The 57,671-nt window shown below is 42.8% G+C and carries 49 protein-coding genes, 1 rRNA gene and 1 pseudogene (1 of these 51 running past the window's edge); 22 read left to right on the plus strand and 29 right to left on the minus strand.

All coding sequences use genetic code 11. The features are described 5' to 3' along the window. Positions 1-1,259 (minus strand): 16S ribosomal RNA (locus tag P150_RS0100005); the annotation flags it as partial. 594 nt (positions 1,260-1,853) lie between these two features. Beyond that, positions 1,854-2,300: a hypothetical protein gene (locus P150_RS0100010; protein WP_155952879.1), complete on the minus strand. Its 447-nt coding sequence runs from the start codon at positions 2,298-2,300 to the stop codon at positions 1,854-1,856. A gap of 238 nt (positions 2,301-2,538) precedes the next feature. Between P150_RS0100010 and P150_RS0100015 the strand changes: the two genes are divergently transcribed. The 6 genes and pseudogenes from P150_RS0100015 to P150_RS0100040 all read left to right on the plus strand — a co-directional run bounded on the left by P150_RS0100015 (position 2,539) and on the right by P150_RS0100040 (position 7,489). After that, positions 2,539-3,150, plus strand: coding sequence for a master DNA invertase Mpi family serine-type recombinase (locus P150_RS0100015; protein WP_028895928.1), 612 nt, complete (start codon positions 2,539-2,541; stop codon positions 3,148-3,150). 1 nt (position 3,151) lies between these two features. Continuing rightward, positions 3,152-3,382 (plus strand): annotated as a pseudogene (locus P150_RS15535) (helix-turn-helix domain-containing protein); the annotation flags it as partial. Between the two features lie 41 nt (positions 3,383-3,423). Continuing rightward, on the plus strand, positions 3,424-4,089 hold the full coding sequence (locus P150_RS18165) for a DUF3408 domain-containing protein (RefSeq protein ID WP_369793301.1): 666 nt from the start codon (positions 3,424-3,426) through the stop codon (positions 4,087-4,089). Positions 4,090-4,366: 277 nt separating this feature from the next. Beyond that, positions 4,367-4,564, plus strand: coding sequence for a helix-turn-helix transcriptional regulator (locus tag P150_RS0100030; RefSeq protein WP_028895929.1), 198 nt, complete (start codon positions 4,367-4,369; stop codon positions 4,562-4,564). 6 nt (positions 4,565-4,570) lie between these two features. Further along, positions 4,571-6,484, plus strand: coding sequence for a DEAD/DEAH box helicase family protein (locus P150_RS15545; protein ID WP_231477549.1), 1,914 nt, complete (start codon positions 4,571-4,573; stop codon positions 6,482-6,484). An 84-nt stretch (positions 6,485-6,568) separates the two neighbouring features. Continuing rightward, a complete protein-coding gene (locus P150_RS0100040; RefSeq protein WP_028895930.1) occupies positions 6,569-7,489 on the plus strand; it encodes an IS982 family transposase in 921 nt (306 codons plus the stop codon). A gap of 289 nt (positions 7,490-7,778) precedes the next feature. Here the strand turns inward: P150_RS0100040 and P150_RS0100045 are convergent, their stop codons facing one another. The 18 genes from P150_RS0100045 to P150_RS0100140 all read right to left on the minus strand — a co-directional run bounded on the left by P150_RS0100045 (position 7,779) and on the right by P150_RS0100140 (position 28,840). Continuing rightward, positions 7,779-8,393 (minus strand): cysteine peptidase family C39 domain-containing protein, encoded by a 615-nt coding sequence (locus P150_RS0100045; RefSeq protein WP_028895931.1) that lies wholly within the window; start codon positions 8,391-8,393, stop codon positions 7,779-7,781. Positions 8,394-8,401: 8 nt separating this feature from the next. After that, on the minus strand, positions 8,402-11,014 hold the full coding sequence (locus tag P150_RS0100050) for a carboxypeptidase-like regulatory domain-containing protein (RefSeq protein WP_081819245.1): 2,613 nt from the start codon (positions 11,012-11,014) through the stop codon (positions 8,402-8,404). A gap of 38 nt (positions 11,015-11,052) precedes the next feature. Continuing rightward, on the minus strand, positions 11,053-11,868 hold the full coding sequence (locus P150_RS15550; RefSeq protein WP_081819246.1) for a GLPGLI family protein: 816 nt from the start codon (positions 11,866-11,868) through the stop codon (positions 11,053-11,055). 37 nt (positions 11,869-11,905) lie between these two features. Beyond that, complete coding sequence (locus tag P150_RS0100060) at positions 11,906-12,721, minus strand: GLPGLI family protein (RefSeq protein ID WP_028895933.1); 816 nt, start codon at positions 12,719-12,721, stop codon at positions 11,906-11,908. A 101-nt stretch (positions 12,722-12,822) separates the two neighbouring features. After that, positions 12,823-12,990: a hypothetical protein gene (locus P150_RS17295; protein WP_155952880.1), complete on the minus strand. Its 168-nt coding sequence runs from the start codon at positions 12,988-12,990 to the stop codon at positions 12,823-12,825. A 228-nt stretch (positions 12,991-13,218) separates the two neighbouring features. After that, complete coding sequence (locus P150_RS0100070; RefSeq protein ID WP_081819247.1) at positions 13,219-14,031, minus strand: GLPGLI family protein; 813 nt, start codon at positions 14,029-14,031, stop codon at positions 13,219-13,221. A gap of 41 nt (positions 14,032-14,072) precedes the next feature. Further along, positions 14,073-14,888, minus strand: a complete 816-nt coding sequence (locus tag P150_RS16755) for a GLPGLI family protein (protein WP_051617370.1) — start codon at positions 14,886-14,888, stop codon at positions 14,073-14,075. 101 nt (positions 14,889-14,989) lie between these two features. Further along, complete coding sequence (locus P150_RS17300; RefSeq protein ID WP_155952881.1) at positions 14,990-15,157, minus strand: hypothetical protein; 168 nt, start codon at positions 15,155-15,157, stop codon at positions 14,990-14,992. Positions 15,158-15,386: 229 nt separating this feature from the next. Beyond that, the gene (locus P150_RS16760) at positions 15,387-16,199 is read right to left on the minus strand and encodes a GLPGLI family protein (protein ID WP_051617373.1); all 813 of its coding nucleotides are present in this window, start codon (positions 16,197-16,199) and stop codon (positions 15,387-15,389) included. 101 nt (positions 16,200-16,300) lie between these two features. Further along, positions 16,301-16,462 (minus strand): hypothetical protein, encoded by a 162-nt coding sequence (locus P150_RS17305; RefSeq protein ID WP_155952882.1) that lies wholly within the window; start codon positions 16,460-16,462, stop codon positions 16,301-16,303. A gap of 492 nt (positions 16,463-16,954) precedes the next feature. Continuing rightward, complete coding sequence (locus P150_RS0100100; protein WP_028895935.1) at positions 16,955-17,437, minus strand: hypothetical protein; 483 nt, start codon at positions 17,435-17,437, stop codon at positions 16,955-16,957. Between the two features lie 7 nt (positions 17,438-17,444). Next, on the minus strand, positions 17,445-19,661 hold the full coding sequence (locus P150_RS0100105; protein ID WP_036931938.1) for a peptidase domain-containing ABC transporter: 2,217 nt from the start codon (positions 19,659-19,661) through the stop codon (positions 17,445-17,447). Next, positions 19,658-21,958 carry an outer membrane beta-barrel protein gene (locus P150_RS0100110; RefSeq protein ID WP_028895937.1) on the minus strand — a complete coding sequence of 767 codons (2,301 nt, stop codon included), beginning with the start codon at positions 21,956-21,958 and terminating at the stop codon, positions 19,658-19,660. The genes P150_RS0100105 and P150_RS0100110 overlap by 4 nt, the downstream gene beginning before the upstream one ends. Continuing rightward, positions 21,955-23,229 (minus strand): radical SAM protein, encoded by a 1,275-nt coding sequence (locus tag P150_RS0100115; protein ID WP_028895938.1) that lies wholly within the window; start codon positions 23,227-23,229, stop codon positions 21,955-21,957. The genes P150_RS0100110 and P150_RS0100115 overlap by 4 nt, the downstream gene beginning before the upstream one ends. Positions 23,230-23,312: 83 nt before the next feature. Next, complete coding sequence (locus P150_RS0100120; protein ID WP_028895939.1) at positions 23,313-23,543, minus strand: hypothetical protein; 231 nt, start codon at positions 23,541-23,543, stop codon at positions 23,313-23,315. Between the two features lie 271 nt (positions 23,544-23,814). Then, complete coding sequence (locus tag P150_RS0100125) at positions 23,815-24,183, minus strand: hypothetical protein (RefSeq protein ID WP_028895940.1); 369 nt, start codon at positions 24,181-24,183, stop codon at positions 23,815-23,817. Between the two features lie 153 nt (positions 24,184-24,336). Then, positions 24,337-26,055 carry a lipopolysaccharide assembly protein LapB gene (locus P150_RS0100130; protein WP_028895941.1) on the minus strand — a complete coding sequence of 573 codons (1,719 nt, stop codon included), beginning with the start codon at positions 26,053-26,055 and terminating at the stop codon, positions 24,337-24,339. 433 nt (positions 26,056-26,488) lie between these two features. Beyond that, positions 26,489-28,840, minus strand: coding sequence for an outer membrane beta-barrel family protein (locus P150_RS0100140; RefSeq protein WP_051617375.1), 2,352 nt, complete (start codon positions 28,838-28,840; stop codon positions 26,489-26,491). Between the two features lie 457 nt (positions 28,841-29,297). On the opposite strand from P150_RS0100140, the gene ftsY reads away from it, so the two are divergent. From ftsY to P150_RS0100225, 16 genes are all read left to right on the plus strand, one after another. Further along, the gene (gene ftsY, locus P150_RS0100150) at positions 29,298-30,257 is read left to right on the plus strand and encodes a signal recognition particle-docking protein FtsY (RefSeq protein ID WP_028895945.1); all 960 of its coding nucleotides are present in this window, start codon (positions 29,298-29,300) and stop codon (positions 30,255-30,257) included. Positions 30,258-30,558: 301 nt separating this feature from the next. Continuing rightward, on the plus strand, positions 30,559-31,851 hold the full coding sequence (gene rimO / locus P150_RS0100155) for a 30S ribosomal protein S12 methylthiotransferase RimO (protein WP_028895946.1): 1,293 nt from the start codon (positions 30,559-30,561) through the stop codon (positions 31,849-31,851). Positions 31,852-31,869: 18 nt separating this feature from the next. Next, entirely contained in the window at positions 31,870-32,157 is a 288-nt protein-coding gene (locus P150_RS0100160) for an HU family DNA-binding protein (RefSeq protein ID WP_028895947.1), read from the plus strand. After that, positions 32,157-33,515 carry an HU family DNA-binding protein gene (locus tag P150_RS0100165; protein WP_028895948.1) on the plus strand — a complete coding sequence of 453 codons (1,359 nt, stop codon included), beginning with the start codon at positions 32,157-32,159 and terminating at the stop codon, positions 33,513-33,515. The genes P150_RS0100160 and P150_RS0100165 overlap by 1 nt, the downstream gene beginning before the upstream one ends. A gap of 384 nt (positions 33,516-33,899) precedes the next feature. After that, positions 33,900-34,895, plus strand: coding sequence for a MoxR family ATPase (locus P150_RS0100170; RefSeq protein ID WP_028895949.1), 996 nt, complete (start codon positions 33,900-33,902; stop codon positions 34,893-34,895). A 193-nt stretch (positions 34,896-35,088) separates the two neighbouring features. Continuing rightward, a complete protein-coding gene (locus tag P150_RS0100175; RefSeq protein WP_028895950.1) occupies positions 35,089-35,958 on the plus strand; it encodes a DUF58 domain-containing protein in 870 nt (289 codons plus the stop codon). Further along, positions 35,955-37,022, plus strand: coding sequence for a BatD family protein (locus P150_RS0100180; RefSeq protein ID WP_231477551.1), 1,068 nt, complete (start codon positions 35,955-35,957; stop codon positions 37,020-37,022). Before P150_RS0100175 ends, P150_RS0100180 begins: the two co-directional genes overlap by 4 nt. A 12-nt stretch (positions 37,023-37,034) precedes the next feature. Further along, the gene (locus tag P150_RS0100185; protein ID WP_028895952.1) at positions 37,035-38,006 is read left to right on the plus strand and encodes a VWA domain-containing protein; all 972 of its coding nucleotides are present in this window, start codon (positions 37,035-37,037) and stop codon (positions 38,004-38,006) included. 28 nt (positions 38,007-38,034) lie between these two features. Further along, positions 38,035-39,057 (plus strand): VWA domain-containing protein, encoded by a 1,023-nt coding sequence (locus tag P150_RS0100190; RefSeq protein ID WP_028895953.1) that lies wholly within the window; start codon positions 38,035-38,037, stop codon positions 39,055-39,057. Then, entirely contained in the window at positions 39,057-39,749 is a 693-nt protein-coding gene (locus P150_RS0100195; protein ID WP_028895954.1) for a tetratricopeptide repeat protein, read from the plus strand. The genes P150_RS0100190 and P150_RS0100195 overlap by 1 nt, the downstream gene beginning before the upstream one ends. A gap of 6 nt (positions 39,750-39,755) precedes the next feature. Further along, positions 39,756-42,308, plus strand: a complete 2,553-nt coding sequence (locus P150_RS0100200) for a BatD family protein (RefSeq protein WP_028895955.1) — start codon at positions 39,756-39,758, stop codon at positions 42,306-42,308. Between the two features lie 12 nt (positions 42,309-42,320). Beyond that, positions 42,321-43,028 carry a phosphatase PAP2 family protein gene (locus P150_RS0100205; protein ID WP_028895956.1) on the plus strand — a complete coding sequence of 236 codons (708 nt, stop codon included), beginning with the start codon at positions 42,321-42,323 and terminating at the stop codon, positions 43,026-43,028. Between the two features lie 15 nt (positions 43,029-43,043). Beyond that, entirely contained in the window at positions 43,044-44,315 is a 1,272-nt protein-coding gene (locus tag P150_RS0100210; RefSeq protein ID WP_028895957.1) for an S-adenosylmethionine:tRNA ribosyltransferase-isomerase, read from the plus strand. A gap of 23 nt (positions 44,316-44,338) precedes the next feature. Beyond that, positions 44,339-45,526, plus strand: a complete 1,188-nt coding sequence (locus P150_RS0100215; RefSeq protein WP_028895958.1) for a DUF2027 domain-containing protein — start codon at positions 44,339-44,341, stop codon at positions 45,524-45,526. Positions 45,527-45,539: 13 nt separating this feature from the next. After that, complete coding sequence (locus tag P150_RS0100220; protein WP_028895959.1) at positions 45,540-47,504, plus strand: NAD(+) synthase; 1,965 nt, start codon at positions 45,540-45,542, stop codon at positions 47,502-47,504. 252 nt (positions 47,505-47,756) lie between these two features. Continuing rightward, the gene (locus P150_RS0100225; protein ID WP_028895960.1) at positions 47,757-48,278 is read left to right on the plus strand and encodes a hypothetical protein; all 522 of its coding nucleotides are present in this window, start codon (positions 47,757-47,759) and stop codon (positions 48,276-48,278) included. Positions 48,279-48,651: 373 nt separating this feature from the next. Here the strand turns inward: P150_RS0100225 and P150_RS17310 are convergent, their stop codons facing one another. From P150_RS17310 to P150_RS0100270, 9 genes are all read right to left on the minus strand, one after another. Beyond that, positions 48,652-48,951, minus strand: coding sequence for a hypothetical protein (locus tag P150_RS17310; RefSeq protein WP_155952883.1), 300 nt, complete (start codon positions 48,949-48,951; stop codon positions 48,652-48,654). A 424-nt stretch (positions 48,952-49,375) separates the two neighbouring features. After that, complete coding sequence (locus P150_RS0100230; RefSeq protein ID WP_028895961.1) at positions 49,376-49,891, minus strand: DUF6155 family protein; 516 nt, start codon at positions 49,889-49,891, stop codon at positions 49,376-49,378. Positions 49,892-50,144: 253 nt separating this feature from the next. Then, positions 50,145-50,603, minus strand: coding sequence for a DUF6078 family protein (locus tag P150_RS0100240; protein ID WP_028895962.1), 459 nt, complete (start codon positions 50,601-50,603; stop codon positions 50,145-50,147). Positions 50,604-51,006: 403 nt separating this feature from the next. Next, positions 51,007-51,984, minus strand: a complete 978-nt coding sequence (locus tag P150_RS0100245) for a CBS domain-containing protein (protein ID WP_036931941.1) — start codon at positions 51,982-51,984, stop codon at positions 51,007-51,009. Positions 51,985-52,186: 202 nt separating this feature from the next. Next, the gene (locus tag P150_RS15565; RefSeq protein ID WP_051617383.1) at positions 52,187-53,077 is read right to left on the minus strand and encodes a DUF5677 domain-containing protein; all 891 of its coding nucleotides are present in this window, start codon (positions 53,075-53,077) and stop codon (positions 52,187-52,189) included. 13 nt (positions 53,078-53,090) lie between these two features. Further along, positions 53,091-54,818 carry a hypothetical protein gene (locus P150_RS0100255; RefSeq protein WP_028895964.1) on the minus strand — a complete coding sequence of 576 codons (1,728 nt, stop codon included), beginning with the start codon at positions 54,816-54,818 and terminating at the stop codon, positions 53,091-53,093. Positions 54,819-54,824: 6 nt separating this feature from the next. After that, positions 54,825-56,333, minus strand: coding sequence for a hypothetical protein (locus P150_RS0100260; protein WP_028895965.1), 1,509 nt, complete (start codon positions 56,331-56,333; stop codon positions 54,825-54,827). A gap of 3 nt (positions 56,334-56,336) precedes the next feature. Next, positions 56,337-57,650, minus strand: coding sequence for a class I SAM-dependent DNA methyltransferase (locus P150_RS15570; RefSeq protein WP_197018020.1), 1,314 nt, complete (start codon positions 57,648-57,650; stop codon positions 56,337-56,339). Continuing rightward, on the minus strand, positions 57,626-57,671 hold the 3' portion of the coding sequence (locus P150_RS0100270) for an IS4 family transposase (protein ID WP_028895966.1). Its footprint extends 1,208 nt past the window's final position; only the last 46 of its 1,254 coding nucleotides appear in the window; the start codon falls outside the window, past its right edge — the gene reads right to left on this strand; the stop codon is at positions 57,626-57,628. Before P150_RS0100270 ends, P150_RS15570 begins: the two co-directional genes overlap by 25 nt.

The raw sequence follows: 57,671 nt of genomic DNA on the forward strand, positions 1-57,671 counted from the left end.
CGCGCCACCGACTTTCTGTACCGGCCATTGTAACACGTGTGTAGCCCGGACGTAAGGCCGTGCTGATTTGACGTCATCCCAACCTTCCTCGCACCTTGCGGCGGCATGTCCCCAGAGTGCCCGGCATAACCCGATGGCAACTGGGAGAGGGGTTGCGCTCGTTATGGCACTTAAGCCGACACCTCACGGCACGAGCTGACGACAACCATGCAGCACCTTCACAGATGCCCCGAGGGGCGTCACCATCTCTGGATCCTTCATCTGCAATTCAAGCCCGGGTAAGGTTCCTCGCGTATCATCGAATTAAACCACATGTTCCTCCGCTTGTGCGGGCCCCCGTCAATTCTTTGAGTTTCACCGTTGCCGGCGTACTCCCCAGGTGGGATGCTTAACGCTTTCGCTTGGCCGCCGGAGCAAACACCGACAGCGGGCATCCATCGTTTACCGTGCGGACTACCAGGGTATCTAATCCTGTTCGATACCCGCACCTTCGAGCTTTAGCGTCAGTCGCACTCCCGTAAGCTGCCTTCGCGATCGGAGTTCCTCATGATATCTAAGCATTTCACCGCTACACCATGAATTCCGCCTACGTTGCGTGCACTCAAGCCAGCCAGTTCGCGCTGCAGTGCGGATGTTGAGCATCCGCATTTCACAACACGCTTGACAGGCCGCCTACACTCCCCTTTAAACCCAATAAATCCGGATAACGCCCGGACCTTCCGTATTACCGCGGCTGCTGGCACGGAATTAGCCGGTCTTATTCATGCGGTACCTGCAATAAGCCACGCGTGGCCCACTTTATCCCCGCATAAAAGCAGTTTACAACCCATAGGGCCGTCTTCCTGCACGCTACTTTGGCTGGTTCAGGCTCCCGCCCATTGACCAATATTCCTCACTGCTGCCTCCCGTAGGAGTTAGGACCGTGTCTCAGTTCCTATGTGGGGGACCTTCCTCTCAGAACCCTACTGATCGTTGCCTTGGTGGGCCGTTACCCCGCCAACGAGCTAATCAGACGCATCCCCATCCCGGTCCGATCAATCTTTAGTTCCCGTCAGATGCCCTCAGGGAACCCCATGCGGTATTAGTCCGTCTTTCGACGGGTTATCCCGCAGGCCGGGGCAGGTTGGATACGCGTTACTTCACCCGTGCGCCGGTCGACGTCCGAAGGATGCAAGCACCCAACGCCGTTTCCCCTCGACTTGCATGTGTTAAGCCTGTAGCTAGCGTTCATCCTGAGCCAGGATCAAACTCTCCACTGTAAAAATATGTGTACCGGCGGAATCCTACCGAAGTGAAAACAACGGAAGGATGCGCCGAGCTGTCTCTGTTCCAGAATGCCTATCCTATAATGAAAGTATCAAGTCCAAAAGTACCTGTTCGATATGTTCGGTGTGATGTGTAATGGGAAATGGGAAATGTGTGATGGGAAATATGAAATTTCGCAAGGACACAGAACCACAAGACCACAGGGCACACACACCGGAATTGATAAGGTTCGTTTCTTATACCCGTCCGCTAAAAAAGCGGACGCTTCTTGTACTACTACTCTGTATTATGTAAATCTATTCAAAGAACTCTTTCTTAATCGGCGCAAACTCTTTTCCGAGTTTCGCCCGGCTCATCGTTTAAAACAAAGTTATTGTGTTATCGGAAAAGCGAGTGCAAAGGTAAGGCATTTTCGGTACACTCCAAACTTTTCCAAATATTTTTTTATAAAAAGTTTCATTTTTCCCCAAAACACGACATTCTGAAGCGGAAAACCGACTATTTGGAGGTTTTATCAAGTTCAGGACAAAGCAGAATGCAGAGAGGCAGACCCGACTGAACCAAGCTATAAATATAGAGAAAAACTGTTATGAACGTCTTGCTTCGTAAATTTTCTTTGTATAATAAGCGCAAATAATTAAGATAATCATCAAGAGGATGTAAATTATCATATTATATAATGGCAATATCTGGGAATCTGCGGCTACGACATACAAGAAAGCAAGCGTTATAAAAAACGTTACCCAAGCTATCAGATTCTTAATTAATGAACGGGTTGCAGAAATATTCACAATTCGGAACGGCATATTGATAATTGCATTCCTTTGACAATAGACCATCAACGCATAGACGAAAAGGGAAATCCCTGACAAAAGCAACACCAGCCAAGTATGGCTATATCTCTCCATTTCGCCGATAGAATTCCAATGCAAGGGAACGAAAGAGATTTTCGTTCCGAAATAGAACCACAACGCCACAACAACATTCGCCACCATAAACAATGCTGAACAGGTATTCAATATTTTTCTCATCATCTTTTCAATTTTCCTTCCACCTTAATTATATAACAGTATCGGATTTCCGATATCTTTAATTGCAGGGATAACCCATCCTCTGTTTATATATCAGGGCAGAATGCCTTGATTATTTAAAAAATACAAAGATACAAAAAATAATTTAGTGAATATCTCGGAAAAAATATAATCTTTTAATTTCAGGAGAAGATTCCCCGTTCATATATGTATTACCTTAACTTTTATAAACAATACAAATATGATATACGGTTACATTAGAGTGAGTAGCGACAAACAAACAGTAGAAAATCAACGCTTCGAAATCACAAACTTTTGTGAGAAAGAACGGCTGTCAATAGACGACTGGATCGAAGAAACCATCAGTGGAACTAAAAATTATAGCAAACGTCAGCTAGGTAAATTACTAAAAAAAGTGGGCAAAGATGATATTATCATTTGCAGCGAATTGTCCCGACTTGGGCGTAACTTATTTATGATAATGGAAATTCTCAATATATGTATGACCAAGGAGTGTCGTGTCTGGACAATCAAGGACAACTACCGTCTGGGCGATGACATTCAGAGCAAAGTCCTTGCCTTTGCTTTTGGCCTGTCTGCTGAAATTGAACGCAATCTGATCAGTCAACGCACGAAAGAGGCATTAGCACGAAAAAAGGCAGAAGGAATCGTGCTCGGTCGCCCCAAAGGGCGGAGGAGTTCACCCGAAAAATACAAATTATTCGGTAAGGAAGTGCTTATATCGGAATTGTTGAAAAGTGGAATCTCCAAACGGAAAATATCAAAAATTTGCAAAGTGGACAGGAATACCCTTGCACGATTTATTGAACTTAATAAATTGATGGTAAATTAATGAGCGATATTGTGCTACTGCTCGCCCAATGTTGGGTGGAGAAGTTTACCTTACAGGCGAGGAGGTTTGCAGCCTATTACGGTTGAGCACACGTACACTTCAGGAGAATCGGGACAATGGCACGATTGCATACTGCAAAATCGGGGGCAAGGTACTCTATAAGCAAAGCGACATTCAAGCCATGCTTGAAAGACACTATTACCCAACACCCAAGAAGCCATGCCGAGCATAGATGAAAAGAGAAGAGCCATTTTAGAGCAAGCCATCAAGGATATGGGAAATTATGGCGTTAAACTCCGCAAGCCCGAAGACCATCCTTTTTATGACCAACCCGATGATTATGAAGAAGAGAAGAAAAAGTTCGAGCCCATTCAAGTGGAGGAAACAGAAGAGAGTGAGAGCCACGAGGAGATTTCCCAAACATCATATCAAGAGACGGATTTGTCTTCAATGGACAAATCAGCCTCTGTGGAAGCAACTCATCAGCGAGTGGGAAAATCCAAGGTCAGAAAGCGTTTAGCCGACTTTCAGGGCAAATACCTCCAACCACTTCATATTAGCCATCGCAAAGCCGTATATGTTTCAGAAGAAACACAAAAGCGGCTGGGCTATGTCGTGCGGAAAATTGGCGAGCATGGAGCGAGTATTTCGGGCTATGTGGAGATTTGCGATTTCCGCACGGCAAAGGACATCGGTATCGATCGCCCCGAGAAAAACGAGATACTGCACAACATACCGCCAACGCCGGAGCAGGAGGAGTTCATCGGCAAGCTGATGGAGTTCGCCAAGACGGGTAATGCCACACTCTTGGGACGTGCGCCGCTCAGCGAGAGCGAGGAAAAGGCAAAGATGCTTATCGCCACAGACTATGCCCGGAAAAAAAATCAAGAAATATGTATTTTCCAGATAACCAATAGGATAAGGAAGAATAAAGGATAAAAGGGTTACGAGTTGGAAACGAGCGAGTTTCTTTCCCTTTCTTTATTCTGCAATACCTCAAAGACCACATTGTTCTATGTTGCAAAGATAATGATTCTTTTATGAAAAGCAGTAGGAATTGGAGAAAAAATACTTGTTGCACTGTGTTTTTACTTTCTCACAACTTCGAACAGATAAAAAGACAGCACAATACCACAAATATAGCACAGAATAAGCGATTTAGTGAAATTGAATTGTTATCTTTGCACTTGATAATTGTTAATCAAAGGCTTGGAAGATGAGACTGAACAGAATAAAACTCGTGCTTGTGGAAAAAGAAGTTTCCCAGACGCAATTGGCAAAGGACTTAGGTAAAAGTTTCAGCACAATCAATGCGTATTGTAGCAATCGCAAACAGCCCTCCTTGGACTTGCTGAATAAAATAGCAGAATATCTATCCGTGAATATCAAGGACTTAATTGTCGATAATAAGTAAGCAGGCATGGAAGAAAAAATATCAAAGTCAGCTTTCTGCGAAGACAGCAGAGTAAAATTTCCAACTCTTATGCACCTTATGGGCATGGGATTCAAGTATGTTTCTCTTAAAGGCCTGAAAACAAAGTATGTCATAGCTCCTAAGACGGAGTTTGACCCTCTCACGAATATTCTGACAGACTATTTCACGGAAGCCTATAATAAGCTCAATCCAAATGTAGAAAACGAAGCGGCAGGAAAGCTACTTGCAAAGATACAGTCTTCACTAATGAATGACGATTTGGGACGACAATTCTATAATGAAATCCTGCTTAATACAGGCGAGAGAATCATAGATTTGTCCTCACCTGCAAATTTCTACAAGAACAATACTTTCCAAGTAACTACTGAAATGACATGTGGCGATAAGGATAATGACAACTATCGCCCAGACATTACGCTTTTTGTTAATGGGTTACCTTTGGCTTTTATCGAAGTAAAGAAAGAAAACAATCACAAAGGAATACTGGCGGAAACCGACCGTATGAAACAACGCTTCGTAAATCCCAAATACAGGCGTTTTCTTAACCTTACCCAAATTATGGTATTCAGCAACGATATGGAATACGACAACAACGAGGTAACTCCAACTATCGGTGCTTTTTATGCCACAATCGGTAAGAAAAACACCAAATACAACTGTTTCCGTGAGGAAGGACAGGATAGTTTCCCCATAGAACGGCATATTCGGCAAGTGACCCTGCAAGAGGAGGAAATCCTGTTGCGTGATAGCAATGTGCCTCAATACAAGAACAGCAGTGAGTACAAAACAAATTGCCTTGCCAATACCCCAACCAAGCGTATGTGCGACAGTCTGTTCTCTTTCAATCGTTTCCACTTTCTGTTGAAATACGGCATTGCCTATGTGGATTACACAAATGGACTCCAAAAGCATATCATGCGCTATCCGCAACTGTTTGCGACCAAAGCCATTGAACGCCATTTGGAGGCTGGAAAGACAAAGGGCATTATTTGGCACACGCAAGGAAGCGGCAAGACAGCCTTGTCTTTTTACAACGTAAAGTATCTGACGGACTATTATTCCTCGAAAGGGATTGTTCCCCAATTCTTTTTCATTGTTGACCGTTTGGATTTGATGATACAAGCCCAAAGAGAGTTCTCGTATAGAGGATTGAAAGTCAATTCGGTGCAGACAAAAGATGATTTTGCAAAGATTATCAGCAGTGGACTGACCACACAGAACAGAGAGGGCAAGCCTGAGATAACCGTTGTGAACATACAGAAGTTTTCCAATGACTCAAAGGCTTTGCCAAAGAACGCCTATAATGTACCTGTGCAGCGCATCTACTTTATTGATGAAGCACACCGAAATTACAGTCCAGATGGCTGTTTCTTGAAAAATCTTATTTCCAGCGACAGCAATGCTGTGAAAATAGCTTTGACGGGTACGCCCATTATCAGCAAGGAATACAACACGAAGAACATTTTCGGAGATTATATACACACTTATTTTTACAATGCTTCCATCGCAGACGGATACACACGTCGCCTGATACGAGAAGATATTGGCTCCAATTACAAAATCAGGTTGCAGGAGGCTTTGAACAGCATTCGCGTAAAGGCTCATAGCGTTAAGGAAAGCGATGTATATGCACACAGAACATACGTCCAGCCACTCCTTGACTATGTGATAAATGACTTGCAGCAGTTTCGTATCAAAAACGAAGACAACACTTTGGGCGGCATGGTGGTATGCAACAGCAAGGAGCAGGCACAAATGATGTACAGGCTTTTCCTTGAAAAGTATGCCGATGAAACCGAACTTGACAATGAAAGAGACGAGGATGGAGCAACGGTATATCGCAGTATTACCGCAGGAGAAATGGAAGTCAAGAAGAAACCTTACGCCAGTTCGGGATAAGAAAGTTGTTGAAAATGTTGGTAATCTCGCTTATTTTTTGTAACTTTACAGTTGAACATCAATTAATTACAAACAATATAAGCGATGATTACCGAAGACAAAGTTATAGAAATTTTCTGTGTTATTGATGAGTTTTGCAAGAGTTTAGGCGCAGAATTGAATAAAAACCTTCAAATAGCTCCCACAGACGAAGGCTACAAGCATGTCAGACACCGTAAGGGGCGTATGTGTGAAAGTGAGATTATGACCATTTTGCTATGCTGCCATTTTGGGACTTTCCGAAACTTCAAACATTATTATCTGTTCTTTGTGAAAGTTCATCTTGCCCAATGTTTTCCCACCGCAGTATCCTACAATCGCTTTGTGGAACTTATGCCTCGGGAGTTCTTTACAATGCTTACTTTTATGAAACTTTACGCCTTTGGCAAATGCACGGGAATCAGCTTTGTCGATAGTACTATGATACCTGTATGCCATAATGTAAGAAGATATTTCAATAGGTTTTTTGAGGGCTTTGCCAAGAGCGGAAAGGGTACAATGGGATGGTGCCATGGCTTCAAACTGCATCTGCTTTGCAATGACACAGGAGAGATCATAACATTCTGTCTTACACCTGCCAACGTGGCCGACAGAGATCAAAGGGTATGGTCTGTTTTCACAAAAGTGCTCTATGGAAAAGTATTCGCAGACAGGGGATATATCAAGCGGGAACTCTTTGAGGGACTCTTTGAGCAGGGAATACATCTTGTACACGGACTGAAAGCAAAGATGAAAAACAAACTTATGCCTGTGTATGATAAAATCATGCTACGAAAGAGATATATAATAGAGTGTATAAATGAGTTATTGAAAAACAAGGCAAACCTTGTACATTCAAGACACAGGTCGATACATAATTTCATCATGAACTTATGCTCGGCATTGGCGGCGTATTGTTTCTTTGAAAATAAACCGGATGGGCTGTCAGTATATTTGGAAGATAAAAGACAACTGGAACTTTTTTAAGATTTATTATCCCGAACTGGCGTAAATAATGATTATATGGAATAAAATAGCACTTTATTTTTTATAAAACACCAATAAAAAAGAGCAGATTCCCTGCCCTCACTATTTCCCTCATTGGTCTATGTAAGCCTTCTGTAAACCAATGTAAACCTCTCGTAAATCCTATGAGCCTCAACAAGCCCCAGATGTAAACCGAAATTAAACCAATGTAAACGTTTCGTTTTACAGGCGCATATTCTATCTATACGCATAACTCTTTGAAACATAAAGCAATAAGCCGTTTTTGTCCTCAACTCATTTTATACGCTTCGTTCTGTGCCCCATAGAAGGGCAGTATGAGTTGCAACAGACTTCCTACAAGCAGTCCCAAAACTATTTGCCCGAAATACTTGTGGTACTTCCTTATGTATCTGAACAGGAACTTGAATGAACGCCCATCTCTTGTGTCATCTTCGGCAATGTTGTTAGTATAGAACTCCGGTGTGGGTTCGAGAAACATTGCTATGCCTTTTTCTTCTCCATTGTTTTTCGTGCTTATCCAGTGCTTCTTGAATTCCTCAAAATCGTATTTCACGAGTCCCTTTCCAGGGTCGGCGATGTAGAACGTCTTTCCCTTCTTTACCTTATAGAGTACTACGAAATGGTTTTGGTTCCAATGAAGAATACAGGGGACGTTTTCACGATTTAATTCTTCAACTTCTGCTAATCCACATTTATTATTTAGTCCTATTTTAGTTGCTGATTTACTGATTGCCGCAAGTGAAACCCCTTCTTTACTCTCAGGGCACAATGATGATAGAAAGACGGTGGAGTATTTCTTGCCGTGGTGTTTGCATATCATTTGCAGACACGCAATTCCACATTGCATAGCATCATGCTGTTTTGTCAGAGGAAACTTTCTCATACTTGAATTTAGAAATGAAAGAACACAGATGCCCAGATGTTTCTTGGTCGCAGTTCGTATTCCTGTCTCATTTGCATAAGGTCTGTGTAATGGGTGTAGGAATAGGTTTTTTGGTTGAAGAGATTGCGCACGTTAAGGCTCAGTTCTACACCGTTTGCAAAGGTGTAAGCTGTGGAAATATCGGCAAGGAAGAGTTTTCTTCGGGTATCATCGGACAACTGATTGCTGTAATGTTCCCCAGAGAGTTTGAGCATCCACGCTTTTGTGATGTTGAAATTGCAGACAATACGCTGAGAAAGGCTGTTGGATGAGGATTTCACGTTTGCATCTTTCAGTTTCATTGCCTCGTTGGTGGAAGTCAGCTCATAGTTGATGCCGAGCCATTCAAAGGGGTGGATGTTGAATTTTGCCGTGATATTCCAGAGATAGGATTGATAATGGGACAGTCCGGCGTTCTGCACCAATGCGCCGTTGATGCCCATATAGTCGGTGGAAAGGCTTGCCATACCCCGGAGAAGGTCAATACCTTTGCTCACTCTCGCACCTGCCATCCAACTGTTTGAATGGTTTTTCCGTGCGAGATAGGAGTTGAGAATGTAATCGCCTGCAAATCTTCGGGATTTGGTCAGCGCATTCTCGTTCCACGAACGCGTTATGTAGGCATTGGCAAAGAGCGTGTTCAAGGGCTGCTTGTAATAGAAAGACAATGAGAGCGACTTGCGGTGCTCATTGTCATAGTTCACGAATCCCGTGTTCAGATTCCGATAATCGCCGAGTATCAGACCATTATAGAAGTTCTGCTCATTGAGGTCGTTCTGGGCGAAACTTCCCGAAAGCGACATTTTTATTTTGGAGGAGAACTGATACTGCACATAGATGTTGGGCGAAACCATTATCCGGTGATGATTGTCGGAAGTCTGGGAAAGCCTGTCCTTGAAGAAGTAGGGCGTATAGTTTACCGGCAAAGCCAGTTTTATTTCCCATCCTCCACTGCTGAATTCGGCTTCAGGTGAGACATAGGCACGGAGATAAGTCATACCTATACTGTTTTCCATCACACCCAATGAATCAGGAACACCCTCAAGTCTGCTCTTCATACTGCGGCTCAATGCAACCAGTCCCAACTTCATCGACACCATAAAGGGTTTGAGGTAATATCCCAGCGAAGTGGTATTGTTGCTGAAAAAGGCATTGGAGCGCACGCTCTGATGCTGCGTTCCGTCAGGGCGTTCCACCTGTAAGGTGTGAGGACTGGACAGATACGCATTATAGGAATTGAATGTAAAGGTATGCCTGCCGTTTCTCCTTAGCAACTCGAACTTGTCGTGAACCTTGTACGCGGGCTGATTGGCAGTCTGAACATTAGGATAAGTTCCTTTCATATTTATATGGGTATCATTCCATTGCAAGTCGGTAGAGAGGGTATTGGAAAGATAAAGTTTGTTGCTGTTCGTGGTCAGCACGATGCTTGCTGAAAGTTTGTTTTGCTTGGTCTTGGCCGCTTGGCTGTCGTCCGTGGCAATGATACTGTCGTTGAGGAAGTATGAAGTCTGCGAATGCGAGGCCGACACCAGTCTGTCGCGGGAATAAATCAGTTGCGTGGAAAGGTCGGTGTTCTTTCCCACTCCCCAGAGATTGTTCATCGAGACAGTATGCGTCTGATTCCTGCGCACACGATTCTCACTGATTTCCATCAGTCTGTCGGGTGTCGCATCGATATAGTTTTTTAATGAATAGTTGTGGCTCAGGAAACCACTCCCGATATCATCTATCAGCACCGTGTTGTCTTTTGTAACGTCTGTTCCTATGTTGTTGCTCTTCAGTGTGTTCAGCAGTTGTGCCTTCTTGGAGAACCGCATCAGCGTTGTTTCGCCTTCCCATACGTTCGGACGGAATCCGCCCCCTGCCTTTACAGTTCCCACGAGCCGGCTCTTGGCAGCCTCTTTGAGTTTGATGTTGATAGCCGGACTTTCCGAAAATGAAATGTCGTCAAGGGCTTTGACAGGCTGATGGTTCTGCAAAACTTCCACCGATGCCACGTCTGTCTGATGAATATTGGTCGTGGCGAGATTGTAGCGGCCTCCGAGCATATCGCGGCCTTCGATATAGAATTTGTTGAGAGTCTTGCCGTTGTGTTTTATCTCTCCACTTTCAGACACTTCTATGCCCGGCATCTTCTTCAGTACGTCTGCCAGCGACTTGTCATTGCCATCGGCAAAACTTGCCACGTTGTAGGTCAGCGTGTCGCCACGCTGACGGATGCTCGGGGCTTTTACTATGACTTCTTTCAGTTCGGTGGGCTTCTCCGTCATCGTCTTGTCGTATTGTGTCTGTCCTTCCGAAAGAGAGACTGTTTCCGTGGCATATCCCATCAGGGAGAATTGCAGTTCGTAGCCTTTCAGGGGCGAGGATACCTGTATTTTGTAGCTGCCGTCTGCCTGTGTCTGTGCGAACTTCAAGATACGATTATTATCCTTTTGCTTCAACTTTACCATAACCCCTGCCAATGGTTGCCCTGTTTTCTGTAAACGCACAGTTCCTGTGAGCATTGTTTGTGCGTGTGAATGCAACGCAATCATACTCAATAGTGCAAATGTGATGTATCGTAAAAGTGCTTTCATATTGTGTGTTCCTGTTATCTTTTATTATTATGGTGGAATCATTCCGTTTCCAGAGGTTGAAAGGTCAAAACCTTGCGAGAGGAATTTGGGTCGAGGTCTATACCCGTTTCGAGTTTAATCATTCCTGTCATATTTTCAAGATACTGCCTTTGCATCTTGAGAAAACTTTTGCGGTTTGTCTTTTCAAATTTCTTAGTGCCTACATACGCCTTGCTCATCACGATGGGCATATCCTTTACCTTTCGTATTCCCACGAGCGTGAAGTGATGATAGGCCTTTGTATCGTATGCCTCCATAATGATTCCCGGCAGTCCGTGCAGTTTCCAAGGTCCGTCGCTGACGGGCACGTCGGGAGCGAACCACGCCGTCCAGTAATGTCCGCGATAGTTGCACGTGGCCATCTGCACGGTATAGTTCAGTATAGTTTTGGTGGAGTCGCTGATCGTCCAGTCAATATTGTTCAGCGAGTCGGTGTAGATATAGTCCTGCATCGTCAAACCGTCAGTAACAGTCATTTTCCCTTCAGGAAGATTTTTATAGACATAGGCTTTCATACGCTTATGCCGTGGCTGTACGCCTGTCCTTAGGAGTTCTTTAAATTCTGCATCAAAAATTTCGCGACGCTTAGGATTCTCTTGTAAAGAATCAACCTGAATGCTATGGTAACTGGCACATTTTGACAGTTTCGGTCCTACCAGCAGTATGAGTCTGTCGTCCTCTCCCATTATTTTCTTCAGACTATCCTTTACATATATATATTGATACTGACACTCCAAATTGGCATTATCAAGTTTCTTCTGTGCTGAGACATTGCAGCATGCACATAGGAGTAATAGCATTAAAATCTGTTTCATAGATATTTGGTTATATTTATCTGCTAAAATGGTGTTCTTATTCCGTTTCCAGAGGTTGGAAAGTCAATATCTTTGGGGAGGAATTGGGGGCAAGGTCAATGCCCGTTTCGAGCCTGATTATTCCGGTCGTATCTTCATAATACTGTCTTTCCATCTTGATGAATTTCTGTCTGCTTACCTTTTCATACTTCTTGGTGCCTACATAGGTTTTGCTCATCACGATGGGCATATCCTTTACCTTTCGTATTCCCACGAGTGTGAAGTGATGATAAGCCTTTGTGTCGTATGCCTCCATTATGAGTCCTGGCAGTCCGTGCAGTTTCCAAGGTCCGTCGCTGACGGGCACGTCAGGGGCAAACCACGCCGTCCAGTGGTGTCCCCGATAGTCGCACGTAGCCATCTGCACGGTGTAGTTCAGTATCGTTTTGGTGGAATCGCTGATCGTCCAGTCAATATTATTCAGCGAGTCGGTGTAGATATAATCCTGTAAGAGCATTCCGTCAGTAACGGTCATTTTCCCTTCAGGAAGATTTTTATAGATGTATGCCTTCATACGCTTATGTGGTGGCAGTACACCTGTTTTTAAAAATTCTTTAAATCTTGCATCAAAAATTTCACGGTGTTTGGGATTTTCTTGTAAAGAATCAATCTGAAGGCTATAATAACTATAACATTTTGACAGCTTTGATCCTACCAGCAGCACGAGTCTGTCGTCCTCTCCCATTATTTTTTTCAGAGTATCCTCTACATATATATATTGATACTGACACTCCAGATTGGCAGCGTCAAGTTTCTTCTGTGCAGTTACAACAGATGATATTAATACAAAAAAAATGGTCCAAATGTATTTCATATATGAATTAAAGATAATTATGTACTTCCAAATAAAAAAGACTAAACGTATTGAAGCGTTTTACAGGTGGATACTTTTTGCAAATATCCACCCATAATAGTTTAGTGATTTACACAGTGAGTGTTGTAACCAACAGTCCAACCTGCCAGTTCATTTTCTTTCATTTTCCCTTTCTTGCTTTCCATAATTTGGCGAAGGCTTTCGCAATACTCTTCTCTGGAAACACCTCCGAAGATGTTTTCCAATTCTTCAATTTTTAATTTTTCCATGTCCTTGGTTATTTATTAATGTTAAAAAATGGCCAACCAATAATACCCTTATCCGCGGTTGGGGCTTTCTTGCGTTTAAAGAGGCAGGCCTTACCTCTCCATAGATAGCAAATTGGAGGATTGGCAACTTCTTCGCCTTTGACATCTATGTTTTGTTTTTATCTATTACATCGGATATATCAGCTATTTTGTGTTCATATTATAATGTTCGTATCTTTATTTCTATATTTACTCCGTTTCCAGAGGTTGGAAGGTTAATATCTTGTGTGAGGAATTTGGGTCGAGGTCAATGCCTGTTTCGAGTTTAATCATTCCTGTCATATTTTCAAGATACTGCCTTTGCATCTTGAGGAAACTTTTCCGGTTTGTCTTTTCAAATTTGTTGGTGCCTACATAGGTTTTGCTCATCACGATGGGCATATCCTTTACCTTTCGTATTCCCACGAGTGTGAAGTGATGATAAGCCTTTGTGTCGTATGCCTCCATTATGAGTCCCGGCAGTCCGTGCAGTTTCCAAGGTCCGTCGCTGACGGGCACGTCGAGAGCGAACCACGCCGTCCAGTGGTGTCCCCGATAGTCGCACGTAGCCATCTGCACGGTATAGTTCAGGATAGTTTTGGTGGAGTCGCTGATTGTCCATTCAATATTGTTCAGTGAGTCGGTGTAGATATAGTCTTGCTCTGTCAGCCCATCGGTAACTGTCATTTGTTTTTCGGGATAGTTTTTATATACATACGTTTTCATACGTTTGTGTGGTGGGTCTACATTGCTGGTAAGAGCCTGATTAATGCCTGCACTCACAATTTCAAACCAGTTTGGTTTCGAGAAAGTTGTGTCCATCTGCATACTGTAATAGCTGTAACACTTAGAGACCTTTGCTCCGATTAGCAATACCAATCTGTCGTCTTTCGTGCTTCCTTTTAAAGTATCGTTCTGATAGACATAGTTGTATTGGCACTCCAGCTTGGCATCATCAAGTTTCTTCTGTGCTGCGACATTGCAGCATACGGACAGGAGTAACAGCATTAAAATCTGTTTCATAGATATTTGGTTATATTTTTTTATCCGCCATAATGGTATTCTTATTCCGTTTCCAGAGGTTGGAAGGTCAAAACCTTACGAGAGGAATTAGGGTCGAGGTCAATGCCCGTTTCGAGCCTGATCATTCCGGTCGTATCTTCATAATACTGTCTTTCCATCTTGATGAATTTCTGTCTGCTTACCTTTTCATACTTCTTGGTGCCTACATAGGTTTTGCTCATCACGATGGGTATATCCTTTACCTTTCGTATTCCCATGAGTGTGAAGTGATGATAGGCCTTAGTGTCGTATGCCTCCATTATGAGTCCTGGCAGTCCGTGCAGTTTCCAAGGTCCGTCGCTGACGGGCACGTCAGGAGCGAACCACGCCGTCCAGTGGTGTCCCCGGTAGTCGCACGTGGCCATCTGCACGGTGTAGTTCAGTATCGTTTTGGTGGAATCGCTGATCGTCCAGTCAATATTATTCAGCGAGTCGGTGTAGATATAGTCCTGCAGCGTCATTCCGTCAGTAACGGTCATTTTCCCCTCAGGAAGATTTTTATAGACATAGGTCTTCATACGCTTATGCCGTGGCCGTACACCTGTTTTTAAAAACTCCATAATTTCTGCCTCATAGATTTCATTGCCCTTGGGATTCTCTTCTAAAGAATCAATCTGAAGACTGTAATAACTGGCACATTTTGACAGTTTCGGTCCTACCAGCAGTATGAGTCTGTCGTCCTCTCCCATTATTTTTTTCAGAGTATCCTTTACATATATATATTGATACTGACACTCCAGATTGGCAGCGTCAAGTTTCTTCTGTGCAGTTACAACAGATGATATTAATACAAAAAAAATGGTCCAAATGTATTTCATATATGATTTAAAGATAATTATGTACTTCCAAATAGAAAAGACTAAACGTATTGAAACGTTTTACAGATGGATGCTTTTTGCAAATATCCACCCATAATAGTTTAGTGATTTACACAGTGAGTGTTGTAACCAACAGTCCAACCTGCAAGTTCGTTTTCTTCCATTTCACCTTTCCTTGATTTCATAATTTGGCGAAGGCTCTCGCAATACTCTTCTCTGGAAACACCTCCGAAGATGTTTTCCAATTCTTCAATTTTTAATTTTTCCATGTCCTTGGTTATTTATTAATGTTTTAAAATAGCCTGCCAATAATACCCTTATCCGCGGTTGAGGCTTTCTTGTGTTTAGAGAGGGCAGGCCTTACCTCTTCATAGATAGCAAATTGGAGGATTAGCAACTTCTTCTCCTTTGACATCTATGTTTTGTTTTTATCTACTACATCGGATATATCAGCTATTTTGTGTTCATATTATAATGTTCGTATCTTTATTTCTATATTTACTCCGTTTCCAGAGGTTGGAAGGTTAACACCCTGCGAGAGGAATTTGGGTCGAGGTCTATACCTGTTTCGAGTTTAATCATTCCTGTCATATTTTCAAGATACTGCCTTTGCATCTTGAGGAAACTTTTCCGGTTTGTCTTTTCAAATTTGTTGGTGCCTACATAGGTTTTGCTCATCACGATGGGCATATCCTTTACCTTTCGTATTCCCACAAGCGTGAAGTGATGATATGCCTTTGTATCGTATGCCTCCATTATGAGTCCCGGCAGTCCGTGCAGTTTCCAAGGTCCGTCGCTGACGGGCACGTCAGGAGCGAACCACGCCGTCCAGTGGTGTCCCCGATAGTCGCACGTAGCCATCTGCACGGTATAGTTCAGGATAGTTTTAGTAGAATCGCTAACAGACCAGTCAATATTGTTCAGCGAATCCGTATAGATATAGTCCTGCAGCATCAATCCGTCGGTAACTGTCATTTTTCCCTCGGGATAATTCTTATAGGTGTAGGCTTTCATACGCTTATGCCGTGGCCGTACACCTGTTCTTAGAAATTCTTTAACTTCTTGAAGATAAATTTTATTACCATTAGGATTTTCTTCTAACGAATCGATTTGAAGGCTATGGTAACTATAACATTTAGAAATTTTTGCTCCGATTAGCAATACTAATCTGTCGTCTTTCGTGCTTCCTTTTAAAGTATCGTTCTGATAGACATAGTAGTATTGGCACTCCAGCTTGGCATCATCAAGTTTCTTCTGTGCAGTTGCAACAGATGCTATCAATACAAAAAGTGTAGTCCAAATGTATTTCATATATGATTTAAAGATAATTATGTACTTTCAAATAGAAAAGACTAAACATATTGGCACATTTTACAGGTGGATATTCTTTGCAAATATCCACCCATAGTTGTTTAAAGGTCTATGCAGTGGGTTTTAAAGCCAATAGACCAACCTTCAAGTGCTTTGCCTGAAAGTTGATTGTCTTTTAAAATTTTGAGGAGCAGTTCGCAATACTCTTCTCTGGAAACACCTCCGAAGATGTTTTCCAATTCTTCAATTTTTAATTTTTCCATGTTTTTGTTGTTTATTAATGTTAAAAAAAGTCTGCCAATAACGTCCTTAACCGGTTTGGGGACTTCTTGCCTTTAAAGAGGTTAGACCTTGCCCTTTATATAGATAACAAATTAAAAGGTTAGCTACTTCTTTGTCCTTGATATCTATTATTTTATTCTCATCTACTATGTTTGATATACATAGGTAATATATCAGCTATTTTACATTCATCGAGCAATTATATAATTGTAGATAAACACAGAAGATTGCTACAAAGGTAAAGAATAATAAATAAAATGCCAAAGAAAATGAGAACACTTAGTACACAGCAGTATAAAAAGTTTGTATATCGTTGGTTATAATAGGTTTATGGATAACTGTTTACTCAGTACACAGCAGGCTAAATGCTTCTGATACGCTTGTCCAATCCATTTGTTCCCTCGGTGTTGAATAGTTTTTTATTGAGTGTGCGGCGCAAATTCGTTACGCGCTGCTTGGTTATATTCAGCATATCACTTGGAATAGAATAGTCTCTGCATCATCCTTTCCAACACAGTCCTGTTGGATATGAGTATGCTTGCCGTGCCTGCCATCCCCTTCTTCATCCTGTACTTCTCTGCTCGGATGGCGATAGTTGCTGTAAAGATGTTTCCATTCTTTCTCATCTTGGGCGTCGTGTCGGTGCTCACAATCTCCCCTTCTTTGTATCCGAAGTCTTCAGCATTGTATCCCTCGAATGCCACGCTTGCTTTCATCCCCGGCTTTATGTCGTTCACATACCGGTAGGGGACAGACAGAATCGCCTGATTCTCGTCCAATGCCACGATACTGGCATTGACGGTTTCGGGCCATGACAGGGTAGAGATTGCCGCAAGCAGCCCTATTACCGTCAGCGCGATGCAGAGGATGCCATATCTCACTACTGTTGGGGGAATCTCTCCTATGATATTCCTTACCTTTTCACTTCTCAGTTCAATCTTGTCGTTCTTTTCCATATTGCTTTTAGTTTCCCAGTTCCAACTGATTCTTCACAAGGGCGTAGTATGTGCCACGCTTTTTCGTAAGCTCTTCGTGATTCCCGGTTTCTACCACCTTTCCTTTGTCCAGCACCACTATTTGGTCGGCATTCCTGACAGTACTGAGCCTGTGTGCCACGATTACGACGGTTTTTCCTTTGTAGAATGCGTCAAGATTCTGCACTATCCTCCTCTCATTGTTGGCATCGAGGGAATTTGTGGCTTCATCGAGGAAGATATAGGTCGGATTCTTGTAGACGGCTCTGGCAATGAGTATGCGCTGCTTCTGTCCCTGACTTAGCCCCACACCGTCTCTACCGATTTTGGTATTGTACTTCAGGGGGAGATTCATAACGTATTCATCGATGCAGGCAATCCTCGCAGCCTTGATGAGCCGCTGTTCGTCTATGTTGCCGTCGTCCACGGCAATGTTTCGGGCTATTGACTCTGAGAATATCACGCCATCCTGCATTACCACGCCACACTGTTTGCGCCACCATTTCTTGTTGAGCGTGTTGATGTCCGTTTCTCCTATCCTTATCTCTCCTGTCAGCGTGGGATAATAGCCCAGCAAGAGTTTTATGAGAGTGGTTTTCCCACTTCCCGAAGCTCCTACAATGGCCGTGACCTTTCCCTTGGGAATATGTATGCTCACACCGTCGATGATGTTTTTCAGGGTATGAGGGTCGTATTTGAAACCTACGTTCACGAGTTCTATCCCCCTGTCTTTCTCCTTCACTTTGTTTTCAAGACCTAGCTTTCCATTCTCATCTTCCATGTGATGTATCTCATTGATGCGATCGAGGCTGATTTTCACGTCCTGTATGGAATAGAAGAATCCCATCAGCTGCTCTACGGGAGAGTTGAGCTGTCCAATGATGTACTGCACGGCGAGCATCATTCCGAGAGTAAGCTGTCCGTGTATCACTGCTGTCGCCGCCACCACTGTTATGACAATGTTCTTCAGTTCGTTGATGAATATTGCTCCGGCTTCCTGTGTCTGCTGTAGCCTGAGCGATTTTATCTGCACGCCGAAGAGGTCGGCCTGTACGTCCTCCCATTCCCATCGCCTGCGTTGTTCGCAGTCTTGGAGTTTGATTTCCTGCATCGACGTGATGAACTCGTAGGTCTTGTTGTTGTTTATGGCCTGTTGCTCGAAGAGTTCATAGTCGAGCACCTTTCTGCGTCTGAGGAAGAGGGCGAGCCAACTGCCATAGAGCAGACTGCCGAGCATAAATATAGTGAAGACAAGCCAGTCATAGGCCAGCAGCACGATGCTGAAGACAATAAAGGTAAAGAGCGAGAAAACGATGTTCAGCGTCTGCTGTGTGAGGAAACTGTTCACACGCCCGTGGTCTCCCATTCTTTGCATAAGGTCTCCCATCAGTTTGGTGTCGAAGAAAGCCATCGGCAGTTTGAGCAGCTTAATGAAGAAATCGCTCACAAGTGATATGTTTATCCTCATAGATATGTGCAGCAGAAGCCACCGGCGTATGAAGTCTATTGCTGTCCGGCTGACTGTAAGCATCAGTTGTCCCAGAAGGATGAGCCAGATGAATCCGACGTCCTGATTCCTTATTCCCATGTCTACGATAGACTGTGTGAGGAAGGGCAGTATGAGTTGCAACAGACTTCCTACAAGCAGTCCCAAAACTATTTGCCCGAAATACTTGTGGTACTTCCTTATGTATCTGAACAGGAACTTGAATGAACGCCCATCTCTTGTGTCATCTTCGGCAATGTTGTTAGTATAGAACTCCGGTGTGGGTTCGAGAAACATTGCTATGCCTTTTTCTTCTCCATTGTTTTTCGTGCTTATCCAGTGCTTCTTGAATTCCTCAAAATCGTATTTCACGAGTCCCTTTCCGGGGTCGGCGATGTAGAACGTCTTTCCTTTCTTTACCTTGTAGAGTACTACGAAGTGATTCTGATTCCAATGGAGGATGCAGGGAGAAAAATTATCTTGTAAAAGCCTTTTTACTCCCAAACACCCAACCACAGTATTAAATCCTATCTTTTTAGCAGCCTTGTCGATTCCAAGTAAAGAAATTCCATTTTTGCTTGAGGAGCAATATTTTCGTATTTTTTCTATATCAGAATGCCGCTTATAATACGTGGCTATCATTGCTAAACAAGTAGGGCCACAGTCCATTGCGTCTCTTTGATGGATAGATATGATACTTTTCTTGCTCAATTCCGTCATAACGTCGGTGTTTCCCTCGCAGTAGAGTTTACGATGTTGTTTTTCTGTCGCTTTATCTTATCGCCGGCAGCGAAGTTCCACGACACGGAGAGCTTCAGGCGCGTCAGAGGCGACACATCGATGCGCTTCATTTCTATGCCGCCGGTCCTGAAGGTCATTTCGTTCTCGCTGTGCAGGATGTTGGCTGCCATAAGACTTATGTTCATCCGATTGTTGAGCAGGGTCATATAGGCACCGAGGTCTACTCCGTATCTGATGCCGGTTTTGTAGCTCAGCTTCTCCCGTGGCGTTTCCCCATTGAATGAGAGCGTCAGGCCGAGATTCTCCCTGAGCTGCACCTGCTGGTCGAGACTCCATCCGAAGGAGACCTTTCTCACGTCGAGTTCGGGCATCGACTCATAATCGTGTCTGGCATATACGAGGTTGTTGGTGTTCCAACGGCTGAAGAACCTGTTGGTGTAGGAAAGGGAGAGGTAGTTGCCCACCAGTTTCCCCACGTTGTCGGGCTGCGTGTAGACCACTTCGGGATTCTTAGCGTCCTGATGCGCCATCACGTGGATGATGTCCTTTCCGGTTCTGAGCCGGTAGGTTATCGTCCACCGTGGGTTTACGTACCAGTTCAGCTCCACGGCGTGGAAACTCTCCTTCCTCAGCTTCTGGTTTCCTATGCTGTACAGCTTCTCGTTCTGATAGATGGCCAACGGACTGTAATATCCGTAGCTCGGCAGGGAGAAGTCTTTCTTGTAGGCGAGCGTGAGGAAGGACCTCTTTGCGGGATTGAGCACGTATTGCAGCTGCACGTTGGCAAAGAGACCTCTGGACTCCACCTTGTAGTCGGCTGCGGGATAGAGTTGGTCCTTGTAGCGGACGTCCGTTGCCAGATAGCTCGCCCCCGCCTGTGCGTAGAGTTTCTTTCCGAACATACGTCCGTATTCTATCCACGGCGAGTTGTCGCCGCCCGAAATCCTGAAGTCCTGTCTCCTTATTCCGTTGAGCAACGGATTCTCTATTCCGTCAGTCCGGTTGTTGTCCACCGCTCTTGTGAACCTAAATCCTGCGCTGAGGCTGCTTCCGTCCTTGAAACTAAGCTCCACGCACGGGTCGGCCTTGAGGTAGTCCATCGTCTGGTCGAGCCGTGTATTGTCTTCCTTTTCCCTGAAATACGTCTCGTCGGTTCCACTGTTCTGCCTGAAATATTCCACCTTTGCCGAGAAGGACGAACCTTCGCCCACAGGCAGTCCGAGCTTGTAGTAGAGGCCGGCATTCAGTTCGTTGAACTTCTGCCTGTCGTTCTGTCTGAACGCCAATAGTTTTCCTGTGGTGTTTTCCAAGTTTATCCTGTCGTTTACCCAGTAAAAACCTCCGTAGAGGCTCAGCGTCTGTGCGGGGCTAATCTTGTAGGTCATCCCGATGTTCTCAATAATGGCTTTCTCCTTCTTGTCGGTATCGGAATGCCTGTATTCGGTGTATCCGAGATAGGAGTCGGTTCTATCGTATCGTGTCCTGTACGTTCCCCCTCCTCCCTTGAGGTTGTTGTAGAGCGTGAACTTCCCCTTCTGATACTGTATTGCCGAGGATAGCATCAGGTCCACCAGCCCCATCTTGTCTGTCTGAGCTGCCAGTTCGGCGTTGCCTATCATTCCCTGCTGCTCCCTTAACGTAACCTTGACGATGCCTCCCACGGCATCCTTTCCGTAGGCAATGCCGGGATTGGATACGATTTCAACGTTCTTTACCATAGATGCCGGTATGGCCTGAAGCTCTGAACTGGAAATGAGCCTGTCGCCGAGGTAGATGAGCGTTCCTTCCTTGCCGTTTACGAGGATGTTGCTGTTCATTACCTGCACGCCCTGCACGTATCTGAGAGCCTCCATCGTGTTCTTGCCCTCTGCAATGGGGTTTCCCTGCATCCTTACGGTGAGTGCACCGGAGGGTTTCCTCGTGGTATAGGAGCCGAGCACCACCACCTCGGAGAGTTCGGTCTGGTTCTCTTCGAGTGCAATCCTCATTTCGGTGTCGTCAGCCTTTGTGCGCTGCGTTTTGTAGCCCACGCCGCTGAAGACGAGCCAGACCGGCGAGGGAATGCTGTCAAAGACGAATTGCCCTCGCCCGTCGGTAAGTTTTCCGGTTATGAATGTGGAATCCGAAAGGTTTCTTACGGTTACGTTAATGAACTCCAAAGGTTCGCCTTTCGTGTTCACGACCGTTCCGAAGATTCTCTTCCTGCTCTCCTGTGCGGAAATGCTTATCTGTCCCAATAGGGAGAGAATAAGAAGTAAGACTGTTTTCAATTTCATAATGATATTATTTTTTTATTTATAAAACTGCTAATGCTTTCCGTGATAAGTTCCCTACAGCAGGAATAATTAGACCCTTCTATTTTTTTCTGTAAACAAGATGTGGCAAACATACAACTTGGTAAGATATTGCATTTAAGGCATTCCTCATTAATAAAAGGAGCAGTCTCAGTAATATATTTATAATATAATCCATTTGGAAGGAATTTTCCATTAGGGAGAATTTTTCCTATTGAATATTTTTTATCATAATCTCTTGCAGTACATTTATATACAGACAAATCATAGTTTATGACATATTGGTCTGCATTTTCTGTATAACATGACAAACATCGGTTTCTTAGTATGTTGTCAGGAACAGAATACCCCTTTATTAGGGCTTCTTGGCAAAAATTTTGAATGCTTTTATTTAAATCCATAATTTTATCTGATTTTTGCCAAACAATGTGTGGTGAGATTTGAATCTTGTGTCTAATTTTAAAATCAAAATCATCAAGAATAGAAGATAGTGTATGTATATTTTCAGGGGTGTAATTGATTCTAAGTTCGATATGTATGTTTTTTACTTTATTGCAAAGCAGATGTATGTTTGAGACAATTGTATCATAGGAATTTGTTAAATTGTTTGAAAATCTTGTCTTGTTGTGTAATTCTTTACCACCATCTAATGTTATTTGAAATTGCGATAGTCCAATTTCATTGATTTTTACAACATTGTTTTCATTAATAAGACTTCCGTTTGTTGTTGTCATACAGTACAAAGTTATATTATTTTCTTTGCACCAAGAAATTAACTGTTTTGAAAATGGATAAATTATACTGTTAAAACACAACATAGGTTCTCCACCAAACCAATCAAGAATAATATTCTTTTTAGATTTTGAGATAGTTTCCTTCTTAATAAACTCTAATATTGAAAATGTCCCTTCTTTGCTAATTCTGGAAGGTTTATGATTTTCATAGCAATACCAGCATTGGAAATTACAATTCAATGTGGGTAATATCGTGATGCGTATAGAATCAGAATTGTATCTACAACGAAAATTTGCTGCTTTGACAGCATCACTTTCTTCTATTGATTCATCTATAAGCACAAAAGCGTTTTCGAGACATTGTTTTACATCAGGGGAAAGGATGTCTAAATTTGGATTTGTTAATGCAGTGTACAACTCCTCATCAATTTCCAATAAAGTTTTGCTAAGTTGATGATATAAATATAATTTTTCTCCTTGTCGATGAAATATTGTATATTTACTTACTTTTATAGCCATATCATTTTGAATTTTGACAGAACGAGTGAAAATTTCAATTTTTCACCCGTTCCTGTTAGAGTGCTTTACTAAACGTAATAATGTTATGGTCTTGTTATAGGCTTATCACCACCGTCTCCTGTTGTAGGTTTTAATGGTTTGACTTCGTCGCATGAACAAATAAATCCCTTGTTGGTATTATCGCCATTTCCATCACAACTGCAAGAAAGAACAGCTTTGTTAGTGTTGGCCATCATATCAGTGCCTCCACACAAATCTACCATCTGTTTTTCAGAAACTTGTTCTCCCTTTTCAAGAATTTTTAAAATTTTCATGTTTTTTGATTTTTAGGTTTTCTATAAAGAATATTCTTATAGATTTTTTTGAAACCTTGGCAAAGTTACCCAAGCTACAGCGACATTAATCGCGAATTATGTCTGTGTAGATATTAAAAGGAACTCGTCCTTTCAAATGTCGAGGCGTTTCTTTCTCTATATTTATCTTAAGATATATTTATTACTATAAGTTGAATTTATTAATAGACCTTTGCTGATTTTATGATTTTTATATTTGTGGTAAAACTAGGTATGGGTATACTGTCTATATTTAACTACTTATAAAAACAGAACCTGTATATGCGCATTTTTCAGAACTCAGTTTCAATTTATAGCTTCCTTTAAGATTTGTAGGTAGCGTGTATTCTGAAATGTTCGGAACTATATGTGCAGTATATACAAGGACATTGTTCTCATCCCACAGTGTTAATATAAATTCTGTGTTGATGGATTGGAATGTTAATATATAGTCCTTAAATATTGCTGATACAGACTGTGTAGGCATTCTTCTTATAGGAGTGGCCTCTTTTCCCGGATTGACGTAGGTTGCAGTGAAGATAATCTTCTGTTCATTATCGGCATAAATGGATAATGGGCAGATTGTCAGCAGGGCAAGAATGATTGTTATAAGTTTTTTCATAACACTTTAGAATATTGGCTACTGCAAAGTTAGGAAACAATAATTAAAATTCCAAATAAAATGAGTACACTTAGTACACAGTAGTGTGAAAAGTTTGTATTCGATTGTAAACGAGGAGTTTATGAATGTGCTGTGTACTGAGTACACAGCACGCTAAATGCTTCTGATACGCTTGTCAAGGCCATTTGTTCCCTCGGTGTTGAACAGTTTTTTATTGAGTGTGCCGCGCAAATTCGTTACGCGCTGCTTGGTTACATTCAGCAGAATTGCAATCTCTGATGGAATAAAGTACAGCCTGATCAGGAGGCAGGTTTTTATTTCTTTATCTGTCAGCAATAAATCGGCGTTCATAAGCACCTCGTAAAAGTCGGGGATGTTTTGAGCGGTTATTTCAAACAGATCGCTCCATTCACTTTCAGAAGGCACGGCAATGCGTGAGGAAAGCTCGTGGAATCTTCTTACAGTCTGGTGAGAGAGCAATGCCTCTTCCTGATCCCATTCTCCCACCTTGTATTCAGTTTCCCTGAAAGCGTTAAGCTGCCGCTGCAATAAGCTGATTTCTTCTTCCTTGTCGTTCTTATAAAGTGCCAAGTCTGTATGCAGCGAAGCCAGTTCGTCTGTCAGCTCCCGGTGCCTGAAAAGCAAAGACGTATATTCCTTGTTCGTTGCCATCTGCTTCTCCCTCTGTTTTTTCTTTACTTTCTTTACATAGAAATATGTTGAAAAGAGAATCAGACCGAAACCTAAACATATACAATATATAATCTTTTGCAGCCGTGCGCTTTCCTCTGCCTTTTCCTTGGCAATGAACTGCTGGGCGTTATAGTTGTACTGTGCCTTCATACGGACAATTTCTGCCATTGAGTTGTTGAAACTGGCGGAATCGTTCGCGTCGGCAAAAAGTGTAGCATATTTTGTAACAGAATCAGGAAGGTTTCTGTATTGGTAGTAGTTCATCAACCCACGATAGCCATTCTCCAAATTTGAAATACGATTGGTATTTTCCAATAACTTGTAGTAATATGATGCTGAAGAATCTCTTTTGCCAATAATTTCGTAATATCTGGCATTGTAATAATTGTGAAAAGAAGTCTTTCTTATGAAATCACCCGATTTATAGGTATATTCATCAATATGTTGCTTGACTTTATCCAGTTTTTTAGTATTCAGCTCATAGTCGATAATTAAGGATAATGACGCAGCGGCCCAGTCGCTATATCCAAAATCTTTATATCTTTTGTATGTTTCCTTGCAGATTTCGTATGCTTTTTCTTTTTGTCCCAGCATATAATATGCCCCGGAAGAATGTTCAAGGTAATTAATGGCAGAAAGAGTGTCTTTTGCCATTTCAGCATATTTAATGGCTTTTTGCCACATCGGAATCTCCAATGCAGGCACCCTCTGGTCGTCGAATATGCCTGCCATCTGTGCATAGACTCTGCATAGCTGGAAATAATCGCAGTCGTTTTTTGTGGTGTCGGCTCGGGAAATGGCTCTGTGGTAGTATTCTATTGCCTGTGGTGCGTCGTTCCTGTCGCGGTACACGCATCCGAGAAGATACAATGCCTTCACTTGCTGCTGCTCGCTGCCCTTGTCCTCGTAGTATTCCGCCACGTCGGTCATAAAGGTATCGGCTGTCATCGGCACGAAAAACTGGTTGTGCGCATCTGCGAGGAGGAAGTGATAGCGCATATTCTCTCCCCTTGTAAAGTCCTCTTGGTATGGCGCAAGGCTGTCCAATGCCGTGAGTGCCTTTTCGTCCTGATGGGCGATGAGGCTGTCTATGGCATCGAGTTTTCCGTGATATGTTGAGTTGCCGCACCCTGTCAGCAAAAGGGCAATCAGTGCGATAATGGCAGTTATATGTCTCATTGCGTTTCGTTAGTGTTGCAAAGGTAATGATAATTTCTTGCAAATAATGCAGATTTTGCAGATTTTCATAGTCATTCTACCGTAGATTTCTGATTGTTTCCGATAAGATTTTCTGCGTAATCTGCGCCATCTGCGAGAAACGATTTCAGGCTGATTGCGCAGATTTCAGAGCTTAATCCTTCAAGAACACCAGATTGAGACTCTGCAAAAGCACAATAATTTCAGGTGGATTGAAAGCGTGATTTTCAACTGACCGAAGAATGCACGGCAATCTTCGCAAGAATGGAATGCAAACGTGCGAAGATTGCGCTGCATTCTTCGCACGTTTGGAAACGGAGTTTAAGATGCTTGTTTTCAGCATCTTACAATGTATATTGGTATTGCTGCTCCGTGTAGTAGAGAGAAACGGTTTTAAGGAAAGGAAATCGTTTCATTACAATCGACCTTTTTCATCATTGCCTGCACCGGTGCCTTTATACTTGTTTCTTGTCGTATTGAAATTATACTGGATGCCGATGCTGAAGCAGCGGGTGTCCATATCTTGATTGGTTGTAAATATGCTGTTCAGCCCATACATCGTATAGCGTCTCTTTTGGGTATTCAGCAGGTCGCGCACCCAAAGATTGCAAATCAGTTTGTTTTTGAAGAAACTCTTGTATATGTTCAGGTCAATAGCACCACTCTCCTTATATACGCTGATTGTGTTTGCATACGATGAGAGATAGGAAAGATTTACGCTGACGGTAAAATCCCGACGGATGGCAAAACGGTTTCTCATACGGAAAGACAGTAACGGACGTCCCAAGGAAACGCCATCGCCAAAAGAATCGTCTTTAAAGAATTGCTTCAGGACGCTCGCTTCATACACAGGTTGGTAGATTCCGAATTTTGGCGAGGCTGATACAGAGGCATACAGATTTTGAATTCGGTTGATATTGGCATAGGTCTTGATAAATATATCCTCGTTGTATGGACGAATCACATAAGCCACTAGATCCTTTGTGTTTTTATAGCCTGCCGTGAATGTAAGCCAATTCCGGGTTACGGTCAGGTCGATAGAATGTATCTTTGCCGGCTGAAGGAAAGGATTGCCACCTTGATATTCATATCGGTTGTCGTACTGCATCCAACTTGAAAGGTTGCGGTAAGAAGGTCTTGCCGTCTTTGCATTATATCCTAACTGGGCTTGCCATTTCCCCTTACTCCATAGTATGGAGAGATTGGGAAACCAGTCAGAGTATTTGCGACTTGGTTCGTTCTGCCATACGCCATTGGAAAAATAATCGGAAACGACACGTTCGTACCGCAAACCTGCCCGGACACGAAAGTCGCCAAATGGTATGCTGTAATCAAAGAATCCTGCCAAATTCCGTTCCTTTATCTGCGTGTTGGCGTTGTCAAAAATGTGTTGAATGTTGATATTGCTGCCTTCGCTCCGTGCATCGATATATTCGGAACCGAAATTCAGTTTGCCTTTCAGGATGGGATAAGTGAGAATGAGTTTTCCTGCCAGCATTTTGTTTACAGTAACATTGTTCACGTCGATAATCTGCATTCCTGAAATGCTGCTGTAATCTTCATTGCTTTGTGTCCGTGTCTGCTTGCTGTAAAAGTAGGTGCCATTGAAGTCAATGGAAAGTTTACCCATCTGTCCTGTGTAGTAGGTGTCAAATTCGTGGTCTGGGGTATGGTAAGAAGTATAGGCAGACTTCATTTGAATTTGTTCTTGCAGAGTTTTGTCGATGGCGAAATCAAGAAATGATGAGGCATTGACAACATCGTGAAGCGACTTGGCGATGCCGTAGACCATACCGAATGAATGGTTTTTGCTGATGTCGTAATTGAGTCCTATTTGTCCTCTCAACTGCTTGTCTCCATTATTGAAGATGGTATCCTTGCCAGTCTCCCTGATCAGATGTTTTCCCTGCATAGTCTGTTCAAATTCAGCGTACTGCCTGTTGTGCAGAGAGTGGATTCTGAAATTGCCGAACAATTCCAGATTATTGTGCCTGTACTTTAGGTTTAGAGACTCCATAGGGCTGAATTTTCGGGAAAAGTTGGCAAAACTGTACGATGAGAAACTCCATCCGTCGCCACGTTGTGGTATGGTCTTGATTTTAATGACTGCCTGAACCGTTCCGCCGTATTGTGCTCCGGGATTGGTTATCAGTTCCACATTCTTGATATCGGAAGATTTCAGTTGTGAGAGTTCCGAAGCGTTGGTTATTCTACGGTTGTTAATGTAAATGAGCGGTCTGCCCTTTCCGAACACGTTGAAATTGCCATTGCTTCCCGATACTCTTGGAATCTGCGACAAGACTTCATCGGCAGTGCCGGCTTGGCGCAACAAGGAGTTCTGTACGCTGACAACCATTCCGTCGTCAGACATTTTGAATTGCGGCCGTTCTGCTTTTACCGTTACACCATTGAGCGTAAATGTTTCGGGCTGCATCTGAAAAACTCCGATGTCTCCCTGTCGTGCATCTGTATAAATCGTCTTGTAGCCAACGCTTGATATTTTCAGTATGCCTTCTTGCCTGTCTGTTTCGATGGAGAAAGTTCCGTCGTCATTCGATACTGTTCCTTGAACAAAGGCAGAATCATTCAGGCTTAGCAGTACAATGTTGGCGAATGGTATCGGTTGTGATAGTTCGTCAATGATGCGTCCGTTGATAGTCTGTGCTTTGGAAGCGACAGGAAGCAGTATTAAGGCTGCAAACAACAATAAAACGGAATACTTTTTCATAATCAAGAATGAGTGTAATGAGTTTTTGAGTTTTTCCATAACACTTTAGAATGTTAGTCGTTGCAAAATTAGTAAATAATAATTTAAATGCAAAAAAAAGATACAATTTCTCGCTGATAGCGCAGATTCCGCTGATTTTATTTCTTTTTGTCGAGATAATTTGCGGGATTTGCGCAATCTGCGAGAGATTGTTTTACGCAGATTGCGCAGGTATTCCTTTTCTGTTGCGAAACAAAATCTGTGTTTCCGTGGGATTTAGTGAAGAGGTTAAGCCAAAGGGACTGAATACTTTTCAGCACAATCTTATGCTTCTTAGTTCGGGCTTGTCTCGAACCAAGGATAAGATTCTGAAGAAATCTCCTCGTCCCCTTGTTCCCTCGTTCTCTTGTAAACTCTCGTTTCCTCGTTCTCTTGTCCCCTTCATCACAAACTCTTTCCACTGATTTATTTGTTTTTTTGTCTGATTTATGGTAACTTTGCAACAAATTAGCTAATTATGGGATTTTTCGGACTGTTTAATAAGAAGAAAAAGGAAGTGCTCGACAAAGGTCTTGAGACTACCAAGCAGAGTGTGTTTTCAAAACTTGCACGTGCTGTGGCAGGTAAGTCAAAGGTAGACGACGAGGTGCTCGATAATCTTGAAGAGATACTTATCACTTCCGACGTGGGCGTGGAAACCACCGTGAAGGTGATTGAGCGCATTGAAGAGCGCATTGCCCGCGACAAATATGTTTCTACATCGGAACTCAACGGCGTGCTGAGAGAGGAGATAGCCAATCTTCTTACGGAGAATAATTCGGAGAATGCCGAAGACTGGGATTTGCCTGCTGACCATACGCCTTACGTTATCCTGATTGTGGGTGTGAACGGAGTGGGCAAGACCACCACTATCGGCAAGCTCGCCTATCAGTTCAAGAAAGCCGGAAAGAAGGTTTATCTCGGTGCGGCTGACACTTTCAGGGCTGCCGCCGTGGAACAGATTCAGATTTGGGGCGACAGAGTGGGCGTGCCGGTAATAAAGCAGCAGATGGGCTCCGACCCCGCGAGTGTTGCCTTCGACACGCTTCAGAGTGCAAAGGCGAATGGTGCCGACGTGGTAATCATTGATACGGCTGGTCGTCTGCACAACAAGGTGGGCTTGATGAATGAGCTGAAGAAGATAAAGGAAGTGATGAAGAAGGTATTGCCCGAAGCACCCGACGAAGTGATGTTGGTGCTTGACGGCAGCACGGGGCAGAACGCCTTTGAACAGGCTAAGCAGTTCGCATCCGTAACGCAGATAACCTCCCTCGCCATCACGAAACTGGACGGTACTGCCAAGGGTGGTGTGGTGATCGGAATCAGCGACCAACTCAAAGTGCCGGTAAAATATATCGGACTGGGCGAAGGAATGGAAGACTTGCAGCTCTTCAACAAGGAACAATTCGTAGACAGTCTGTTTAAGGGGAGTGAGTAGGAGGTAAGGGAACGAGGAAACAAGTGAACAAGGAGACAAGTTTACAAGTGGACGAGTGAACAAGTTTATAAGTGAACAAGTAGACGAGTTTACGAGTGGACAAGTAGATTTGTTTGTGAGGAAACGAATGAGAGGACAAACAAGTTTACGAGTGAGCAGGGAGGCTGACTTACAAAAAGAATAAAACGATAAGAATAACTAAGGATATATTAATTATCCACGTATAAAGAAATCTACTCGTCCCCTCGTTCCCTTGTCCACTAACGTCCTCGTCCCCTCGTCCTCTTTATTTACATTGACAATGAAGAAAAATCAGATAGACATTGTTACATTGGGCTGTTCTAAGAATCTTGTTGATTCTGAACTGCTTATGAAACAGTTTGAAGTAAACGGCTACGACTGCGTACACGATTCCAAGCGTCCGCAGGGGGAGATTGCCGTAATAAATACCTGCGGTTTCATAGAAACGGCAAAGGAAGAAAGTATCAACACGATACTTGAATTTGTAAACAGGAAAAACAACGGGCAGCTCAGCAAGCTCTACGTAATGGGTTGTCTTTCGCAGCGATACAAGGAAGAACTCGAAAACGAAATACCCGAAGTAGACAAGTTCTACGGCAAGTTCAATTTCAAGCAGCTACTTACGGATCTGGGAAAAGCCGAGATTCCGTCTTGCGACGGCAGACGACGGCTCACAACGCCACGCCATTATGCCTACGTGAAGATTGCCGAAGGCTGCGACCGTCATTGCGCTTACTGTGCCATACCGTTGATTACGGGCAAGCACCGTTCGCGCCCTATGGAGGATATTCTTGAAGAAGTGAGAGAACTGGCAGCCAACGGCGTGAAGGAAGTTCAGGTCATAGAACAGGAACTTACCTATTACGGCGTGGATTTAGACGGCAAGCATCACATCACGGAACTCATTTCACGTATGGCTGACATTCCCGGTGTGGAATGGATTCGCCTGCATTATGCCTATCCCAACCAGTTTCCGATGGATTTGCTGGATGTGATTCGCGAAAAACCACAGGTGTGCAAATATCTGGACGTGGCATTGCAGCACATTTCCGATAATATGCTCACACGTATGCGCCGCCACGTTACTAAGGAGGAAACGATGGATTTCATCCGTGCCGTGCGCGAGAAAGTGCCCGGAATACATCTGCGCACCACGCTGTTGGTGGGATTCCCCGGCGAAACCGAAGAGGATTTCCGTGAGCTGATGGAGTTTGTGCGTTGGGCACGGTTTGAAAGAATGGGTGCTTTTGCTTATTCCCACGAGGAGGGAACGTACAGTGCAAAGCATTATGAAGACGATGTTCCCGAAGAGGTTAAGCAAAGACGCCTCGACGAACTGATGGCTCTGCAACAGGAAATTTCGACGGAGATTGAAGCAGAGAAGGTGGGCAAGACACTGAAGGTAATTATCGACCGAAAGGAAGGGGAATATTATGTGGGACGAAGCGAGTTCTGTTCGCCCGACGTAGATCCGGAAGTGCTCGTGAAAGCCGAGAAACGGCTGCGTGTGGGCAACTTCTACAACGTAAATATCACCGATTCAGACGAGTTTGATCTCTACGGTAGCATTTAACAACAAGACACCACAAATATGAATAACAAGGAATTCATTGCCGCATTGGCTGCAAAGGCGGGATATTCGCAAGAAGACACGCAGAAACTTGTGAAGACAACCCTTGCTGCTATGGCCGACAACTTTGAGGCTGGAGAACCAGTACAAGTGAGTGGTTTTGGCACTTTTGAAGTGAAGAAACGATTGGAGCGAGTGATGGTAAATCCGTCAACGGGGCTTAGAATGCTGGTACCGCCGAAGTTGGTGCTCAATTTCAAGCCTACGGCTTCTATCAAGGAAAAGCTGAAGAAAGGAGGAAATGAGTAATGGCGAAGACTGCAATGCAACTTATTTCTGAAGCAATCGCAAAGAAACACAAACTCACGATAAAGGAAGCCGACAAGTTTGTTGCGCTGATATTTCAGGTGGTAAACGAGGGTTTGAAGAACGATAAGCTCGTGAAGATTAAGGGGCTCGGCACTTTCAAGGTGCAGGCCGTGAAGCCTCGCGAAAGCATCAACGTGAATACGGGCGAGAGGGTACTCATAGAGGGACACGAGAAAGTGAATTTCACACCTGATGCCTATATAAAGGAACTTGTAAACAAGCCTTTTTCGGAGTTTGAGACGGTGGTTCTGAAAGATGGTGTGGAGTTTGACGATGAGAATCCTGTGGCAGATGCCGAGAACGATGCGATGGCTGATGCACCAGACGCAGCACGAATGGAGGAAAGCGTAACGCAGACTGCTGAAACTGTTCAGGAGACAGAACCTGAAATTGTTCCGATGATAGATGATACTTCCGTGAAAACAGAAGAAACAGAGCTGCAATCTTCTGTAAGAAGTGAAGAAATAGAATTGCAAACTTCCGTGAAAGAAAAGGTTGAAGAGCCTGAAAAAGAGACGGTTGTGCAAGAAACGGAAACTGAAATTGCAACCAAAGAGACAGAACCGATAGCAGAAAGTCCGGTCGCAGTTTCTTTGCATTCGGAACTTTCCGAAACTCGGCTCGCAGTATCAGATGAAGAAAATGCAATTGCAGATGTGAAATCCGAAGAACCTGTCTTGGAAATAGTACACAAGCCCGAAGCCGTTTCTCTGAAAGAAACGCCTTCAGAGCCGGAAAAGATACTTACGGAAATGGCACAGCCGGTTACGCCTGAAGTAAGAACGGTTGAGGCTAAGGCAGCAACTGAACCTTCCGCAGAAGGCGTTTCGGTGCCTAAAAAGCGCAATCTCACGCCTTGGATAACGCTGCTGGTGGCTTGTCTGTTGGTACTTGTCATTTGGGGCGTCTACACCTTGGGCAAGCATTCCACGGCTGATAAGGATAAGGTGGCGCAGGTTGAAGAAGCAAAGGGTTTGCCAAAGGAAATAAAAGAGAATGAAAAAGCCGTAACTGCCGCCAATACCGACAGCGTAGCTGCCGAAGCTGCGCCACAGGATGAAGCTGCGCAATACAAAGCCTTGAGCAGCAATCCAAAGATTAAATATGGTGCTTACGATATTATCGGGGTGGAGAAAGTCGTGGTGCTGAAGAAAGGCGAAACGATGGCATCGTACAGCAAGAAAACGCTCGGTCCTGATATGGTGGGCTATTTTCAGGTACTGAACGGAGTAGACGCTATGGAAGAGGGCGATACGATGAAAGTCCCGAAAGTGGAATACCGTCCGGAATATCGGTAGGAGAGGAGAAAACAAGTTTACGAGTGGACAAGTTTACAAGTGGACAAGGAGATGAGTTTATAATTTCCTCCTCATACTCAAACGCAGAGAAGGCTTTGCTTTCTCTGTGCAGAAAATAGTGTCTGTGATTCCGTGTCATCTGTGAGAGAGTATTGCGACCTTATTTCTTCCGTATATGAAGTAATATGCTTGTCCCCTTGTCCCCTTGTCCCTTGTTCTCTCGTCTCCTTGTCTCCCTCGTCCCAAATAACTGAAAAGTTTCTTAAAATCTAAGTTTTGAGAAACTTTTTTAATATAATTTAGTTTGTTCCCTGTGTCTAAATTGCTTTATTTGTCGTACTTTTGCGTAACATATTCAAATGACGATATAAAATAATTTTAGTTATGGCTGAAGCTATAGATATTCGTGAACTAAACATACTGATTGAACAGAAAAGTTCGTTCGTAACCAACCTTATCACCGGTATGAAACAGGTGATAATCGGTCAGCAGCATCTTGTAGACTCGCTGCTCATTGGCTTGCTCAGCAATGGTCATATCTTGTTGGAAGGTGTTCCGGGGCTGGCAAAGACCTTGGCGATAAAGACGCTTTCTGAACTGATAGACGCCAAATACAACCGCATACAGTTTACGCCCGATCTTTTGCCTGCCGACGTAATCGGTACGCAAATCTATTCGCAGAAAGATGAGAGCTTTCACGTGAAAAAAGGCCCTGTGTTTGCCAATTTCGTGTTGGCAGACGAAATAAACCGTGCCCCTGCCAAGGTGCAGAGTGCTCTGCTCGAAGCAATGCAGGAGCATCAGGTAACAATCGGCGATCAGACGTTTACGCTGCCTTTTCCGTTTATGGTAATGGCTACACAGAACCCTGTGGAACAGGAGGGTACGTATATGTTGCCAGAGGCTCAGGTAGACCGCTTTATGCTGAAAGTAATCATTGATTATCCGACATTGGAAGAAGAAAAACTTGTTATCCGTGAGAATCTGCGCGAGAGTCTGCCGCAGGTTTCTGCCGTAACCACTGCCGATGAGATTCTGAATGCACGCAAGCTGGTAAACGAGGTTTATATCGACGAGAAGATAGAACAGTATATTGCCGATATTGTTTTTGCAACCCGTTACCCGGAACGTTACGGTTTGGCAAATCTCAAGCAAATGATAACTTTCGGAGGCAGTCCCCGTGCAAGTATCAATCTTGCCAAGGCCGGCAGAGCCTATGCGTTTATCAAGCGTCGCGGCTATGTAGTGCCCGAAGACGTGCGCGCCGTTGCGCACGACGTTCTTCGCCATCGCATCGGTCTTTCCTATGAGGCTGAGGCAAGCAGCGTAACGAGCGAGGAGATTATCAGCGAGATTATCAATAAGGTTGAAGTGCCGTAGGAGGCAGAGGGAGTAAATGGGTTTACAAGTGAACGAGTAGACAAGTTTACAAGTGAACAAGGAGGACAGTTAATAAGGAGACGGATTGACAAGTGAGCAAATTTCCTTGTTCCCTTACAACTTAACAAATGGGCAAATCTACTCGTCCCCTTGTTTCCTTGTCCTCTCGTCCCCTTACAAACATACAACATCAATGAAAACTACGGAATTATTAAGCAAAGTACGAAAAATAGAGATTAAGACACGGAGTCTTAGTCAGAATATTTTTGCGGGACAGTATCATTCTGCCTTCAAGGGGCGTGGTATGGCTTTTTCCGAAGTTAGGGAATATCAGTATGGCGATGATGTCCGCGATATAGACTGGAACGTAACGGCTCGCTTCAATCATCCTTACGTAAAGGTGTTCGAGGAGGAAAGAGAACTTACCGTGATGCTGTTGGTAGATGTGAGTGGCTCGCTGGATTTCGGTACGACGAAGCAGACAAAGAAAGACCTCGTGGCAGAGATTGCGGCAACCATAGCCTTTTCAGCCATTCAGAACAACGACAAGATAGGTGTTGTATTTTTTTCCGACCGTATTGAGAAGTATATCCCACCCAAGAAAGGCAAGAAGCATATCCTCTACATTATCAGGGAAATGCTGGAGTTCAAGCCCGAAAGCAGACGCACGGATTTGAACAAGGCTGTGGAGTTTCTCACAAAAGTGATGAAGAGAAGATGCACGGCGTTTGTGCTTAGCGACTTCTACATCCGTTCGTCTTTCCAGAACGAACTCACGATAGCCAACCGCAAGCACGACGTGATAGCCGTACAGGTGTACGATCAGCGGGCAAAGGAAATGCCGGACGTGGGGCTGATGAAGATAGTGGATGCCGAGACCGGACACGAAATGCTGATAGATACCGGCAGCAGGAAGCTGCGGGCTGCGCATAATGCCTACTGGACAAGGCAACAGGAGATGCTGAGAGATGTATTCTCGAAAAGCAATGTAGACAACGTGTCGATTGCAACGGATGAGGATTTCGTAAAGAAACTAATGATTTTATTTGCTAAAAGAGGATGATGAAACGAATTGCAAACTTATTGATTCTGATTCTTTGTGCAGCCTTCGCCAACGCACAGGTAAAGGTTGAGGCAAAACTGGATTCTGCCAAAATTCTGATGGGCGAGCAGGCACATCTCACGGTAAATGTGTCGGGTTCAGGCAATACGAAGATAGAATTTCCCCAATATAAGGATCAGGAGGAAATGGCACAGGGAATAGAGGTGGTTCGTTCCGAGTTGGACACGCTGAAGGAGGGGGAGAGTCCCACTTATCAGTCTGTCTATACGCTTACCTCGTGGAATCCGAGTTCCTATAAAGTGCCTGCGTTGAAAGTGAAGGTGGGCGGAAAGGAATACACCACAAAGGAAATCACGCTGGAGGTAAAGGGAGTGGAGATTGATACCTTGAACAAGGAGAAGATACGCCCTGCCGAAACAATTCAGGAACTGGAGTTCTCGCTGGACGAATGGATGCCGTATATCGGATTAAGCATTTTAGTGGTACTCCTGTTGTGCGTTGCCGTTTATCTTTATGGTAGATTGAGAAGCAACAAGCCGATAGTTCTTCGCAAGAAAAAGAGAAAGCTGCTGCCACACGAAAAGGCAATGGAGGCTATTGCAAGAGTGAAGGATGAAAGAAACGTTGATGCAGACCATCAGAAGGTTTATTATACACAGTTGATTGATATTCTGCGCGAATATCTTGAAGACAGATTCGGTATCAATGCGATGGAAATGACGTCGTCGGAGATATTGGTGAGCCTGAAATCTGCGGGAAACGATGGCAAGATAGATGAACTGAGGCAGGTGTTTGAAACAGCCGATCTTGTGAAGTTCGCAAAATATTCAACTCCCAATTCTGAAAAAGACTACTATCTTACGAATGTGGTTCACTTCATAGAAGAGACAAAATTAGAGATTGATCCGAATGCGGAAGAGCTGGAAACTGTGTTAAGCGATTCCGACAGACAGCTCGTTCGTCAGCGGAAGATGCTGAAGATTGCAATAAGCATTGCAGTTGTTCTCGCCGTTGCCTTGCTGGCATACACGGTTTATAGTGTCTGGAAGTTGTTGGGTTATTAAAAAAATGGTGTAATGGAATTTGCAAATAAGGAATATCTGCTTTTACTGCTCCTGTTGATTCCCTATCTTCTATGGTATTTCTTCCGTAGGAAAGGCAGCGAACCGACAATGAGGATGGCAGATACCTATGTGTATGAATATGCGCCGAAGAGTTGGAGGATGAGGCTGATTCATCTTCCGATGCTGCTTCGCTGCCTTACCTATGCGTTGGTGGTAATGGTCTTGGCGCGTCCACAGACTGATACTCCGTCGGGCGCGGACTATTCAAACGGCATCAATATAATGCTGGCAATGGACGTTTCCACCAGTATGCTTTCGCAAGATGTTGCTCCGAACAGAATGGAAGTGGCGAAAGATGTTGCCAATGAGTTTATCAGCGCACGTCCTTCCGACAACATCGGCCTTACGATTTTTGCCGGAGAAGCGTTCACACAGTGTCCGATGACCACCGACCACGCGTCTTTGCTGAACCTTCTCCAGAATGTTAATACCGATTTGGCGAGCCACGGCTTGATAGAAGACGGAACGGCAATAGGAATGGGACTTGCAAATGCCGTGAACAGACTGAAGGACATAAAGGCGAAAAGCAAGGTGGTGATTCTGCTGACGGACGGCAGCAACAACAAGATAGAAATATCTCCGATGACAGCTGCCGAGATAGCAAAGAAGTTCGGAATCAGAGTTTATACCATTGGCTTGGGTACGGATAAGAATCCGAACGTTCCGAATCAGATGGTGGGAGAGATTGATTACAAGACGCTTCAGGACATTGCTCGAACCACGAACGGAGAGTTCTATCGGGCACAGAGCCGTCAGGAGTTGTCGCAGATTTATAAGGATATTGACAAGTTGGAGAAGGCCAAAATCAGTGGTGGCAGCTTTGGCAGGCGTTATGAAGCCTATATGCCTTTCGCACTCCTTGCGCTATTCTCTTTCCTGATGGAAATTGTGTTCAGGATTGCCGTGTTCAAGCGCATTCCTTAACCAATGTATCGACAAATTTAAATAGAAAATGTTCAGATTTGAAAATCCGATATACCTATGGTTGCTGTTGCTGATACCTTTATTGGCAATGGTGTATTATGTATTTGAACAGAAGCGGAAGAAACGCTTAAAGAAGTTTGGCGATACGGAAATTGTGAGAACCTTGACTCCAAACTATTCCAAATACCGCCGTGTAGTGAAGTTTGCGCTGATGGAGCTTGCTCTGGCGTTGCTTATAATGGTATTGGCACGGCCACAAATGGGAACAGGCGTTCCGTCGGATAAACGGGAAGGCATCGAGGCTATTATTGCAATGGACATCAGCAACTCTATGCTTTCACAGGATGTGGCACCGTCGCGTTTGGATAAAAGCAAGATGATGGTGGAGAATCTGGTGGATAAGTTCACGGACGATAAAATCGGACTTATCGTATTTGCCGGCGAGGCTTTCGTGCAACTACCGATTACTGCCGATTATGTGTCGGCAAAGATGTTTCTCGACAATATAGATCCGTCATTGATAGGTTCTCAGGGAACTGATATGAGACAGGCACTCGACCTTGCAATGCACAGTTTCTCGCAAGACGATAAAATCGGCAAGGCGATAATCCTGATTACCGATGGCGAGGACCACGAAGGAGGAGCCGAAGAAATGGCGAGAGAAGCCAGTAAATTGGGCATAAAGGTATTCATTCTCGGTGTGGGTTCAGCGAGTGGTGCTCCGATTCCGTTGGGCAATGGAGAATACCTGACCGACCGATCGGGCAACACGGTAATGACACGGTTGAACGAAGATATGTGCAAGAAAGTTGCCGAGGCAGGTAAAGGACTTTATCTGCACGTAGAAAACAATTTCGATGCCGAACGCAGGCTTCAGGCTGAAATAGGAAAGATGCAGAAAGGAGAAATGCAGACGGCGGGATATCGCAGTTTCGACGAGCAGTTTCAGGCCGTTGCGCTCCTGATAATCATACTCCTGATTTTGGACACTCTCATCTTGGAAGTGAGAAACCGAATTGTGGGAGGTTGGAATATATTTCATAGAAAATAATGAAGCAAACGATACAGATTCTTATATTATTCTTGCTGATGGCTTTGACGCTGAATGCTCAGACCGACAGGCAGTATATCCGAGAGGGCAATAGGTTCTTTCACGGCAAGGATTATGTTCAGGCCGAAACGAGTTACCGTAAAGCACTCGGACAGAATGGCGAAAGTGGGGTGGCTGCCTTCAACCTCGGCTGCGCATTGCAGGCACAGAAAAAAGATTCATTGGCAATTCAACAATACAAGTATGCTTCCGAAGTTGAGAAAATTCCTTTGCGCCGTGCAAGCTCTTATTATAATCTCGGAACTATTTACCACTCAAAACAGGATTATGGGAATGCGATAGAAGCCTATAAGAATGCACTTCGCTTGAATCCTCATCACGATGATGCCCGTTATAATTTGGCTGTCTGTATGAAGCAGCAGAATCAGCAGCAAAATCAGCAGAACCAAAAGAATAACGATCAGAACAAAGACGATAAAGATAAAAATAAGAACAAAGACAAAAACGATAAACAGAATCAGAATCAATCGAATGATAATCAGAACAAGCAGCAAAACAAGAATAAAGACTTGAGCAAAGACAACGCAGAACAGATGCTCAATGCTGCAAAGATGGCAGAGCAGGCAACGCAAGAAAAGTTGAAGCGAGCTATGCAACAGCCTAACAACAAGAATATTGAAAAAAATTGGTAAAGTCTTATGAAGCGATATATCTATTTATTTCTGACTTTTTTCTTGCCCCTCGTGGCAAGTGCCCAGCACGTTCGCGTTGTTGCGCCAAGCAAGGTTGGCGTAGGCGATGAATTTGCTGTGCAATATTCTATATCTGCCGAAGATGTTGAGAATATCAAGTTGGGGAATCCTCCGGCTGGAATCGAGTTTCTCGGAGGGCCTCAAGTGTTTTCACAGTCAAGCTATCAGACCATAAATGGACACACGACAAGTTCATCTTCCGTATCGTGTACCTATTATTTCGTTGCAACGAGAAAAGGAACTTTTACCATTCCTCCTGCACGAATCATAGTACACGGCCATACCATCGCCTCAACTCCCGTAAGGATAACTGCCATCGGCAATTCCAATGCCAGTACAGCGTCCAATAATTATGGAAGAGACGACGAACCGATAGAAGTTACACGCCCTCAAAGCAAGGTTATTGGCAGCAAAGACCTCTTTATGAAAGTTTCGACGAGCAAGACAAAGGTTTACGAACAGGAACCCGTTGTGCTTACCTACAAGGTCTATTCCCTTGTAAACCTCGTTGGCTTGAGTGGCAGCGTGCCTAATGTGTCAGGTTTTCACATTCAGGAAGTGAAACTGCCGCAGCAGAAAATCATTAGCAGGGAGAAACTCAACGGCAGAACTTATAACTGCGCCACGTGGTATCAGTACGTGATGTTCCCACAGGTAACGGGAAAACTGAAAGTTCCTTCCATCACGTTTAAGGCGGAAGTGCGTCCCGATCCGAACGATTTTGACCCGTTCGCCTTCATTGACGGGCGGATGGATATTGTAAAGGATATTGTTGCACCGGGAATAACCATCGACGTGCTTCCCTTGCCTGCAAAGCCCGCCAACTTCTCTGGTGGTGTGGGTAAGTTCAACATTACAGCCCAGTTGGACAAGACAGAAGTGAAAGCCGGCGACCCGATTAACCTCAGATTGATAGTTAATGGTGTCGGAAACCTGAAGCTGATAAAGCAGCCTGCTGTGAATTTCCCCAATGGATTTGAAACCTATGATGCCAGGGTCTCCGACAAGACGAGCCTGACAGCCAACGGTGTAGAGGGAAATATGGTCTATGATTATCTGGCCGTACCGAGAACAGAAGGCGAATACACCATCCCTTCGGTGCAGTTTGTCTATTTCGATTCCTCTACCAATTCATACAAGACCGTTCAGACTGCCTCTTTCAAGGTTAATGTGCTGAAGGGAGATGGTACGTCGCAAGACATTGACGAGCTGACACAGGCGGAAAACACAACCATCCGAGGCATTAAAACCGGAAAGGAAACATCATCGAGCACATTCTTCGGCTCGTTCTTCCATTGGATGCTCTGGGTGTTTATCCTTACAGTCTTCGGAGTTTTATTCTATTTCCTGCGCAAGCGTTCCGTAATGCAGTCCGATTTGGTGTTCATTCGGGGAAAGAATGCCGAGAAGGTGGCAACTTCAAAGATGTATAATGCGAAGCAACTGATGCTGAAAGGCAGGTCTTCCGACTTCTACGATGAGGTTCTTCACGCATTGTGGGGCTACGTCAGCAACAGGCTCAATATGCCGGTTGAGGAACTCTCTCGCGAGAATATCAGCGAAAAGCTGAGAGGAAAGAATGTAGATGAGGCTACGGTCAATAAGTTTATCGGTGCGCTCGATGAATGCGAGTTTGAACGCTATGCACCGGGTGATGAAAAGGGAAATATGAAGGTTACTTTCGATTCTGCCATCGACGCCATTACAAGTGTTGAAGAGGCTATGAACGTGAAGAAAGCAGCAGGCAAGCGAGGCGCGGTGCTCTTGCTGATGCTCGTCGGCAGCTTTGTTCTGTCCACAACGCTGATGGCGCAGGACAAGAGCATCGCCGATGCAGCCTATGCTAAGGGCAATTACGAGCAGGCAATAAGGATTTATGAAGAGATTCTGAAGAAGAACAAATCTTCCGAAGTCTATTATAATCTCGGCAATGCCTACTATAAAATCAACAACATAACGAAGTCGATTATAGCCTATGAGCGTGCCCTGCGCCTGTCGCCGAGCGATGAAGACATCATATTCAATCTGAATCTTGCACGCACAAAGACCATAGACAGGTTTACGGCCGAGTCCGAAATGTTCTTTGTTACTTGGTACAAGCAGTTGGTAAATACGCTTTCAATAGACGGATGGGCCTATGCAGGCATCGTTTTCCTCGTACTCTCGCTTTCTTTCGTAATTGTTTATTTCTTCTCGAGCAAGTTGAATTTCAGAAAGTTGGGATTTACGTTAGGCATACTGTTCTGCATCTGTTTCGTGCTTTCGCTCGTCTTTGCCCTTCAGCAAGATGCCAAGCTCGACAATACTAATGCCGCCGTCATCAAGACATCCACGGCACAGATAAAGATAACTCCTGACCTGAAGGCAGGCAATGCCATAGTATTACACGAAGGAACGAAAATAACCATTACCGACAGAACCATCAAGGACTGGTTTGAAGTGGAAGCTCCCGACGGTTCTAAGGGATGGATAAAAGCAAACTCCGTTGAGGAGATTTAACCACTCTGATAGATGAATCTTGAAAGTATATTAGAATTAGACAAGGCAGTCTTGCTTTCGCTGAATGGAAGCAATAATATGTTCTTGGACCAGATGGCATTGATATTGACATCTGGCCCGACTTGGATTCCTCTGTACCTGATTCTCGTTTATCTGATTGTGAAGAACAATGAGAAATGGAGTCAGATATTCCTCATACTTGCAATGATGGGCTTGTGTATGCTGATTTCAAACGGCTTCAACGGAGGATTTATAAAACCACACATCGCACGCCTGCGTCCGTCTGTGGAGCCGAGCCTTGTCGGTGTCGTACAGCTCGTGAACGGTTATAAGGCTGAAGGATTCAGCTTTTTTTCCGCCCACGCCTGCAACACATTCTGCATAGCCGTCTTTGTCAGCCTGCTTGTTAGAAGCAGAATCCTTACGGTCTTATTGGTCTTTTGGGCAATGCTGAATGCTTGGACACGATTGTATCTTGGCGTACACTATCCTTCCGATATTCTTGTGGGAACTGTGATGGGCATACTGATAGCCACCGTCGTGTATCTGCTTTTCCGATACATCTATTGTAAGATCACACCAAAAATATCCTACGTTTCCACACAATACACCAAAACTGGTTACAGTCTGCCCGATATTGATATAGTGCTTACAGTCTTTGTACTGATTTTCATTTATGCAATCCTGAGGGCATTGCTGGAATTAGGAACGATTTTTTAATATAGAAAGAAGAAAATGTCAGAAGAAACAAAACATATAAAGATTTCGGATTACGATTATCCGCTGCCCGATGAGCGTATCGCCAAATTTCCATTGGCCGAGCGCGACAACAGTAAGTTGCTGCTGTATAAGAGTGGCGAAGTTTCAGAGGATGTATTCCATCATCTCTCTTCCCATCTCCCACAGGGTGCATTGATGGTTTTCAACAATACGAAGGTTATTCAGGCACGAATGCACTTCCGTAAGGAAACCGGTGCATTGATAGAGATTTTCCTGATGGAACCGGCATCGCCAGCCGATTATGAACTGATGTTTCAGACCAATGGAAAATGCTCTTGGTTCTGTATGATAGGCAACCTGAAGAAGTGGAAGGAAGGAAAACTGAATCGAGATTTTGAAATCAACGGTCATAAACTAACCTTGTCTGCCTCCGTAGACCGAACCAAAGCCCCTGAAGTGGCAGGTGGTACGAACCATTGGATTGATTTTGAATGGAACAACGGCAATGTTTCCTTTGCCGAAATTCTCGAGGCCGTGGGCGAATTGCCCATTCCTCCTTACTTGAATCGCGAAACACAGGAGAGTGACAAGACCACCTATCAGACCGTTTATTCCAAGATAAAGGGTTCTGTGGCAGCTCCTACGGCAGGCTTGCACTTTACCGACAAGGTATTGAAATCGTTGGATGAGGCAGGTGTCGTGAGGGATGAACTCACGCTGCACGTCGGGGCAGGTACGTTCAAGCCCGTGAAGAGCGAGGAAATCGAAGACCACAATATGCACACGGAATACATTGTGGTGCATCGCCATACGCTCGAGAATCTCCTGAAGCACGATTGTTCGGCAATCGCCGTGGGAACAACGAGCGTGCGCACGCTGGAAAGCCTCTATTATATGGGCGTGAAACTGGAAATGAACCCATCGGCACTCGAGACCGAACTGCACGTAAACCAATGGGACCCCTACGATTATGCACACAACGACGACGGATTGGTATTGGTTGAGGGCAGGGTAGTAACCGTGGAGAAAGCCATCAGAAACCTGCTTGCCTATCTCGACAAAGACAAGTTGGAAGCCTTGCATTCAAGTACGCAGATAATCATTGCGCCGGGATTCACATATAAAATCGTGAAGATGCTCGTAACGAATTTCCATCAGCCCCAATCAACTCTTCTGCTGCTCGTCAGTGCATTCCTGAAAGGCGACTGGCACAAGGTTTATGACTACGCATTGGCTCACGGTTTCCGTTTCCTGAGCTATGGCGACAGCAGTTTGCTCATTCCATAATTAAAAGAAGAAAGGACGACACAATGAAAATAGGAGATAAAGTAAGATTCCTGAGCGATGTCGGAGGTGGAAAGATTTCCGGCTTTCAGGGAAAGAATATAGTATTGGTTGAGGATGAAGACGGTTTTGAAATCCCGACACCCATAACCGAAGTGGTGCTTGTCGGCGACGAAAATATGACCGCTGCCAAAATCAAGACACTTGAAAAGGAAGCGAAGACAGCCGAAGAGGACGGGGCAAAGTCCATCAAGGCGCGTTTGTCGGGCGATTCCGAAATGGAAGACGACGACTGGACGAATGTGGAAGAACCTGATTACGACCCTTCCGACAATTTCGTTGCGCCGGTAAAGGAGCGCGAGGGTGGCGACAAGCTCGTTGCCTATTTGGCTTTCGTTCCTAAATCGTTGAAGGAAATCGGCAACACAGCCTTTGCTTCCTATATGGTCAATGATTCAAACTATTATGTGCATTACGTCTATATGGTCAAGGACGGCGAACAATGGTCGTTGAAGTCTGTCGGAGAGATTGAACCCAACACAAAACTCTACATCGAAGAGTTTTCATACGGCGACCTGAACAGCTTGCAGGATGCCAGCATACAGCTCGTTGCCTACAAGTACGACAAGAGTTTTGAACTCAAACCTGCATTGAGCGTAAACATCCGTCTCGATGCAACGAAATTCTATAAGCTGAACACTTTCAGGGAAAACGACTTCTTTGAAACGCCGGCTTTGCTTTATCCTGTCAGCGAAAAGGATAAAGTAGCGGAGCAGAAGGTGGAAACGAAACTGGACCTGCCCAAGAAGTTGCAGGGAAGCACCACCGAATCCATCGACGTTTCCGTTTCCCCGGCTCGTAAACCGTTGGTGCGCAGATACGCCGACAATCAGAGCAAGAGCCATCGCACAAAACAGGTGCTGAAGAACGACAAGATTATCGTAGACCTTCATATCGACGAATTACTGGAGTCTACTGCCGGTATGTCGGCTGGAGACATTCTGGAATATCAGATTAATGCCTTCAGAAACGTATTGGAGCAATATAAGAATAAAAGTGGACAGAAGATTGTCTTCATCCACGGCAAGGGCGAGGGAGTTCTCCGCCACGCACTGATTCACGAATTGAATTATAAATATAAGAAGTATCAATATCAGGACGCATCTTTCCAAGAATACGGATACGGTGCAACCCAAGTAACGATCATCGCCTAAAAAAGAACTTGTTATGAAGTATGGTTTTATCAAGGTGGCATCAGCCGTACCCGATGTGCGTGTTGCCGACACGAAATTCAATCTCGAAGCTATTGAGAAGCAGATTGCGATAGCTGAAGGCTTGGGCGTGGAGATTATCTCTTTCCCTGAATTGTCTCTTACCGGCTATTCCTGTCAGGATCTGTTCCGTCAGCAGCTCTTGCTCGACGATGCCGAACACGCCGTGTTGATGCTCCTTGCCTTCACACGCCAGTTGGACATCATTACCATTGTGGGTGCTCCGGTGTGTGTGGGTTCGCTGCTGCTCAACTGTGCCATCGTCATTCAGCAGGGCAAAATCCTCGGTATGGTTCCCAAAACTTACTTGCCCAACTATGGCGAGTTCTATGAAAAGCGATGGTTTGCATCGGCACAGGACCTGCATCCTACGCAGATTCATTTCGCAGGGCAGAAACTCCGCATCACCCCCGAAATGCAGTTGTTCCGTACAGCTTCCGGCGTTAAGTTTGCCGTGGAGGTCTGCGAGGACGTCTGGGCACCCATTCCTCCGAGCAATTTCCTTTCTCTGGCAGGTGCAGAGGTTATCTTCAACCTTTCGGCAACAGACGAACTGATAGGAAAGCACAACTATCTGAAATCGCTTTTGGCGCAACAGAGCGCACGCACGCTCACAGGCTACGTGTATAGCAGTTGTGGTTTCGGCGAGAGCACACAGGATGTGGTTTATGGTGGCAATGCACTGATTTACGAAAACGGCTCGCTCCTTTCCGAAGCCAAGCGTTTCAGTATGGAGGCACAGATGATAGTGTCTGAAATCGATGTGGAGAAACTTCGCGAAGAGCGCAGGGCAAACACCACTTTCGTCAATGCGCAGCGCACGTTGGGCATTGAAACATTGGGATTGCACGGCACGATAGCCATCAGCGATTTCGTTAAGTGTTCCCCTCTGAACAATCCCGAGAGAGAATTTACGCTCACACGCACGGTAAATCCATATCCTTTCATTCCTTCAGACGGTGAAATGAAAGACTCTTGCGACGAGATTTTCAATATTCAGATAAATGGCTTGATAAAACGCTTGCAGCACATAAAGTGCAAGACCGTGGTATTGGGTATCAGCGGCGGTCTGGATTCCACCCTTGCCTTGCTCGTCTGCGTGATGGCGTTCGACCGACTGGGCTACGACCGTAAGGGCATTCTCGGCGTTACGATGCCCGGCTTCGGCACAACCGACCGAACCTATACCAATGCCATCAGGATGATGGCCGAGTTTGGCATCAGTATGAAGGAAATCAGCATTGCCCCCTCCGTAACGCAGCACTTGAAGGATATTGAACACAGTGCCGATCTTCGGGATGCAACCTATGAGAATGCGCAGGCCCGCGAGCGCACACAGATTCTGATGGACTTGAGCAACAAGTACAATGGAATAGTTGTGGGCACTGGCGACTTGAGCGAGCTTGCACTCGGATGGTGTACCTACAATGGCGACCACATGAGTATGTATGCCGTGAATGCAAGCATTCCCAAGACACTGATAAAGCACCTTGTCCGCTATTATGCCGAACAGAGCGAAAACGAAACCATCGCCCGTTGCCTGCTTGACGTGGTGGACACGCCGATTTCGCCCGAACTGATTCCGACCGACGAAAATGGCGAGACAACGCAGAAGACCGAAGACCTCGTTGGACCTTATGATCTCCACGACTTCTTCCTCTATTATTTCCTCCGTTACGGCTTCCGGCCGTCAAAGATATTCTATCTTGCCAAGACGGCTTTTGAAGGCAAGTTCGATGAGGAAACCATCAAACGTTGGCTTCGCACCTTCGTCTGGCGTTTCTTCTCGCAGCAATTCAAGCGTTCTTGTCTGCCGGACGGTCCGAAGGTGGGCACGGTAAGCCTTTCGCCTCGTGGCGACTGGCGTATGCCGTCGGATGCAATGGCTTCCGACTGGATAGCTGACGTAGAGAATTTATAAATCAGGGAACGAGAGGACAAGATTACAAGGAGACAAGAGGACGAGTGAACAAGGGGACAAGCGGGCAAGTATATTGCTTGTATGGGTAGAAACACTTCGTGTATGCTGAAAGACAATGAAAACGTAATGCTGAAATCGTATGATTATGGACAATCTTCCTTGTCCTCTCGTCCCCTTGTCTTTTTGTCCCCTCTTGTCCCCTTGTTCCCTCGTCTACTCGTTCCCTTGTCCACTTCCTCTCTTCCCAATCCTATGAAGCGATACGCTCTCATATTGTTTTTATTGGTAATTGTTGTTTTCGGCTATGCCCAGAACAACAATTATCCGAATATCCCCGTGGTGGATATTCTCCGCTATCAGGTGCAGAAGAGCAGGAAAGGCGTCCGCACAGCACCTTTCAAGCGTTATGGTCTGCGCAGAATCAGGGCTTCCAAATTCTTGGCAGACAATGATTCCCGACATATTTGGGGATGGCATTTGCAGGCTGACGAAACCTTTGATGCCGATAGAGAGGAACTCTATAAGCTCTTCAAGCGTGCCGACCTTTCCAGTATGGGTATTATTGATGTTCAGGATGGTGGGGTAGAGGTTGTGTTTTGGGATAAGCAATACTATCGCCGATTCTCTCAGGAACTCAAAAAGATAGGTTTTGTGTGTTCAGACAGCAGGCGTGCCACCAATATCCTCGAATTTCGCAAACCCGAATCAAGTATTCTCGTAGATTTTACCATTTGGCCTAATATATATATAATGTATGTATATAGCGCAAAATAGGGAGGATTGCAAGGAAACAAGGGGACGAGTGAACAAGGAGACAAGTTTATGAGGGTACAAGTGAACAAGTTTACGAGTGAATAAGTTTACGAGTGAACAAGTAGATATTTTTGTGTTCTTAATGTATTGATAATAAGTTCATTATCAGTATATCTTTAATAATCCAGATTTGTTCTTATTGTCGTTCTTCGTAAAAACGCCCTAAAACAACCTTTATTTTCCACTTTTTTCAAGCTCTTCTTCGCTTATTCACTTTCCATTCTTGCGAAGATGGCAAAACGTTCTTCGTAAGATTGCTTTGCAAACTTCGTTGATTTGTAAAACAAACATCATTTTATCGGCTCGCAACCCTTCTTTTCTTCTCATTCCAATCCTATTTTGAGATTTTCCGAGTGTGTATTTTTAGTAAATTGATTTTACAATGATTCGATTTAGGCTTTTTGCCTTCAGATATTCTTTTGTAAAGCAATATACGTCTTTTTCCAGTTATATCTATTGAAACTATCGCATTTGATATGTCTGTTATTTGCTTGTTGGGAGTTGATGGATTATTTCTTTTATAAAAAAGTGCATAAGTCCTACTTAATTCTATCCTATCAGTTCCTTCTTTTACTATAGAATCTATAGAGACACCTTGTTTGATAAGCGAAATTGAAAACTTAGTATTTGGCATATTATGTTTTTATATTTTATGGTTTTGCAGCCATTTGCATTTAATCCTCGTGGATTTTGTACATCTTGGCTGTAATGTTTGGATAATTATCTTGTTCGTCGTCCGTCCATTACTCGCATTGCTTTATGAAGGTTTCCAAAGCATTGACAGCTTTGTCTGGTGAGCAAGGCTTTGCTGATGACGATTGCAAACGTATGAGTTTACTATCGTAAAACTCTTGGTGGGTTTCCCGACAAGCTATATTTGCTTTATTTTACTTTGGGGGATATTCCCTTTTGTTCCGTGAATCGGCCTTCCATAAGAATTGTTTATTACTGTTTGTAAATATACGAATTTTTCTTGTATAAAGAACGGAAAGGGGGCTTTTTCATCATTTATCCTTGGTGGGGCGTTGGGAATTGCTGATGGGTTATTGAGCTGATGATTACGAGCCTCTGTATTGATGGTATATGTCCCATAAGGCATCCGAGAATCCCCATCCACAGTCCGTTGCATTGAGCATTCGCTCTATTCGTTCATAGTATTTTACAAGCAGGCCGTGAAGGAAGATAAACTCCATAGCCTTGGCAAAATTCCTTTCCAAGGTAATGTAATATTGTTCCCACATATCGCCGAAGGTCATTGTATATTCGCATCCCTGTTCTATGTAATAGAGCATTAGGTCGGCAACGCACTCGGGTGCCGGCTTCAGTTTCCTGAAGTCAGAGATAGCTTTCCAGCAGGTGGCGAACGACGGATTCTCCGAAAAACCACGGGTGGGGAAGAACTCGTTTCGTATTATCTTCTTATATTTCTCCACTTCAGCGTGGCTGTCGGGCGTGAGATAAAACTCCAGATAAGTCTTTGCCTCTCTGCTTGCATCGTAGAGGCTCATTACCAAGTTTATCACATTCTCCTTTGGCAGGGTCTCCAATTTCTTTCTCAACTTTGCTTTCGACATAATTATATGTATTTATTCCTTCTTCAAATATACGATGAATATTTCATAGCCCTTGTAGGCATACCATCTCGAAACCTCTTGTTGTGCCGTCATCGGCTGCCGATACGGATAATATTATACACGTTTGTATAATAGGTTGTACAAGTTTGTATAAGTGATTGTACAAACGTGTATAAGACAATCCTTATTCTGTACCGACTGAGGCAGTTGTTGGGGAAGGGGAGAAGAGGTCTTAGGCAGCGAGGGGAGAGGATTATTTGTATCGCTTTATCCGCATCAGCGAGGGATAGCATTCTTCATATCGGTCGAACTCGATGGCTGTTCCGTCGTAGCCCAGTTCGGCAAACACTTGCCGGACGGCTTGCTGCTCCTCTTCGGTAATGGCGCGGAGCTGCTCCTTGACATGGTAGAAGGTGGAAGAGCCGAAGCAGGCCTTCACTCCGTGTTTGGCAGCGCGCAAGTCTGCGGCCCGCACGTTGTCGAATATGTGCGAGATACCCCATGCGTAACGCTCGCGTCGGTCGGGGATGAAGAGCGGGCAGGGCTGCCTGCCCGTGATTATTGCAGGATTGACAACCATATAGGTAGGGTTGTGGTTCTTGCCTAGCATCCCATAAGCAGTATAACGCAAACATTGGCTTGCCTTTTCGCAATTCGCTCCGGCGCAATGGGCGAAATCGCTGTCAAGTTGGTTGTATTCTTCCTGTGTCATAAGGCTTTGTTAGGTTACATTTTCTTATTACTGCAAAGATAATGATTTCTGATGAATAAACAATTTCATTTTCTTGGCAAATTTTACTTTCAGCTTACATCCTGTACTGTACTATAAAGGTATATAATAAACCAATCGCAGCAATCCGGTTGAGACTGCTGCAATGTTGTTATTTCCTTAAATATGACTTGCTGAAAATTATGAGGTATTCAAAATTTGATATTGTTATCTATCAGTTTTATTATAGCAATAACAGAAAACCGACCTATACTTTGTTCTAAAATAATCTAATACTCCTTTGTATTAATCTTATTTGTAAGAACAGATGTTAGTGTTGTATAGAATTAATACCTTTTTCAAATATAAACTATTGTTTTAAATGTAAGGCTTTCTATTAGTTATTTCAGACTTCTTGATATTTGTACTTAATTAAAGTTGCTAAATACTTTGATGTATCAATCAAAAGTCCAATCGCTTCTTCATCTATGCTATCGGGTGTAAAATGCATTATTTCATTTCTTATTTTTCTGATAGCTTCTAATCTTTCTGTAAGAATCTTTTTGTCAGTATATATTTTCAGCTTATCCCAAAAACCAGGCGTTTCTATGATACGTTGGTAATGCCCAAATGATAAATCGTCAATCGAATTAATTTCTTTTTCAGCATTATCACAAATTTTCTTTATGTCTTCTAATAAAAATTCTCCATTAAAAAGAACTCTGATAGATTTCTCTATTTCTTCTAATAAAAGAAAAGGCATTGTGTTTAATAAGAATTCTGAAGCTATATCTGCAGTTGTAATAATACCTTGCAACGATTTATCCTTACCGATAACAACGGCAAAGTCATGTTCATAAATGACTTTCATGGCATCAAGCAAAGGAGTATCAGGCTCAATCACTTGAATTTCTTTTTTTATATAATCCTTAACATTATCACTTTGCACTCCATTAAACCTTGCTTCGCAAATTGTTTCCCAAGATATATATCCAATAATACCTCTTTCTCTATTATTTGTAACAGGTAGTTGAGAGAACTTATTCATCTGCATTATTGTAATAGCCTTTCTTAAGGAATCATCATTATTTACATATTTGGGAATCTTATTAGCTGCTTCAAGTATTTGAACTCTTTTAATTGGATCTTTAGGTATCTTAGTTTTAGCAATCTCCTTATGTCTAATTTCTATGGGACTATCAATCCATACATCTGTATAATTTGGTGAAACCTCTAATTGATTTTCCTCTAAAAAATTATCAATATACGCACAATTACGGGAGGTTCGTTTATAACAATTTAAACCATTCAAAAGTTCACGTGGAGTAATGGTTTGTGGCTTCTTGTCTTTTTTTATTTGTTCTATTTTCTGTTTAAAATCCATAATAAATATTGTTTTAAAATATAAGTTCACATTTCACCATAATGTGAAATGTGAACTTCATATATAATTTACTTCACCTCCTCGAATATATCCTATGCTGATTATCAATAACTTACATTTGCATGGTACAAAAATGCTTCCTCTATTTGAGTAGTATTGATTAGAAAACATTTTGAATGTTATCACTTTTTCTAATTTCATTTTAAAATAGATACTTTGTTTGCTCTTTTGACATTTTATCTAAAATTTCCTTTGCTTTAGGGAAAGCATTGCAAAAATCTCGTACTATTACTTGCTGAAATTTGCAGATGGAGTTTAGTATCGTAAATGCCTTTTTTTTATATTCGTCAGAATTGTACATTTGTCCAAATTGTAAAGTTCCTAAGAATGAAGGATGTGATTGATAAGAAAGGTAACTATATAAAATAGAAAGGTCTTCCTTGGGGAATATTTCTTTGGGAGATGCACTAAACGATAGTATCTTGAATTCTTTAATCTTTTGCGTTTGCGTATCCTTAATAAACTTATATCCTTTAATAGATGTATCAGATTTGTTAATTTCTTTATGAAAAGCTTGTTTTGCGTCTTCTGTAATATCAAGTTTCTCTAAAAGACTTATGGCTCTCTGCCTAAGACCCTTTATTTGTGTCATGTTTGAATTATATATTTTTCTATATTTCTCAGCTTCTTGGGGATTTTGAGGCAATTTCCTATTATATAGTCCTCTTATTTCCCAGATACATAAGACAATTTCTTTCTCTATAGTATTTTCTTGTTCGACAAAAAGATTATTAAATATAAAGACTTTTTCATATAGACTTCTTAATATTGATGTCATAGAAGGTATGTCTATTATTGTCCTGTTTCCCAAATGTGGAATCATTGGAGTCCCCTTAAAAAGTATCAATATAGAATTAATATGAAGCATTTCCATTTGCAAAAAACATTGAGCTATCTCTGTGTACCGATCTCTCTGCTCTTCTGTTTCTGTCCAATAATTTTGCCAAAAATAAAATAAAGCAGCTGCATTTTGTGTTGCTGCTTTTTTCATCATGGCTATCTGTTGGTCAATACTTGTATTATTTTGTGTCATTTTTATATTCTGGCTATTGGATTAAATACAAACATACATTATTTGGGATGGCCTTTCCGACTTCAAATCCATATCTACCATTTGATGTCTCGTCTATAACTTGCCTATTTTCTTCTATACTTACTATTCTTGTTTTATGCCATCTATCGTTTTGCCTGTAAGCAAAATAATCCCCAACCTTAATGATTAGATTTTTAATTTCTATACAGACAACGGTATTCTTCTTATAATAATTATAGGGTTCTCCCAGTTCTTGCAAATTAGTTGGAGTGAAGTCAACAAGTCCATGAGCATTAATCAGGCTTTCTCTTGCTTCTTTTTTGGAAATAAAGCCATTTTCTATATCAAAAAACAGATTAAATAATTGCCAAGTATAAGCTAGTCCACGCTTATCTTTTTGAGCATCTGTAATTTGCACGTCTTTGAATGGGGGACGTGTTCTTTTTAATGGTTCTATATTGCGTTCATTATTAACGATGTAAAGTGCATGCACGTCAAATGCATTCCTTTCTTCGCATCTTCTAAATTTAATTTTATGAATTTGAGAGCATTGTGCATCTGTCGATGTACCATTTATTCCTTTTACTTCTATAATAAGCAGCCCAGCTTCTCCTAAATCAACTTGTACATCCTCCTCGAAAATGTCTCCCTCCTTTTTGGTTGTATCTGCATCTACGATATTAGAAAAGCCTAGCCATTGTAAAAAATCAATTACGGCTTTTACAAGGTTGTCCCCAGTTTCTGTTAGAAGGGAATGTAAGAAAGAGTATTGTTTGTTATTTTCTTCTTTCTGCACTTCTATTACTGCTAAATCTTCTTGGTATTTATTTGTTAATTGTTTTTCTTTGTCTAAAAGTTCTTGTTGATTTGGAAGAAAATACATTGGTGTATTTTTCCACGCAGCAGCTTCTATGAATGGAAAATATTCAGAAAAATAGATATAGAGGAATTCATTAAAGACATTTTTAAGTAGCTCTAATTTATTTTCACTTTGCGGAAGCATAATTGTAATATCATACTCATCCATATAAAAATATGAGATAATATCTCCAGCCATAGTTGTTAGCAGAGGTATAAAACGAGTGTCTTCTTTTCGCACACTATTCTCCCATGACATTGGATGGAGATAAGTTTGTTGATAAGAGTACCCATCCACAGTATTTCCAAATATCTCTTGAGTCAATCTACTATTTTTGCAATGTAGCACATCTCTACCGTAAAGTGAAGTTTCATTACAATAATTCTGAATATGTTCATAATTTGTAAAACTGCCACCATCAGTTGTATTATGTGTTCCTGCGTTATACTTTTCGTAGGACACCCTATAAAGTTCTCCTTGAAAGATGATCTTTATTAAAGGCCGTCCTCTATGTTTTTGCAGTTCAATGCTTAGAAGCTTAGAGCTGTAAGGAATTGGATTAAATAATGTTTCTGGATATGAACTATATAAGTAAATACTGTCACTGCCAGTTATATGTGTTCTTACATGATTTTTCTCTGAATATGGAATAACTCTCTCATACCCCATATCTTGTATTAGAATATCATACTCTTGAATATTTATCGGGAAATCATAATTTAGCAATAGTTTGACATAATCATAACGGTTCTTAATTATTTTAGCTGTATCTATTTTAGCTCCCATTGTTCCTTCAAAGACTTCAAAATCCTTTTTCAGAAATGATAGAATGTCATCTTCTAAATCTATAGCACATATTTTTGTCTTCTTTATATCCATCATGATATCTTATTTAGAGAATTTTATGGTTACTTCTTTGTCGTTTGCAATATTATCAATTGCTGTATTTAGGATTTCTTTCAGCATTTTTGCTGTCTTGTCTAATTCATAGATACCAGCGTCTTCATTATAGGCATTGTCTAATTCTAAAAAGTTGTCCAAAGTAAAATTTTCAGTATTATAATTAGATTGTGGATTATGATAAAGTTGTGCAATTTCTTCTTGCTTAGTATGAGAAAACAAAGGAGTTTCTATTAAATGAAAATAAGAGGGAGCACAATGCCCGCCAGAGCCACCAACTCCGATATAATCTATCATACCCTTTGAACGCCAAAAAGCAAGAAAGCATCGAATGAATATACTTTCTGTTAAATCATTATTGCTATTAATTATCCTTATCCCATGATAATTAGTAGCGACATTATAATCGTCATTCAATACGACAAATGTCCTACCTTTCCCAAAACCTTCACCACCAAAAATTATATCTCCTTTAGATAGAGTTTTCAAAGTGGTAGGTGTGCCTATAAAGGACGTTTTCTCCACAAATCCATATTGACTTATATAAGTTGGAAGGACTAATTCATAGAAGCCTTTGTAATAGGAAGCACTATCTATTCTCGTTCCTATAAATCCCCTTTCCAAAGACGTTCCTCTTGTCCATGTAAAACCTCTTGAAATAAGATCAATAGATCCTTGTTTATAATTCTTGACAATAAAGTTCCAGTACTGAAATTTCTCACAATAAAGACTGGTATCAAGTCGTCCAGAATTTACAATGCCTGTAAATGTTGGCTGCTCAAACCTAAAGCAATTTTTCTTTTGGTTATTCAGAAGTTCCTGTTCTATAGTTAATAAGATTTCACGATGACGTATTTTTATCAGTTTTTCTTTATTGATGATAGCCTGAGTTAATAATTCTACAAACCTAATAGTATTTTCTACATTTTCATTGGGCATTGGAATTTTACAGTCGAGAAATAAAGTCTTTGCATGTCTAATGGTAGCACCTTTGGGTACCATAACATCAAGTTGTTCACGAAAAAGCATATGCTTAATGAAAGCCAGCAAATAATATTTCTTACTGTGTACAGGCAGTTTATAGAGAGCACCAGAAAGCATTACATTAGGATAATCTTTATCTAAAATTGCAATTTCTCCAATATTACTATCTTTTGAAATAATTAAGTCTCCCTCTTTTAAGTTCATTTGAACAAAACTTTGTGGCATTATGGGAAGCATTGTTTCTTTTGTTATTTCAGGCAAGAATGAATGTTCTTGCAAAGCCTTTGTTCGTAAGAAATAATGTGTAGATTGATTTATATAGTTCAAACTACCAACTTCTATGCCTAAATCTTTCCTTTGAAGTGGTCTGCTAAGGAAATCCCTAACAGTAAGAGTATTGGTGTTAAGCATTGACAAATGCTTATACTGCGAGGCTGACAGGGTATAATCAGCTTTGCCAATGTCTTTATAAGAAATAGAAGAGGGGGTCTTAATATACTTATTACTATCCATTGTTTACTTTGATTTAATAAAAATATCTTGTAATTGCTTTTCTTGTCCCAAACACCACTGCTTAAAATCAGCTATTGTTTGGGTAAAATCTTCATCGAGCATAGCTCTGCCATCCTTATCTATTTCAACTTCGAAGTTGTCATAGTTGATTTTATATACTGGGGAAAAGAATTTCACGCGTTTACTTGTTTTCACTTCATAGCCTATTCTCTGAATTTCTCGTGCAAAAACCTGATAGTTTTGCTCTTTTAATTTCTCCAGCTCACTCTTCTTTGGTTTATATGCAACGATGATGGATGTGTTAACTCCTGTTTCGGCAAATACATTTGCAGGCAAGTCAAATATAGCAACAATACGCATATTGTCCATTAACCACTTGCGAGCAATTCTATGAGAATCAATACTTGCGATTGAGTTAGACAACACAATGCCCATACGTCCATTCTCATTGAGAATACGATATGCATTTTCTAAAAAGACAACACCGAGATCAATTTTATTTGCTTGTTTCTTTGTTTTCTTTTCACCCTCACCGTTATTGCTGTATAAATCCCATAATTCATAGCATTGTATCATTTCTAAATCTTTATCGTCTTGAGGTACAAAGGCTCTATCTTCTCCAAATGGAGGATTGGTAAGCACGACATCAAATTTTTTGAGTTCATTCGTGTCCGGTCTATTATCCCAATTACCTTTCTGATTCATTGATGGGATAAGGTCTATAATGTCCCCTTTTGTATCGAACTTAGATAACAATGAGCCATATCCTGCTTTTGCCTTGATTTTAGCATTACCATCTCCATTGAGCAGCATATTAAGAGTGGCTAGCATAACCATCTGATCGTCAATATCCATACCATAGATATTATTATCATCTAATTTGCTATTTGAATTCACATAGGAAACAGACAGGAAGTCTGCTATTCCTACAGTCGGATCTATCACCGTTTCACCATTTCTAGGATTTACAATATTTACTAAAAAGTCAATAAGTGGAAGTGGCGTTATAAATTGCGCATTATTATCTTTAGAGAATTGAGGAGCAAATTTATAAAAGACCAACTGGTAAAGATCTGTTTTGTATGAACGGACAAAAGAATAGTCTTGAAACTGATAGACAACCTCTATCAGTATCTTTATATGATTCTCATTCTTTACATTCAGCGGGTTATCTTTCAATATTCTATAATACATACCAGATGCATCTGCCCTTAAAGAATTTATTCGTTTTATAAAGTTCTGTAATGGGGAATCTGCGAGTGTTTTAAAGTTCTTTTCACTATCTGTTATCACTACTGTCCAAAGAAATTTTTCCATAAGGTCTGCTGACCATCATTG

Origin of the sequence: Prevotella sp. HUN102 (genome assembly GCF_000688375.1) — a bacterium.
In the GTDB taxonomy this organism is placed as follows: domain Bacteria; phylum Bacteroidota; class Bacteroidia; order Bacteroidales; family Bacteroidaceae; genus Prevotella.

What these genes read in the sequence shown, in the direction of transcription:
- P150_RS0100060 (WP_028895933.1), bottom strand. Translation starts at nt 12,721, where the DNA reads ATGAAATACATTTGGACCATTTTTTTTGTATTAATATCATCTGTTGTA.
- P150_RS17305 (WP_155952882.1), bottom strand. Translation starts at nt 16,462, where the DNA reads ATGGAAAAATTAAAAATTGAAGAATTGGAAAACATCTTCGGAGGTGTT.
- P150_RS0100210 (WP_028895957.1), top strand. Translation starts at nt 43,044, where the DNA reads ATGTCAGAAGAAACAAAACATATAAAGATTTCGGATTACGATTATCCG.
- P150_RS0100015 (WP_028895928.1), top strand. Translation starts at nt 2,539, where the DNA reads ATGATATACGGTTACATTAGAGTGAGTAGCGACAAACAAACAGTAGAA.
- P150_RS15565 (WP_051617383.1), bottom strand. Translation starts at nt 53,077, where the DNA reads ATGACACAAAATAATACAAGTATTGACCAACAGATAGCCATGATGAAA.
- P150_RS0100180 (WP_231477551.1), top strand. Translation starts at nt 35,955, where the DNA reads ATGATGAAACGAATTGCAAACTTATTGATTCTGATTCTTTGTGCAGCC.
- P150_RS0100030 (WP_028895929.1), top strand. Translation starts at nt 4,367, where the DNA reads ATGAGACTGAACAGAATAAAACTCGTGCTTGTGGAAAAAGAAGTTTCC.
- ftsY (WP_028895945.1), top strand. Translation starts at nt 29,298, where the DNA reads ATGGGATTTTTCGGACTGTTTAATAAGAAGAAAAAGGAAGTGCTCGAC.
- P150_RS0100160 (WP_028895947.1), top strand. Translation starts at nt 31,870, where the DNA reads ATGAATAACAAGGAATTCATTGCCGCATTGGCTGCAAAGGCGGGATAT.
- P150_RS0100170 (WP_028895949.1), top strand. Translation starts at nt 33,900, where the DNA reads ATGGCTGAAGCTATAGATATTCGTGAACTAAACATACTGATTGAACAG.
- P150_RS0100200 (WP_028895955.1), top strand. Translation starts at nt 39,756, where the DNA reads ATGAAGCGATATATCTATTTATTTCTGACTTTTTTCTTGCCCCTCGTG.
- P150_RS0100110 (WP_028895937.1), bottom strand. Translation starts at nt 21,958, where the DNA reads ATGAAATTGAAAACAGTCTTACTTCTTATTCTCTCCCTATTGGGACAG.
- P150_RS0100230 (WP_028895961.1), bottom strand. Translation starts at nt 49,891, where the DNA reads ATGTCGAAAGCAAAGTTGAGAAAGAAATTGGAGACCCTGCCAAAGGAG.
- P150_RS0100255 (WP_028895964.1), bottom strand. Translation starts at nt 54,818, where the DNA reads ATGATGGATATAAAGAAGACAAAAATATGTGCTATAGATTTAGAAGAT.
- P150_RS17300 (WP_155952881.1), bottom strand. Translation starts at nt 15,157, where the DNA reads ATGGAAAAATTAAAAATTGAAGAATTGGAAAACATCTTCGGAGGTGTT.
- P150_RS0100115 (WP_028895938.1), bottom strand. Translation starts at nt 23,229, where the DNA reads ATGGCTATAAAAGTAAGTAAATATACAATATTTCATCGACAAGGAGAA.
- P150_RS0100130 (WP_028895941.1), bottom strand. Translation starts at nt 26,055, where the DNA reads ATGAGACATATAACTGCCATTATCGCACTGATTGCCCTTTTGCTGACA.
- P150_RS0100070 (WP_081819247.1), bottom strand. Translation starts at nt 14,031, where the DNA reads ATGAAACAGATTTTAATGCTGTTACTCCTGTCCGTATGCTGCAATGTC.
- P150_RS0100100 (WP_028895935.1), bottom strand. Translation starts at nt 17,437, where the DNA reads ATGGAAAAGAACGACAAGATTGAACTGAGAAGTGAAAAGGTAAGGAAT.
- P150_RS15545 (WP_231477549.1), top strand. Translation starts at nt 4,571, where the DNA reads ATGGAAGAAAAAATATCAAAGTCAGCTTTCTGCGAAGACAGCAGAGTA.
- P150_RS0100010 (WP_155952879.1), bottom strand. Translation starts at nt 2,300, where the DNA reads ATGATGAGAAAAATATTGAATACCTGTTCAGCATTGTTTATGGTGGCG.
- P150_RS0100045 (WP_028895931.1), bottom strand. Translation starts at nt 8,393, where the DNA reads ATGAGAAAGTTTCCTCTGACAAAACAGCATGATGCTATGCAATGTGGA.
- P150_RS15570 (WP_197018020.1), bottom strand. Translation starts at nt 57,650, where the DNA reads ATGGAAAAATTTCTTTGGACAGTAGTGATAACAGATAGTGAAAAGAAC.
- P150_RS0100120 (WP_028895939.1), bottom strand. Translation starts at nt 23,543, where the DNA reads ATGAAAATTTTAAAAATTCTTGAAAAGGGAGAACAAGTTTCTGAAAAA.
- P150_RS0100260 (WP_028895965.1), bottom strand. Translation starts at nt 56,333, where the DNA reads ATGGATAGTAATAAGTATATTAAGACCCCCTCTTCTATTTCTTATAAA.
- P150_RS17310 (WP_155952883.1), bottom strand. Translation starts at nt 48,951, where the DNA reads ATGCCAAATACTAAGTTTTCAATTTCGCTTATCAAACAAGGTGTCTCT.
- P150_RS0100175 (WP_028895950.1), top strand. Translation starts at nt 35,089, where the DNA reads ATGAAAACTACGGAATTATTAAGCAAAGTACGAAAAATAGAGATTAAG.
- P150_RS0100050 (WP_081819245.1), bottom strand. Translation starts at nt 11,014, where the DNA reads ATGAAAGCACTTTTACGATACATCACATTTGCACTATTGAGTATGATT.
- P150_RS0100140 (WP_051617375.1), bottom strand. Translation starts at nt 28,840, where the DNA reads ATGGAAAAACTCAAAAACTCATTACACTCATTCTTGATTATGAAAAAG.
- P150_RS0100105 (WP_036931938.1), bottom strand. Translation starts at nt 19,661, where the DNA reads ATGACGGAATTGAGCAAGAAAAGTATCATATCTATCCATCAAAGAGAC.
- P150_RS17295 (WP_155952880.1), bottom strand. Translation starts at nt 12,990, where the DNA reads ATGGAAAAATTAAAAATTGAAGAATTGGAAAACATCTTCGGAGGTGTT.
- P150_RS0100185 (WP_028895952.1), top strand. Translation starts at nt 37,035, where the DNA reads ATGGAATTTGCAAATAAGGAATATCTGCTTTTACTGCTCCTGTTGATT.
- P150_RS18165 (WP_369793301.1), top strand. Translation starts at nt 3,424, where the DNA reads ATGGGAAATTATGGCGTTAAACTCCGCAAGCCCGAAGACCATCCTTTT.
- P150_RS0100165 (WP_028895948.1), top strand. Translation starts at nt 32,157, where the DNA reads ATGGCGAAGACTGCAATGCAACTTATTTCTGAAGCAATCGCAAAGAAA.
- P150_RS0100040 (WP_028895930.1), top strand. Translation starts at nt 6,569, where the DNA reads ATGATTACCGAAGACAAAGTTATAGAAATTTTCTGTGTTATTGATGAG.
- P150_RS16755 (WP_051617370.1), bottom strand. Translation starts at nt 14,888, where the DNA reads ATGAAATACATTTGGACCATTTTTTTTGTATTAATATCATCTGTTGTA.
- P150_RS0100195 (WP_028895954.1), top strand. Translation starts at nt 39,057, where the DNA reads ATGAAGCAAACGATACAGATTCTTATATTATTCTTGCTGATGGCTTTG.
- P150_RS0100190 (WP_028895953.1), top strand. Translation starts at nt 38,035, where the DNA reads ATGTTCAGATTTGAAAATCCGATATACCTATGGTTGCTGTTGCTGATA.
- P150_RS0100220 (WP_028895959.1), top strand. Translation starts at nt 45,540, where the DNA reads ATGAAGTATGGTTTTATCAAGGTGGCATCAGCCGTACCCGATGTGCGT.
- P150_RS16760 (WP_051617373.1), bottom strand. Translation starts at nt 16,199, where the DNA reads ATGAAATACATTTGGACTACACTTTTTGTATTGATAGCATCTGTTGCA.
- P150_RS0100240 (WP_028895962.1), bottom strand. Translation starts at nt 50,603, where the DNA reads ATGACACAGGAAGAATACAACCAACTTGACAGCGATTTCGCCCATTGC.
- rimO (WP_028895946.1), top strand. Translation starts at nt 30,559, where the DNA reads ATGAAGAAAAATCAGATAGACATTGTTACATTGGGCTGTTCTAAGAAT.
- P150_RS0100225 (WP_028895960.1), top strand. Translation starts at nt 47,757, where the DNA reads ATGAAGCGATACGCTCTCATATTGTTTTTATTGGTAATTGTTGTTTTC.
- P150_RS0100125 (WP_028895940.1), bottom strand. Translation starts at nt 24,183, where the DNA reads ATGAAAAAACTTATAACAATCATTCTTGCCCTGCTGACAATCTGCCCA.
- P150_RS0100215 (WP_028895958.1), top strand. Translation starts at nt 44,339, where the DNA reads ATGAAAATAGGAGATAAAGTAAGATTCCTGAGCGATGTCGGAGGTGGA.
- P150_RS15550 (WP_081819246.1), bottom strand. Translation starts at nt 11,868, where the DNA reads ATGAAACAGATTTTAATGCTATTACTCCTATGTGCATGCTGCAATGTC.
- P150_RS0100245 (WP_036931941.1), bottom strand. Translation starts at nt 51,984, where the DNA reads ATGGATTTTAAACAGAAAATAGAACAAATAAAAAAAGACAAGAAGCCA.
- P150_RS0100205 (WP_028895956.1), top strand. Translation starts at nt 42,321, where the DNA reads ATGAATCTTGAAAGTATATTAGAATTAGACAAGGCAGTCTTGCTTTCG.